Genomic DNA, 57,671 nt, shown 5'->3' with positions numbered 1-57,671 from the left:
AAAACGGTAAAGTATTATTCAACCAATAACAGCCTTTCGGCACTGCTTGGCGGGGGATCTTCAATAACGCCTGTAGTGGGGCTGCCGCTTTATTCGATTTCGGCCTACAGATGGGGCGGTCTTGATGGTGCTGGCAATCCTATGGGTTATCTCAAGGGAAACCTGAGTACCGATTATACGGCTATCGCAGCAGAAGGACGTCTGAATGCTGCAAATATAGAATACATAGGGCCTGCAAGTCCTACATCTTTCGGCTCGCTGATCAATTCGTTAAGCTTCCGCAATTTCACGCTTTCTTTTAATATCAGTTACAGATTTGGATATTTTGTGAAAAAGCGGTCTTTCAGTTCTTCGGAAGCTATCGGCTCGGGATTGTTGCATCCTGATTATTATTTGAGGTGGCAGCGTTCGGGGGATGAGGTAGTTACCACGGTTCCATCTTTTGTATATCCACAAAATTCGCAGCGGGATAGTTTTTACTCGAGCGCAGAGGTTAATGTCATTGCCGGGGACAATATACGCTTGGATTACGTGAATTTTAGTTACCACCTCAATGCCGAAAAATGGAGGATACCTTTCAGGACGCTTGATGTATTTGCCAATGCGGCAAACCTGGGCCTCTTGTGGAAGGCGAACAAATTTGGGCTTGATCCAGATTATTTGGATCAGGTTACGCAGACTAAGGGGTACACAATTGGGATTAAGGGAAGTTTTTAAATGAGGTGAAAATCAAAGATTATGAAAGTCAACAATTTTATGTTATTGCTGGTATGTACCGGCATCGTAATGTCATTTATGGGTTGCGAAAAATATCTGGACATAAAGTCAGATTCGAAACTTTTAATTCCAGGCAAGCTTAATGAAATCCAGGGAATTTTGGATGATGTTGGTCAGATGAACAATGGTAGAACGCCTTCTTACGCAGAAGCCGTTGGAGGAGACTTTTTTCTTCCGACGATAGGTACACTGAACCAATCGGTCAGGGATATCTACGTGTGGAAAAAGTTTGATTACCAGTTTCCAAACGACTGGTCGAATGGCTATCTGCCCATTTATAACGCTAACCTAAGTCTTGAGCTCCTGGATAAGTTGGGGAGAAATAACAAAAATGCGGTGGAATGGGACAATGTAAAAGGCTCTTCACTTTTTTTTAGGAGCTATTATCTTTATTTGCTTACTGCGCAGTATGGACTCGGGTTTAACTCCGCTACCTCTGGGAATGAACCTGGGGTGGTAATCAGGCTGAGTTCAGACTTCAATATCCGCTCGGTCAGATCCACCGTTAACGAATGCCTCGGGCAAGCGATTAGAGATGCAGAAGAGGCTTCTGCATTGCTGCCTGATATTCCGGTCGTGCTGACACGACCTTCCAAAGCTGCCGCTTTTGCCCAGCTTTCAAGAATCTATTTATATATGAGGGATTATGAAAATGCTCTTATCTATGCCGATAAATGTTTAAAGATAAAATCTGAGCTCATGGACTTTAATACTGATACTGATGTGCTTGGGCTAACCCTGAATGTACCTTTTAAAAAGTTCAATAAAGAGACAGTTTTTTACACCGAAATGTCCACAGGCTTTGGTCTGCATGCACCAAGTTCGGCAAGGATAGATACGGCACTATATAATTCGTATCTGCCAAATGATCTCAGGAAAACTGCATATTTTAAGGCTAATGGTCTATATCAACAGTTTAAGGGCAGTTATAGCTCCAGTGCATCTGTACTTTTCAGCGGTTTTGCCACTGATGAAATATATCTTAACAGGGCCGAGTCAAAGGCTTGGTTAGGTGATATCGGCGGTGCAATGGACGACTTAAATTTTCTTCTGAAAAAAAGATGGAGGGTTTCGGCACCGTATTCACCTCTCACTTCGGTTAATAAAATAGACGCATTGAGGAAAATACGCACCGAGCGTAGGAAAGAACTGCTGATGAGGGGGCTGCGCTGGGCAGATCTTAAAAGATATAACAAAGAGGGCGAGGAGATTAGGCTTCAGCGGGTGATTAATGGTGTCAGTTATTTTTTGGAACCCAATTCATTATTCTATGCGGTTCCTTTACCCGCTGACATTATTGAACTGACGGGAATTCCGCAGAATTAATTTTTAATTTAGGTTTAGTTAACATTCAAAGCACAGGGCCGGATGGCCCTGGCTTTGTCACTATTTTACTGTGCTCTGTTTGTTTTTTCCATCAATTCATCCTCTGAACGGTCTATGTAATAGGTGTCGGTAAGAGAATTGTGGGCCGCAACGAGTCCTGCGGTATTTTGAAGTACCCCGCCGCTGACGTAGCTGTTATCAATGGTAATTGTACATGGTACCTGATCTGTATTGTCACAGGTCTCTGGATTTGAGGCAGTAGTCCAGTTGGATTCTTTCTCAACTTCCGTTTGAGAGAAATCGCTACTCTGATAGTTGAGTGTTACCGGCGAACGTTTAAGGTTTGCTAGGATACCTACTGGTTTAAAAGCAGACTGGGTCAATACCAAAGTAAGACCGAAAATAAAGGCGAATGCGCCAAAGCTGATTTTTTTTAAAGTGTTCATAGTTTAAGAGGGTTTTTCTTGAAAAACCGGCAAAAAATTTAGGTAATGGTGCCTTGCACCGTAATTGTTTATTTTTTTTATTGCCGTGCCGGAGAAGCTGCTTGACCTGCACTTGTTTTGTTCAGTCCGATTTTCCCTGCCTCCTTTCTTTTGTGGTGAATAGATAGAGTGCCAGGATATTTATGCTGAGAAAGAATAGGTTGAATAGCAGGTGCAGCCGCCATCCCAGGAACTTGAGTACACCGCCACAGCTGCATGGTGCTTTGATGTAGTAGCCGCTTAATATGAGGATGATGTAGCCGGTGAAAATGGTCAGCAGGATCAGTGATATTTTTAGTCCGTGTTTGTGGTATTTTGTAGCGAGCAGTACTGCGGTAATGAGTTCGGTTAGGGGTAGGGCAATGATAAGGATACTGGAGGTGGTTTCGCTGAAATGCTGGAGGCGCAGCTGGTTTTTGAAATCTGGAAAATCCATAAGCTTTGACCCGGCGGTATATACCCAGAGGACGATCAGCAGGCTGGTGATAATTCTAATAGCTAAGTCTCTGTTTTTTAATGTTTTCATTTTTTTTGTTTTTCAGTTTCCTGATGTAAATCTCAAGAGTCTTTGGGATTTTGGGTTCATATCCGGATTAGAAAATGTGCGTTAAATGAATTTTTTAATCTAATCTGAAATAGGTATTACCCTGATTTGGGGCAATACCCATGGTCTTACTCAGTTTTTTTGTTTGTTTTTATTGATTTATTTTATTTTTTCCCCCTCAATGCACTTAGGGTGTTGGGATGGATTCCGAGGAAGGAGGCCATATCGATAATGGACAGCCTGTTAAACAGTTCTGGTCTTAGTGTCTGTAGCTGGTCGTAACGTGTCTGTGCGGACAGAATTTCCCTGAGGATATTCCGTTCGATCTGGTTGAGGTAGTGTTTTTGTTGGATGTTGTGGTAGAGGTGTAGGATCTGGGGGAATATTTTGGGCAAAAAAAGATAATGTTTTTCGGTAATTGCCAGCGCTGTGGTATCTTCAAGGAATTCTATGGACAGATCTTTTTTCTGGTTTAGGTCGGTGTGGTAGATTAAAGGGATAAAATCCCCTTTAAAGAAAAAATCCAAGGACTGCTCTTGGTGCGTCTCCCTGTCGGTCGAATAAAGCCTGGCTGCTCCACTGGTTATACAGGATAGGAAGGTTTCAGTAGGTGTATTCTGTGTGATTTTTTGTTTTTTTTTGAACTGCCGGGTTTTTAATGCCTGGGTTAGATAGGCTTCAAGACCGATCGGCAGCTGGTCATATTTTCTTAATGCGGCAAAATAGTATTCTGTTTCCATTTTCTTTTTTCCTGTAAAGAAATGTCCTTTTTTTGCTTTGTCAAGTTGCTGGACCAGCAACCCCGGGCAACCCTGATGTTTTACCATAGAATTTTGGGGCTTGCGGTATAAGTTGGGCTTTAGGCGGTAGATATTTTGGCTATCTTTTATTTAAATACCCGGAGGGTGGAAAAGGGTAAGGTAGGGTGATGCATTGGATTTTGATGTATACAAGCTCTTTACCTGTTATAATTACGCATAACTTTTTTAATAATTGGTAACCTGGAGGGGATAGAGTCCGGGTTTTACAAGGCGATGGCCGGTAACCAGATCAAGGGCGTTTCCCGCAATGCAGACAGAATTTCAGACCCCTATAAAACTGATGTCAGGTTACTAAAGTGTAAAAGGATTTTTAGCCTTATGCCAATGACAGGTATGGAATTGCTATAGCTTTTCCTGCGCCAGGGAAAGCATGGTTACGATTTTGTCGATTACTTTTTCAAGGTCTTCGGTAGAGGCGCTGTAGTAGGCATTTTTAAAACTCTTCGCTGAAATCCTATCGGTTTCGTTGGTGCGGTAATGTTTGGCAATATATTCATGGAGAAGCTTGGGGCTTGGGGCTATGATGATGTTGGCTTCTACCTGAAGGTGGATAAAAATAGCAAGCTGCTTTACCGTGAGGGTCACCTTATAGTGTTCATCAAGCAGTCCATGCTGGTAGAGGTGGGCACCGATGCCATCCATGGAGTTCAGATAATCCAGTTCTGATGTGATGAATTTTAGCAGGCTGACCTGGATTTCCGGAAGGGCCGGGTTATAGGTTCCACCGGTCAGGGGGCTGGTCTGGCTAATGGATTTTTTGATGAAGTTCAATGTGGTTACCTGGGAGGAAAGTTCCTCACAGCGGTCAACCTCGCTGCGAAAATACCTGCAACAGAAATCATAAAAAAGGGGATGGTTGTAGTTTAGGGAAATGATGGCCAGAATGATCTCGAGCAGTTCGATACCGGCTTCTATTTTTTCAAGTACTTCGCTCAGTGTATCCAGAAAGAACTCCATATATGCTTTTTGTGTGTAGTTCATGCTTTTGTGGCTGTTGAATATTCCGCTTAGAATTTCCTCTAATCCGTTCATGGGCTGGTTAGGTTTTTTTCTAGATGTAAACACGTTTAGCAGCTGGGAAGATTTTTGCTGAATCTGCGCTTTTGCGCTTCTTAACAGGGCTGGAGGAAGCATGCTTTGATGGTTGAAGTAAGCTGGGAAATATTTTTGGAATTCATAGAGGAGGATTTCTGATGAGGATTCGAAAGTTTCAATAATGTGTTTACTTTCTTCCATTTTATCCACATTTTTTTTAAGTTTTGCGGTATCGGTTTCTTCAAGTATAATATGGATGGCCAGTTGATGCTGCTGGATATATTGCTGTATCTTCGATGGCTCCATTTGTGCGGTAGTGACCAGTAAAGTGTTAAGGATCCGCTGGGATTCCTGTGTAATTTCTGATCCAAGGTATTCTATGTCAATCTCTGCTGCCCCGGTGTTTTTAATGGCTTTATCAAAAAGCTGGCGGTAGGTGGTGAGTTCGTAATTCATTTTTTTTAATTGGGAGATTTCCTTAAAGTAAAATTTTGGGGGCTACCGATCATATTACCTTGGTGAAATGGCCGTTTCCCATGGTGAAGTGGCCGTTCCCCGTGGTGAAATGCCGTATGTTGCAGGGCTTCAGCCTTTGATGCTGGTTTTTTTATGCGGCTGTTTTTTTTTATCTGCGGGTTGCTGTTTCCAGCAACCGTTTGGCAACTTGACAAGTGTTGGTAAATATGTTTTATTTGCCGGGATAGATGCTTTTTTGATGTATACCGGGGTTTTGTGTTTTGTTTATAGGATGTTTAACTGATCTGGTCACATTGATGGTGTTCCCTTTGGGATATAGGGAACTGATCGAGCTTCGATCTTGAGACTTAAACCTATTGTCATGAACAAAATTGATGCACTCTTGGATGTCCTGTCCAAAATCTACCAGATACTGGTTCTGGTTTATAATAGCAGGTATCATGGTAATCTTGCATTTGAAGAGGATCCACAGATGGACCGCCAGCAGGTCAAAGATTATCTTGGGATAAGCGAAAGTACTTATAAGCGAAAGGTTAAAGAGGGAACGCTCAGGCCGCTGAAACTACCTGGCGGGGATAAGTATTTTAAGAGTCAGCTTTTGAACGAGTTTAAAGAAAGTAAGAGAAGGGGCAGGGTGTGATGGATATTTCGTGATACCGGCAGACTTTATAGGCTATGGTGGTTATCAATATCCCGTTCTTGGGTACTTAACAACTTCGATCCTAGGTTATAACTGTCCGGACACGCGCTTTGGGTTTATTTAAATTTAATGCTTGGGTTAACTTAAATATCTGATTTCCGTCCATTCAGGGAAGTTGGGGTAATCACTGTCTGTGTATTAAGAGTTCAGGTTGCGATAGGAAAAATTAATGGATAGGTTAAGCCGGAAAAAAATATTTGATCAGGATTTTGTTATAATTTCTGACTTCTCCATATATATCCAAGCGGAATATCATTTCTTCAGTCCTGCATTTCCGAAGTTTAAACCCATTTAAAATGAGCTGCCGAGTACTTTTATTTACCTGGTTTATGGGACATAGTTAGCTGTCGGGAATTGGTAATACAAATTGTCACTTAAACTGCGGATTTTTAGCTCTGTCCAAATGGACAGAGCTAAAGAGAATTGGTTATTTCGCAGCATTAACTGGTAACAACTGAAATATGATCCTGTTTTTTTGGGAAAGAAAGGTTTCTGCCGATTTTTTCAGAGATGCGCCCGTAATTGCCTTCACTAAAGCGCGAACATCCTTAATCTGCCCCTGATCCTCTCCGGCCTCGCTTTGGCCCAGGATGTAATTCAGCCAAAATCCATTGTCGCGTTCCGCTAGTTCCATCGTCTTTTCGTACTGGGCGGTAAATTTATCAATATCCACCTGTTCGGGTCCATTATTCCTCAATTCCTCAAACTCTTTCCCTACCATTGCCGTGAGCTTGTCTGCATTTTCCGGGGCACATCCAAAGCTGATGCTCAAAGCAAAACGGTTCTGGGGGTATTTTGTGTATTGCGTCTGCACCTGGGGACTGTACACCTGTCCTTCTGCTTCGCGTAACTGCTCAAGGACCTTGATCTGTAAAATATCTCCCAGCGCTTTCAACCGGATATTCTCCTGTTGGGAATAGGTATAGGTCCCGCTCAGCAGAATGGTGACGATAGCCTTATTTTCAGATCCCTTATATACCTTCTTTATGATCTGTCCGGATGGGATATGCACGCCTGTATCATGTATTTTTTTTGTTCTGTTTTTGGATGGAAGACCGCCAAGGTAACGCTGGAGCAGGGGAATTAAGTCATCTGTTTCAAAATTCCCTACAAAAACAAAAGTGAAATCAGATGCATCCCCGAAGCCCTTATTGTATATCTCCAGTGTGCGGTCAAGTTTGACCTTGGAGAGTTTTTCAGCAGTGGGAGGGGCGCTTCTATAGTCGTAATTCCCATTAACATAGCTCATTGTGTCGGCAAATACTTTATTGGGATCCGCATAACGGTTGGCCAGGCCGGCTATAGCGCTATTTAAGGTGTTGTAAAATGTCAATGAATCTTTTCTTGGGCGCGTAAATTGTAGAAAGGTTAGCTGTAAGGCACTTTCAATATCCTTTACCGATGAATTCCCCCTTACGATAAAAGAGTTTGCATTTATATTTACCACCGAGCTTGCTGATTTTCCACTCATCAGTTTGTCCAGCTGTGGTCTGCTGAAACTTCCGTAACCCATTCTTGACACTAATCCTGCGGCGTTCGAAGCCATCGTGTAATCATCACCCTCGAAAATATTAGCTCCCCCCAGCGCGTAAGCACCATACATAATCTGATCATCTTTGTAATCTGTAGGCTTCAGGATCGCTTTCACTCCGTTCGAGAATTGAACAACTGTGGCATTTATCGAAGCAATAGATTTTCTTGAGATTATCTTTCCCGCTAAAGGCTTGTTTTCAAATAGCGAAAGGGCAACTTTTTCATCAACATAATTGGTTAATGTCTCATTTGATACCCCGTTTATCCATTTTGCTACAGTGAGGGAGTCAGGTAGGTTTTGCTTTTCGCTCTGCGGCGCGGTTATAAGAATGTCGGTGTTTTCAGAGGAGCGATATTCCCCCAATAATTTTTCGATGTCATTTTTACTGATCGAATCCAGGTTGGCCCTGATAAAGGCATGTTCCCAGTCAATACCTGGCGCTGCGGTGTTTTTTAAGAAGAGTTCCTGATATTCCTTAACGTAGGCACTGGAGGGTGTCTTATCTTTTTCACTGACCTGTTGATCCAGCGAGCGTAGATAATTGGCCTTTGCTACTTTAACTTCCTCTGCTGAAAATCCGTGTTTTTTTATACGTTCCAAAATCCTGTAGGTTTGCAGGAAAGCTTCCCTTAGCCTGCCTGGTTTGGCAGTGGTACTCAAACTCAACATATCCAGTCCGCCCAAAAAGTCTGAAATCTGAAGCCCTACGCCAATATAGTCCGGCGAAATTTCCCTTGAACTTTCATTTGCCGTCCTGCTTTGCAGCATCATGTTGAGCAGGCTTTTGGTCATTATTGTCCTATAGTCCTGCTCTGTAGAAAGTTTATGCATTTTGTGTTTGCTCAAAATTTCAATTGACAGGGACGCTTGTTCAGGATCGGTTACGGCGATAAAATTATTTTTTCCATTGAGATCAACGGCATAAGCTGTGCGTTTCCGCGATGGTATGGGATTGGTCAGATCCCCGAAAGCTTTCCTGATCATGGTTTCCACGGCCTGCGGATCAATGTCCCCGACAACAATGAGCGCCTGGAGATCCGGTCTGTACCACTCGGTGTAAAAACGCCGCAGGACCTCTGCCTTAAAAGACTTTAAAAGCGCTTCGCTCCCGATAGGTAAACGCTCCGCGTATCTGGATTGATTCAGCAGAACAGGATAATATTGCCTGGCCATTCTATCCGATGCCCCTTTCCCTAGGCGCGCTTCTTCGAGTACAACCCCGCGCTCGTGATCAATTTCGGTTGGATCCAGAACCGCCTCGTGGGCCCAGTCGCGCATTATCGCAATGGCCTGACCTATCATTTTTGGATCATCCGTAGGTATGGGTAACTGGTAGACCGTTTCCTCAAAACCTGTGTAGGCATTAAGGTCACCCCCGAATCTGATGCCTGCTTTCTGGAGAAAGTCAACCATCTGGTTTTTCGGATAATTCTTGGTGCCATTGAAATTCATATGTTCCATGAAATGGGCCAGCCCTAACTGGTCTTCATCCTCGAGAATGGATCCGACTTTGTTTACAAGGTAGAGTTCCGCATGTTTTTGCGGCTGTTTGTTCTGTCTAATAAAATAGGTAAAGCCGTTTTCCAAAACTCCGCGGAGAACCTTGGGGTCATTGGGAATGATCTGGGCTGAGCCATACAGCTGTACAAGTAGAAGCAAAGTGCTAAAAAGTATAATGGATTTAGTTTTCATTGAATGTGTAACGTTTAAAAAAAGCCAACCTGTAAGGACAGGTTGGCTGATAATGTTTGTAATCTCTAAACTGGTGAAGATTAATAACCAGGGGTTTGGGTCAGGTTGGGATTAGCTTTGATGTCTTCTGTCGGTATAGGCCAGTACACTCTTAAAGGGTTCCATACGCCGCCCTTCAAAGGTGCTTCGATGTTCATCACCGCATCTATCTTATCTGTGCGTTTCAGATCAAAATACCTGTTTCCGAGCTCGGTAAAAAGCTCATTCCTCCGTTCCTTTATTATGGCTTCGATCAAGGCCTCTTTATTAGCTGCCGTAGTGGCGCCAAGTCCGGCACGTGATCTGATCACATTAATATCTGCTCTGCTACCATCCACATTTGATAAATTTGCACGCGCCTCTGCACGGATCAGGTAAAGTTCCGCTAATCTCAGTACGATTGCATGCTCAACCGGTGCCGAACCAGCTTTATATTTGTTCGGGAAGTAGTAATTTACAGCTGGGCTGGCCGGAGTAGTACCATTTGCCGGCTTTGCGGGAATGGTATTTATCCGTACCCAGGTGGAGAACCGCTGGTCTCCCTGTTCAAAACTGGATACCAGAGAGTTGCTCATTGCCCCTGTGGCGTAAGTGCCCGGACTCGGGCTATTTGCAGGCATCCCTCCATTATAGAGATTATATTCATTGATGTTTGATGCACCGGTAGGTGCACCCACGGCCCATATTGTTTCTTTACTGGCAGTGGCAAATGCCGTAGCTAAGGGCGCAAGCTGAAATGCAGGGTTATTGATGATTGTAGTGGCGAGATCTTCGGCATTTTTCCAGTCTTTCTGGTATAGATAGACTTTGGCTAAGAGCGCTGTTGCAGCAAGTTTATTTGGCCTGCCGCGATCGCTTGTAGTGACTGCATAACCATCTTTATAATCAGTGGATAACAGGCTTTGTGCTTCCTGAAGATCCTTTACAATCTGCCCATAAACTTCACTTTTGGCAGAACGCCCGATGGTATTGTTTATTTTGGCCTCCCCGGTAGTGGTCAGGGCAACATCGCCAAAGAGATTCACGAGGTTAAAATATATAAAAGCCCTTGTAACTAAGCTTTCACCCAACCACTGTGATTTATACTGGAGCGGACCCTTGGTGCTTTTAATACCCTCGATGGCAACGTTTACGCCAACTAATTGGGAATAACTATCCCGCCAGGTATTAACATCTTCCGGCTTCAGAATATTTTTATAAAATGTAGCGCTGACTAAATCATTCTGAATCAACGGCTGGACTTCATCTGAATAAAGACCAGTCAAAAAACCAATACTCTTTCCTCCGGTCAGGGTGGAACTAATGTTGCCAAATCCGTTATACATCGCGGTGAAGTTCCCGGATACAACCGCAGATGCTGAATTGTCAGTTAAAAAGGCACCTTCGCCTGCGATTCTGTCAACCGGAAGAGGGATGTCAAGATACTTTTCACAACCACTGGTGAATATGCCCAACGATATCAATACTATAACTATTGTTTGGTTGATTTTGAAATTAATTTTATTTTTCATATTTCGTTTATCAAAGTGTTATATTACAGCCCAACGTCATCACTCTCAATGGACCTTGGGCACCTAAATTGAGATTTTCAGGATCCAGGCCATGTGAATCAAGATTGCTGAAAACAAAAAGATTCTGTCCCCTTGCAAAAACATTCAATCTTCTCAGATGTATTCTCTTCAGCATTCCTTCATCAAAATTATAGGATAGGGAGACATTGCTGATACGGGCAGTTATGATTCGGCTATAAGCACCGTCACTTACATTAAAGTTGGTCTTTAATAGCTGTCCTAAACCTGCAGTAGCCCTGGGAACGTCGGTCACATCACCGGGTTTCTGCCACCTTTCCAGTGCAAGAACTGATGAGTTCTGACCACTGATGCCGATGGAAAATTGCTGGGTACCCCAGAAATTATTCCCCATTCTGTTTCTGAAATCAATAAGTACATCCAGGTTAAAATTACCGTAGCTGAATGAATTGTTAATTCCTCCGAAATATTTCGGAGCCAGATCGATAAATATCGTTTTGTCCAAAATGGGATCCAGTTGTTTAGCGCTGAAAATTCCGAACTCCTGGGTTTCGCCGAACCTGTTCGTAAAATTATAGTTTCCGGTTTCGGGATTCACCCCGGTTGTATGAAAAACCTTAGTACCTGTAAGCGGCTTCCCGACTTCATAGTTTGTGTTAAGCAGGTTTGCCCCATTGAAATCCAAGAGTTTACTTTTTGGTATAGACATATTCACCGAAGTAGACCATCTGAACTTGGAGGTAGAAATATTTTTGGTATTGAAGCTGAATTCCCACCCACTGCTGCTGATAAGTGCCGGGGAATTAATGACCTGAAAAGTATATCCTGTCACCGAACTTAAAGGGTAAGAACTTAACAGGTCACTTGATCTATTGGTATAATAAGCCCCCTCCAGTGAGATTCTCCCTTTTAAAAATTCAAACAATGCCCCGACTTCAGCTTCTCTCTTCTTTTCCCAGTGAAGGTCCGGATTTGAGATACCTATTGAACGCAGGGTCGACTTGTTCAGGTATGCAAGAGAACTCACAAATGTTGGAAGGTATTGGTAATTTCCGATCGCATCGCCGCCTACTGTACCTATACTTCCCCGTAATTTTGCAAAGCTGATAAAGCCGAGGTTATCGCGGAACCATTTATAATCACTCATGATCCAACTTGCCCCCAGTGAGCCGAATAGGCCAAATCTTTTATTTGGGCCGAATTTGGTCGAACCATCATATCTTCCGCTAAGGTTCAATATATATTTATTATCCCATGTATATCTTGCGCTGGCAAAATACCCTGCATACTTATTAGGTAGCTGGCTATATGTAGAGGTTACCGTTACCGCGCTCCCCGGATTGTTCAGTAAGGCGTCGGCAATGAAATTGATGCCATTTGTGGTTAACCCATAAGTCAGCCCATCCTGCAGGGTCAGGCCTGACCTTAAACTCAATAGTCCTTTTTTCCAGGTTTTCACTTCGTAGGAAGCATTGAAATCCATATTGAGTGTTCTCTGATGGTAGATATTCTGATCCGAGGTGGTCAGGGTGTTTACATTGGACTGGTTGGGATTAAAGAAGGAGGTAGGTTTGGCCCTAAACTCATTTCCGCTGAGGTAATTATATCCGATTGTACCATTTATGTTCAGTCCTTTAACCGGCATGTAGTTCATTGTTAAGGTTGTCAACAAATTATTGGTCTTTACCTTACTGACCGCATTCAGTGCCGCATATGGATTAACAGTTTCCGACCAATTTAGCGTGCCATCACTATTGACAAATGCTGGATGGTTCGGAGCGGTCAAAATGCCTGCCCCGGCCAGGTCGAATGGTATTAGCGTATTTATATCTGTTGTGTAGCCAACGCTCAAATCCACCAATACTTTATCAATAGGCTTGGAATTGACATTTAAGCTCAATCCTCCCGTGTTTACATCACCTTTTCCTTTCTGGGGACTGTCCTGATATTGGTAATTACCGCTGATCCTGTAGTTGGTAGCACCATTTCCACCTGAAAGGGTCAAATTTGACGATGTGGTACTGGAAGATCGTCTCAGTCCCTCTTTCGCCCAATCCGTGTAGGCATCCTGTGGGAAGACAGTCAGGTCCAGATCAAGGGCACCGGGAGTTGTACCGTCATTTTTCAGTGCTTCCCTGCGTAAAGCTAAATATTGCTCTGTATTCAATAGCTCGGCAGTCTGCCCAGGTAGGTTTATACCGGTATATACGTTAAAATCCAGCGAAGCTTTTCCTGCCTTACCTTTTTTAGTCGTTATAAGAATAACACCATAGGCTCCTCTGGAACCATAGATTGTTGTCGCATCTGCATCTTTGAGTATGGTAACTGATTCGATATCATTCACGTTTAGAAAGTTAAGTGCATTCCCTCCCTGGCCTTTCGGGGAGGTAAGCTGGCCGCTACTGTTGATATAGCCATTCAATAATGGTAATGTTGTGCCGGCAGGATAGGTTACCCCATCTACAATATATAACGGACTGGCATTTGCCCCAAAAAAACTTCCTCCACCACGGATTGTCACATTAAATGAACTCCCGGGAAGCCCGGTATTCTGCTGAATGAATAATCCGGGGACTCTTCCCTGCAACGCTTGAAGTACATTCTGCACAGGACTTTTCTCGATATCACTTGCCGTTATCGTGGTAACATTCCCGGTCAGGTTACGCTTGGTCGAAGTTCCGTACGCGAGAATCTGGACCTGGTCCAGTGAACCGACCGCCTGTTTCATTGTGACTGTCAGGTTTAGGATAGGGGCTTTTAATTTAAGTTCCCTGGATTCATAACCGACACAGGTAAACTGTACTACCGATTCTTTCGAATCAGGGACAATAATGGTGAACTGGCCCTGTAAATCGGTCTGGGATATGGTCCCGGTACGTTTTGAGGTCACAGTAATCCCGGGTAAGGGTTTCCCGTTTTCATCCTGGACATGCCCGTTGATTAATAGCATTTTGTTCGCCGGCAGCTGTGTTTGGTCTTTCTTACTGATGACAACGGTATTATCAACAATATTAAATGATAAGGGACTGTTTCCAAGAAGTTGGTCGAGAGCATCTGGAAGGGATACATTTGACACATTAATACTTGCAACCGGCATGGCTTTCAGAACGACATCTTTATAAAAGAATGATACTCCGCTCTGCTTCTCGAGTCGCGAAAAAATCCTCTCAATTTTTGCGTCCTTTTCTTTCAGGGTAATCAGTTGGCCGAAGCTGTCTGCATGGACGTGCATGCAGGCCAATATAATAATGAAGATAGTTAGTTTCATTATCTTAATACATTTTGTCCACCATATCGATGGCGGATGGTTCAAAGTGGAAAATTCCATGCTTTTTGGTTTAGAGTTGCTTGTTTGGTTGATTGTCGACGATTACTGCAAAAGCATGCCGATACTTTTGCGGGCTATGTTAGCGCATAACCACTTTTAAGGCTGATCTTGGTCAGCCTATTGGCATAAAGTAAATTTTCTTCATGGATTTTTCTGGTTAGTTAGTTAGTTAGTTAGTTACTTTTAGGTTTATTTTTCCAGGCTTGTTAATATCTATTACAGTTCCCTGCCTAAAAAGTAGTATAAAAAAATCAAAAAATATTTACCGGCCCGCTGTTTTGTGTAAACTATTGATCTTTAAAGTAATTGAGATTGGTTTTTGGCGGTGGTTAAAGCCATCCCAATTGTTCGGGGAGCCTAACTGTTGTTACCGATATTTTGATATTCCCCTCGAACCAGAGGTTGCTGTTACTCATAAGGGTTTCTAAGATGAAAGTATTGCAGTTTTTAAGAGGTAACAATTATCATTTTTACCCCGACCGCCGAAAAAAAGACAGGTTAAGTCTATCCATCCCATTTGGGCAGCCCGGCACAAAGATCATGTTCGGGACCTGGATGGGGCAGGTACTTTAATGCCACGGCTAACCCGGTTCTTTTAAAGGCCTAACAGTCCGGTATGTTGTGGAACTTTTGGTGATGGAGGAATTCGGACAATTTTTTTATCCCCACTTACTACTTTCATCTGGGACAAATGTCATTACAGTAATGGAAGATAATAAGACCGGCTTGGAAATTTGCTTTCTCTGCCTGTCTGAGGATATACCGGTAAAAAAGTGGTTCAGTTATTTAAGCAGTATCTTTTGGATGCAGGCTGCATGCTATAGGGCAAAATAAACAATAAATTAAATAAATAAATTAAAACCAAACAAGTAATGATAAAGCACATCAAAAAACTGGTAATTTTCTCGGTTCTGATTGCCTGGCTGCCTGTTCAAAATAGCAGGGCCCAGAGCATGAAAAAGATCAGGAGAAATGGACTAACGCTTAAAATTATTGTCGTTGATACGAGTTTCAACAAGCTACTGTTGAAAAACCTTGTGGATGTCTTTTTTGAGGTCTATCCCAAAATGGTGAAAGCCTATAATCCCGGATTAAAAAATAAAACAACATTTGTCATCGATACTGCCTATCACGGGGTTGCGGCAACCTCCCAGGGATCAATAACTTTTTCCCACGAATATATAAGTTCCCATCCGCAGGATGTGGATGTGGTCACCCACGAACTGATGCATGTAGTTCAGGACTATAAGGAAAGCATAGGGCCCGGCTGGCTCACAGAAGGGATAGCTGATTATGTCAGGGATCAATTGGGTATCAATAATCTTGAAGCCAAATGGTCTTTGGGAAACTATATGGCAGGTCAGCATTACAAAGACGGATATCAGGTCGCTGGAAGATTTCTAAAGTGGATAGAGTACAGGAGATCGCCAGGTTTGGTAAAAGAAATTAATGACCGGTTGCGGATGCATACTTATTCCGAAAAAGACTGGAAGACCATTACAGGGATGGACCTGGGCGAATTATGGCAGGCATATCGGAACTCGCCAAAAATTTAGCGATGTAGTGCCAATGGTTCTGTAATTGTTCAACCTTTTTTGTAAAAAATATATGGTTAACGGAAATATCGCGGAGTCTATATTTACCCGGAAGGAGTTTATTGCTTCCGGGTTTTCTCAATATTAACCAAATGATACGTTTGGTTTGATATGTACAGTGTGTTGCGTATAGTTTGGTACGAAACGGACTGACCAGTTTCTTTGAAATACGCAATTTTGGTGGCTAATACGGTGATAATTGAGGTATAAAAAATGGAAATGGCACTTTCAAAATGGAAAATACTAAAGCTGAATGTCAATTATTTTAGTAACTTCAAGTGGATGAGCGAGATCGGGATTCCATCAGACCAATGTTGCTAAATAGATGGGTACATTCAAATGAGCAAAAAGATAGTGTTCACTTAAATGAAAACTTAAATAAAAACCATATTCTGAACTTTCTAATTATACATATCAAGATGAAATAAATATATTTGTTAGATGACCAATCAGTTAAGCAGAAGTGGATTCAATAACAGAATCCAGGAATACGCTCCCATATTACAATACTTTTGCAGGGAAAAAAAGCTTTTTAGGGGAATCAATTTTATTTGTAGACAATGCTTTTAAAGAACAGGTCGCTACTGCTAAACACAAAGTTTCAACCGGGCATTTAAACAAATTGCAAAATATACTTCCTGAAATGGGATTCTGGGAAAAATTGGTACAAATCGGCATTATTCCAATAGCATTGCAAAAATCCATTAATTGGTCGGCCGGTAGATATCTTCCAACAACGCTATGAAAATATTTCTCACAACAATCCTGCTTATTTTAAATATCACCATTTCTTATTCACAGGAAATTTTTACTGTAAATCACGGGGGCACCCTCCAAACAGACTATTATTCGGAAATCGAATATGAAGATGTAGGGTGGGCACCTATCATAAAAGTAACAATCAATAGCAAAGTATACCGTTTTGCCGTTGATACGGGAGCGCCAAATACGATTACAAAGAGATTATCCGACCTCTTAAACTCCAAAATTATAAACAGAAGCCCTGTTTATGATGGAAATGGCAGTGTGGATAGCCTGGATATTGTAAACCTGAACGAGATTAAGATCGGCAGTGTGGTGTTCAACGATATTCCAACTGTGGTAACCAAAGATCAGTTCCTATTTGATTGTGTGGGGATCGATGGCTTTATAGGGAGCAACCTGCTCCGCAACTCTATTGTTCAATTTTCTTCAAAAAAACATAAAATAACCCTTACCGACCGGTTAGAAAAATTGGACCTTGATCAAAAAGAGGCCAGTAACCTATTTCTCTCGCCAGTTCAGAGCGGACCATTCATTACAGTGCTTTTTGTAGGGAAGAATTCAGGCACCATCAGTACACTCTTTGATACGGGCAGTGCAGATTTTTTCACTCTTGCACTGCCCCATTTTGCAGCAGCTGAGGGAGCAGGGGTTTTTGATGTATTGGCAAAATCAAGGGGCAAAAACCACATGGGGATATATGGCACCGGGACGGATACAATACAATACCGTTTAAAAGCCCTCGAGTTCAGGATCAGCAATGCTGTTTTTAAAAATGCCAATGTCCTTACCACACCCTCAGATGAATCGACAATCGGAATACAGCTTTTGAATTATGGAACAGCAACCGTGGATTATAAAAACAGAAAGTTCTACTTTGAACCTTTTCAGATCTCATCCGATCTAACGGAGGGCCTGCTCCCCGTAACGTTTTTCCCTCAGGACAACAAAATGTTCATAGGGATGATCTGGCAAGAGCAGTTGAAGAAGGAAATCAGCGTCAACGACCAGGTCCTTTCGTTCAATGATATCGACTGTACGGATGTTTCCATGTGTGACTTTCTGCTTAAAAAGCATCTTTTTAAAGGTGTAGGCAGTGCAATGCTCACATTAAAGACTCCTGAAGGGGCTATTAAAAAGATAACAATAACAAAGAAGTAAGATGTGATCTACGGTCTGCGTATTTCGAAACCGATTCTTCTCCAATTCTAGTAGTTTTCCATGATAAGTCTGGTTGTTATTCGTTAAGAAATAATGAATCTTACCAAACTGATTTTCTCATCAATCGATCCTTTTAAGGTAGTTATCCGTAGATAACCAGGCCGACTTCGTGAATATCTATGTACAGAGTAGGCAAAGGATCTGCCGTTGTCCAGACTGCCTAAGTCCTTCAAAGAAGCTTAATAGCTATTATTTAAGAAAGTTCCGTGATCTGCATACGTTTGGGAAGTCATGTAATATGTACTTGAAGTCTAGAAAATACCGATGCCTTAAAACTGAATGTAGACGAAAGATATTCACCGAACGCTTTGATGACCATTTCGAACCATGTAAGCGACGGACAAAAGATTGGATGAGAAAATTATTAACCATCGCCTTGGAAATTGGGGCAAGACAGCCGAGCACATTTGCAATATATTATCCATTCCTGTAAGTGATTTTATTTTACCAAGATTGATCAATAAAGCACCTCTGGCCCCTTATGCCAGCTTAAAGCTGTAGGGGAGGTAAATGACTGGGCGTATAAAAAGCGTGATAGCTACGATAGTATCCTGGTAAACACGGATACCGGAAAAGTAATCGATTTGCGGCCAGACCGGCAGGTCGGCCATAAATGGTTTGGGCCATATTTTTTATCGATTACAAAAACACGGTATAAGGGGCCGGATTCTTCTTTACAGTCAGCTTTTAACAAATGGAGATAACGATGACTGGCAACATTGCCGGTTAGTGCATCAGGGGTTGGTAGAAAGTGGAAAAATCCATACTTTTGAAATGTTTAGGTTTGCTTGTTTGGTTGATTGTCGATAATTGTTCAAATGGTTGCCTAAGCACTTGGCCGGTATGTGTTAGCGCACTACCGGCCTTCATTTATCTTCGCAATATCTGTACATAAGTTCCTGCATGTACAGATTTGTGAAATTGTAACGGATTTCCTCTTCTGGCGGTTAATCGATCACTTTTATAGTTTTTCCATCGATTTCAAAGTGCGTGCCACTTAACTCGAGTATTTTTAGCACTTTGGTCAAGGTGACTTTCTTTGAGATCCTGCCAGAATAACTATCCTTTGAAATTCCTCCGACATAGTCTACCTTCAAATCATACCACCTTGAAACCACCCTCATAATACTTTCAATATCTGTATTTTTGAAGTTGAATTCTCCGTTTTTCCAGGCGATGGACCGCTCAACATCTGCATCAGCCACACTTATCCCCCCGTTTCTGACCATCGATTGCTGCCCTGGATTCAGTATAGCGTGTTTACCTTTTGAAACTACCTTAACCGATCCTTCCAACAAAGAAGTCGTCGAACTCACTTCGTCCGGATAGGCACTAATATTAAAGTGGGTTCCCAATACTTCGATTTCCTGGTCTTTGCTTCTTACCTTAAATGGTCGCTTTGCATCTTTCGCTACTTGGAAGTAAGCTTCTCCGGTAAGTTCTACATTCCGCTCTTTTCCAACAAAAGAAACAGGGTACCTAAGTGTGCTTCCTGAGTTGAGCCAAACCTGGGTGCCGTCTGCAAGGGTGAGCTGATATTCACCACCGAATGGAATTTTAATTGTGTTGAAAACCTCTATCTCCGTTGGACTGCCCGGATCATGGTATGTCAATACTCCTTTGGAAACGGAAATTATTGTGCCCTTTCCATCTTTTAGACCACCCTTTGTTTGGTCCAGGTTTACTTCACTTCCATCACTTTTGATCAGCACTGCCCTGTTTGACCCTGGCAGCACGTCATTTTTATATTTCCCGGCATAGGCAATAATATCTGGATCTTTTTTATTCTGTCCGGGTGAATAAAAGATTAAAACCGCTATAACCATCGCAGCGGCCACAGAGATACTGCTGTAAATCTTGATTCGTCTTATCCTTAGCGCATGATTGACCGGCAGCTTTTTCCACACTCTGTCCAACCTCTTTTCGATATCATCAGTGAGGATATCAGGCTGATTTTCCGCAGTATTGATATACCAGGTGTCCAAAGTCGCTTCTTCATCTTTTTCCAGCTTTCCGGATCCCGCTCGTTTTAGTAGGTCCTCTGCTCTTTTATGGTTCATTTGATCCATCGATTGTCTTATTTATGATTGATTTGATGAAATTCTGGTCTTAATAGAAATACTTCTAATAGTTACTACAGTTTACTCCTGTGTAAGTAGTAATCTAAAATCGATTTTTTACAGAAAATCCAAAATATCATTATCGTCTTTGATTTTTGTATTCAAAAGGCGGACATTAAAAACACGATATACTGAAGCTTCTTCCTGAGTATCCTGATGGCCAGACTAATCTGCTTTTTTATTGTGTTATCTGATAAGCTCAATAATTCGGCAATTTCCCGATGGGTCATATTTACTTTACGGCTTAACTCAAATATACGTTTCATCTGTGGAGGGAGCAATGATACCTCCCGTTCAATAATCCTGCTTAGCTCTCTTTCCCTTAACCTATCGTCTGTTATGTTTTTTCCGGAATCAATGTGGTTTTGGAGAGACTCGACATAATTAAACCGCACTTTCATATACGCAATATGATTGCATACGCGGTTTTTTATGGATCGATAAAGATATGCTGCCAACGGAACTGATTCATCATAGTTGGCTGCCCTGATCCAAAGGGCGGTAAATAACTCGTGTAGTAAATCTTCGGCCTCCTCTTCATTTCTTAGCATTCTTAACGCATGTTGAAAAAGTGGGCCTTTATATCGGTTATAAATTGTTGCAAATGCCTTATGGTCACCTGCTTTCAACCGGATAACCAGGTCTTCGTCCCTCATCGTTTCGGTCAGGATCATAGTTATTTAGTTTATAGGTTTTAGCTAGGGGTTTTTATTGATCTTTCTGAAGTTATCCACAAGTATAGCAAACCAAAATACGCAGTATTTCTAAATTCCCCTAATTTTACCGCCATTAATTCTACCGCTATCAATTATTAACTGGGAGGTAGGAAAGGTTGGATAGGCAACTGGATTTTTAGCATCTATGGGGTTATTCACGACTTTGGATTCGGTATATCCTACGAATTTTCAACTGGCTGATCATCCCGGCCTCATGAGGGGCACATTAACTTAAATGGAAACAGGCTTTCTTTTTTTGTGAATGCTTATTTGGGATAACTATCTGATATTGGTTATGAATGGAGTAGGCGAAGCTATTGTTGATATAAATGAAATGAATAATTGCTAATTCTAAGTTCCGGCTTCCTAAATCCTTTAATTCTAACTTAGGCAATACAGAAAATTTACTCCGGGGCAAAAATATTCTTTATGAACTTGGAGACAGGGAAGTGTTTTTCCGCAATGCCCGTAATGAAATGGGGTTTGCCGGATTTAAAATAGATAACCTGATGTGTGGGATCAGTGGCAGCCTGTTGGGATAATATGCCTGATGCTGGTGATGTATTGACTTTTTTTAACTCATTACATCACGATGTAAATCTATCTAAAGCCACTTAATAATTGCAACGCCAGCCCGGGCTAGAGGGCTGGCGGGTAAAATTAGCCTTGCATTTATACCAGCGGTTGAGAAAAAAAACGTTATTTTACTGCATTTATCCATTTTGAGATGTCCTCAATAACATACCCCGGAACATTTGCAGGTATGTAATAATCCTTTACGGTCTGCGTTTTTGAATTGGCCGTATAAAAATGGTTAAGGTCAGGGTATAACTTGGTAACCGCATTTTTCTTGTTTCTTGTAGCATTTTTCCACAAATCCAGGTCAGAAGCAGGTACCATATAATCTCCACCACCTTGAATGATAAAAAGAGGCTGTTTTATTTTCGTAACCTCTTCGAGTTGTTTATAATGGTTTAATCCTTCCCAGAATGCGACTGTTTGATCTGCAAGTATACTTGATTTTGCCTTAATGGTATCTGCATGGGGTATCAGATCCAGTTCCTGTAGTTTTACAGTCCGCTGGGCATCATTAAGTTCCTTAAGCTTCATTATCTGGTCCCGGAAAGATACATCCATAGGCCTGGCCGGGCCAGACAGGATTATGGCTCCGGCAAGTAGCGGGTTTTCCTGGACTATCCTTGGCGTGATCATGCCGCCCATACTATGACCGATAACAAAAATCTTCTTTTTGTCAGCGCCTTGGATGGTAAGGGCAAGTTGAATCGCTGAGCTGGCATCCAGAGTAGTTTCTTCGGCAACGGTTTCAACCCCACCTAACGGGGCAGCTGCATTGGGATATATCCTGGTTCTTTTATCATATCGGATACTGGCAATTCCATTTGCGGCCAGGCCCATAGCTATATCCCGGAATGGTTTTAGCGATGCAATCTGTTCATCCCTGCTACCTGGCCCTGACCCGTGAACAAAAATGACTACAGGAAAACCTTTCTTGCCTTGCGGAACAGTGAGAACACCCGGTAACACAAAATTACCTGTTCGGATCATGATTTCCTTTTCGGTCAATAGGCCTTCATTTGCATAAGAAGCCGGGCTGTATCTGGATTCCCCCTGTGAAGGTTCTAAAAAAAAGTCAGTTAGCTTTCCTGCCTGATTGAAGCGCATCAATAATTTTAATGAGGTTTTCGATATTTTTCCGTAAACTGTTTCAACAGGACCTGAAGTAACTACTTCTACGCTTTCGAATTCAATTTCTCCCTCTTTTTTTGTGTCGGTAGAGCGCCTGTTAAGCATTTCAAGTGCCATCCTTGTAATACTGTCTTTCGGGCTTGGTTCAACATATCTTGTTGGTAGGTTATTCCTGCGCAGAAAAACTTCTCTGACCTGTGCAAATACACCAGGCGTAAGCCGACCGGTTACTTCAGGGTCAGTTAGGGTTTGGATCTTATCATAATCTTGTGCTTTAAGAGCATTAACTACGTTTTTAAAGCGGTTTATCGCAATATCCTGGGCAAATATTTTACCAATGCACATCAGAGATAATAGAATCGTTAAATGAATCTTCATAGAACTAATTTAAGATAGAGGTTACTTTTCTCTGAAGGTCATCTCCACGAAGATCTTTGGCGATAATCTTGCCGGTGGGGTCGATTAGGAAGTTTCTTGGGATAGCATTTACATTATATAGTTTAGAGGCTGGGTGGTCTCCGTTAACTGAATCGAGTAATTGGATCCAACGCATTCCATCCTGTTTGACCGCATTAATCCATGATTTTTTTGATCCATAGCTTTTACCATCAACCGAAATTCCAATCACTGTGAGTCCTCTTGATGAATATTGATCAAAAACCTTTTGGACGTTGGGGTTTTCTGCCCGGCAGGGTCCGCACCAGCTAGCCCAAAAATCAATAAAAATATATTTGCCTTTAAAAGATGAAAGGGATATCATCTTCCCGGACGAGTCAGGGAGGTTGAAATCTTTAGCCTGTTTCCCAATAGCAACCTCTTCTTCCAGGGCTTGTTTTCGTTTCGATTCTGCTTGTTGATGGATTTGAATATTTAGACTTTCAGCCTCCTTGACTTTTCTGAAGGAATCAAACGACCTTCTTGCAAATAGTTTTTGATCGCTCGGGAGATGGGAAATCAGCTTCACTATTTCCAGCGTATCCGGATACCGCCGTCCGTACAGTTTGCTGGCAATATAACCGGATGCTACAGATTTTGGATGTGTAGAGAGATACTGAAGTAAATGCTCCTCCATTGAAACATTTAAGTATGAGGTTCTGATCTCGACATCGGCCCGAAGTTTGGGATTTTTACTATATTCCTCACTATTTATCAAAGCATTTAGCGTGTCTGTAGCTAATTTTACAAGCGTCAACGCTTCATTGTAGTCATTTACAAGAGGCGCCCCAGTACCAGATATTGCAACATGGCTTAACTTGGCTGTTGAAGAGACGTTCAGGTTGCCCTTACCAATTAAAAGCGTGATGGAAGGATGACCATCAATACTGCCTGATTTACTATCTTTTATTGATGCCAGGGTCATACCGGGCATACCGGATACGGAGATTGAAAAACTGTAGCATCTGTCGGTTACCCTGGAACTGTCCGTTAGCTTGTTATCCAGGAAAAGATAAAGTATTTCCGGCCCTTTGGTAGTGCCTGTAAGTTTACCAGTAATGAGCACTTTGTGCATAGAGGTAAAGGTAGCCTGGACTTTCGGGCAAAGCCCGAAAATTAGGATATATAATATATAGGTTTTAATTTTCATTTAATTCTTGTTAGGTAGAAGATGGTTACTACTATTTTTTCATCAACCATTTGTATGTCCATATTCCTTTGGCTTGTATTTAGATTCAGGTAATTAGCAGTGGTGGGGTGAACGGTATCCAAGGGGGAATAGGAACTGATTTGTTGTGATCAAAATTGAACCTCAGGGAGAAATAAACTTTTAAGAATTTCAGTCTTCTTCTTCATTCTTGTTACCCGCTCAGATACCGGTCTGGATGAAGGCTGACTTTAATATTCAATGAACTATACAAAAAATTACCATAATCAGGGGCTTCAAGTTAGTCTGCTTAAATTAATATATAGTTTGTTTAAGTAATTACACTCATTTGCACCTATGTGTCCACTTCGTCCACTATTGTTTTCAACATTAGGATCAATTAGCAGTAATACAAGTATGTTCAAACATCATCTTAAAAGATTTATCTGAATAATGAAGCAACTTTATCTTCAAGGTCTTTTCCCCGGAGATTCACGCCAACGATTTTACCTGATGGGTCGATTAAAAAATTCTGCGGTATTGAGCTAACTCCATATATACGGGCTACTTCGTTGTCAAAGCCTTTAAGGTCGGACACCTGTGCCCAGTTTAACTGATCTTTTTTTATTGCCTCTAACCAGGCATCTTTCGTCTTTTCGCCATCAAGGGAAACGCCTAAAACCGAAAAGCCCCTGTCTTTATAGGTGTTGAAAATTTTTACGACATTCGGATTTTCAGCCCTACATGGAACACACCAACTTGCCCAAAAATCGATTAATACATAACGTCCTTTATAGGATGACAAGGTAACTTCTTTCCCGAAATTATCTTTTTGGACAAAGTCTGCTGCCATGTTCCCGACGCCGAACGTTTTTGATTTTTCCAGATTTACTCCATCCCGTTCTTCCTGGGCTATCTTCTTTTCCAAAGCAGAAGTATATTCATCTTTTATCATCATTTGTTGATCTTCAGGCAGTGACTTGAACAAACTATCAATAGTTTTTACCTTCAATTTTTTATCTGTTACAACACCTGAAACCATATAATAAGTGCTTAACGGTGATTTCGGATTATTTTTGACATAATTTATAATCATTACCTGAGCGTTGGCAAAAAGATCAGCTACTTTCATTTGTACAGCCTGTTGAAGTACTGGGCTTGAACGATATTCAGCGGTTTGTGTGATGCGGGTAATGCTGTCCGCAACTTTATTGTATTGAGCGATTTGTTGGGATTCGAGCTTAGTAAGTTCTGGAGAAGTAGGGGAGAATGTTGAGCTTTTTAGGCGGTCAACTGTGATTACCGTTGTTATTCCAGGTACTAACAGGAAAGAAAACATGTCTTTATTCATGCCGCCTTTTGTCTTGGATGGATCAAGGAGCTGTACTCTTCTTACCACCCCGTTGAGATGCCCGGAAAATTCATATTTTCCGTCGGTTACATCACAACTGTCGGTTTCGGTGCCACCTTCTGTCGCTTTAAGCAAATACAGTTTGGAAGGTACGGGATTTAGTTCTTTGACAGACCCTTTTATGGTGTAATCTCCTGTCAGTTTTTGTGCAAATCCATGGATCGGCATTAGGGCAAATCCTAAAATCCCCAAGGAAGCAATTGATAATCTTAATTTAGCTTGGTTGCTTTGCATTTGTTTTATGAATTAATTTGGTTAATTGATTTCGGGAGCATATTCCCCTTTTTAATACTTATACAGTTAGCTAACGACAATGGAGTATTAGGAATAAAAAAATATATGATTGAAAATGTTCTTAAAGGATTCGGAAGGCCCTCCTCGAGTATTTCAAAGAATTTAGTCCGGCCACAATTTTGGTGGTCAGCATAAGAGTTGGAGGTTATTGTTTGTCAGTGATTTATGGACTTTTGATGGGAAAAGCCCCGAGACTCGTCATTCCATTTCGGGTAAAACTGTACACAGATTTGATTAACTATCGGAATTTACAATGCTTACTATGGAAATTAATCACATTAACAACTATGGATGAATTCATCTGCAGCATACTGGGGATTAGCTAAAGGGGCTTGCCAATGAAACTCCTGATATAGAGGGGCTAAAAATAGAATACAAGGTGGGACTGATAAATATCGACATTAGGGAATGATAATGGATTGGTACTGCTGGACATACTGTTACGATTATACCCGCTAATTCGTCATATTTCTTTTTATCGTAAAAATCAGTAAATTAGCTGAAACAAATGCGCTCTTATGAACCTCTTTTTAAAAATCATGCCTTTAGGTATGGTATTCCTCATTTATTCCTATTGTGCCATCGGGCAAACCGTTAAAGTGGATTCGATTCCCGAAAACATTTTATTGCAAAAAGTAGAAGGCCATCCGCTCTCCCCTTATGCTTTTAACCAATTTCTTGTCAATAATTATAGTTTTGCCATTTTGGGTACACAGACCCCGGTGAGCGGTGTAAAAGTTGAAACGGTTAAACCCAGTATCACCCTTTCAGGTAATGTGCATGTCAGCAAATCCAAAAAATACATACTGAACCTGGAGTTGGTTGCAGGCGCCAAGGAAGGCTTGATGGAGGTGTTTTCCAAAAATAAAACAAGTGGTGTATTTAAGGCCAGTTTTGGTTTAAATATGCTTTCTCCATGGCGCAATAGCGGGTTTTATCTGCGGGAGGATACCAAGAAGCGTACTGACGATTTGTTTCTTAAGGACAGGCAGCTTGCGCTTTCTGACAGTCTTTCAAGGATTAATAAGTATATAAAAATTGGCATCATTCACCAGGTACTTTCAGATAAAGTTTTTTTTATGTCTCCAACAGTTGATAATTTTAAGGCGTTATATCTTAAATATAAAAAAGTGCCAGTGGATAACGATCTGATTACACGGGAGACTAAACTGATATTGGAGGTGCTGGCACTTTATGGGGTTACCGATCCAAAATTGGAAGACGCGCTTTCACATTTTGTTAGCCGCTGGAAAAATGCGGAACAAAATGCCTTTGTCAGTGTAGGCCCGAAGCTTACTGATTCTATTTCACGCTCCCAGTCTGTAAATTTTGAGAAAAATTACCAACTCGGATTGAGATCTATTTCTTTGGCGAAGGATTCTTTGGCTTTGGCCGAGTTGAATATGAATAAAAGCCGTTATCACAGTATTTTGATTAACTGGTTCAACATCAGTCCGAGCATTAGCAATACATCTTTCCAGTTATACCATGAAAACCCGGTTTCTTTATCCCCTGCAAATAGCTTTGTTCCGGCTTTAAGGTTAGCTTATAGTATCTATCGCAAATATCCCAACACCAGCAACCGTTTCTGGTTAGGTATTTTATCTGTTACACCAAAACGGACAAACTCCCTTGAGGAGATGGAGAAATTTAGCTATAAAACAACTCAAAGCCTTGCTGCCCCTGAAGGATCTACGATAAGCAGTGAGGAAACAGGTACGGCGTATAAAGGAGAGTATCTGGCCGGCTTTGGAACAGATTTTAGTTTTGAAGGCTATGTAAGCCCGTGGACGAAGCCATTTATTCCTGGTTTTTATGCGAAGGTTGGCTTCATTTATGGTAAACCTTGGGTAAATCGTCATCAGTTCCCCGCTGAATTTGGGCTATTGTATAACTTGAAGTCCAGTGTGAAAGAAAGCGTAAACCTTTTGTCAATTATTCCGTATGTCGCTTGGTCGAATCTTAAAAATTCGGTCACTTATGTGAAAAAGGAGGCGGTTCCCCTGCATGATAAGTTTTCTTTTGGTGTTAAAGTGGGGGTGCCAATTAATATTGGCAAATAAGAAAACGGCGGTGATTGGTATTTTATTCAAATGGATATCGATTACCGTACGTGGGGAATGATTTTCTGGCTATCTTCTTTATGAAAATATCTGCTTCAAGGCCGGTAGATCTAATCCTGAATCGACCTGATTCCCTAATTCTGCTATCCAACTATCCTTATAATACCTGCTGCCACTATGGTATTTCCAGCTCTTTGCTTGTTTGGTAATATTTAAAATTACCCCGCCAGTAATGCTACGGAAACTATAGATGGTTTGCATCCGCGTATGTAAAATAATCAATCGGCAGGCAAATCGCCTACCATCGATTCCCGTATAAAAATAGGTGGACCAATCCATAAGGTCATGTATTTGATGACTGCAAATCTAAATATTTGGTAGAATGGATAAAAAATGTTTCAAAAAAACCCTGCCAATTGTAATGGCAAGGTTTGGTTAGTGTTCCCGACGAGATTCGAACTCATATCAACTGAACCGGAATCAGCAATTCTATCCATTGAACTACGGGAACGCTTGAGGCTGCAAATATAGGATTTGAAAACTTATTTTTTTTGCATTTTGAATAAAAAATACACTTATTTTCCCTTGGATCTTCTTCTGCGAAGATTTTCATAAATCAGCATTTGGTATAACAAAGCAAGTTAACCGCTGGACAGCTGAATTTTCCAGGTATTGGCTAAAAATTGATGATAGATAAGGATACGGAGCGATGGACTTTTATCTATATCTACCCCCGGGAGCTCACTAATAGCTCATTTAAAGCCTAATATGGTCCATTTCGGTCCAAAAATTCCATTTTTTTTGATTCATAGATACGTTTGGACAATGAAACCTATATAACTGGTTTCAATGCTAATATGATTTCTACAAAAGAGCTGTCCATCTTATTTCAATCGGCCGTTAAGGCCGGGTCGGAAAAATGTTTCCGTGATGAAGGGCTATTGAGGCAATGGCTTTCCTTATCGGAAGCTTATGCGCTTTATGGCAGGACCAATGTAGACAGATGGATTTCCGAGCAGCTCATTGTCGCCAAAATTGGTACTGGTGGGATCTTGAGAAAATCCATTTCCAGAAAAGAACTGGAGGCTGTTGCTTTTAAGAGCAATAGGATCAGTTATCTGCCTGTGGCAGAACGTTAGGGTGCTTTCTGGCATCTGTTCTTTGACATACTGGAATGAAGCATTATTCCGCGATGAGCGGAAAATCCTGCGAAGTTGAGATCGTATCAATATGATGAAAGCGCAGGGGCAGGCGAGGGCCCGGTCCGTATGGATTGACGTGAGTAGTTCCGACCACCGAAAACTTTGAGTTTTGTGTTTAGTTTAGGTAATTAAGAGGCCATGTGGCCTCTTTTTTTTTGGATTTTTTTATGGAAATACAGATCAACATTTACACGCTGGAAAAATTGCTTGCAGAGGCAGCGGAAATGGGCGCAAGGACAGCACTTTGCAGGATAGGCAAATTAAGGCCTTATCTTAAAAAGGCGGAAGCTTTCAGGTTATATGGAAGAAGGAATGTTGATCACTGGATAACTGAGGGGTTCATCACTGCACGAAAGGATGGAGACCATTCTGCGTCCTGGCGGATTGAGCGGCTGGAAATAGAAGCGGTCCATAAGGCTAAAAGTCTTATCCGCTTTTTATAGATCCATGAATAGGGTATATATGGGTAACTTCTGCTTTTTATACACGCAAGATGTCTTTTTGTCCGACGAAAATCCCTGCGGTATTTCCTTACAGCCAAAAAGCCCCTTGCCCTGAAGACTGGCCTTGGGCTGCGCCCTGCGTCCACCATCAGGGGTTAGAAAACTCGCGGCTCGTTTTCTTTTTCTGAGTTACCTATATAAATAAGTTATGAATAAAAAACAGCTTGGAAGACCTCCGTTAGTGAGGGGAAAGCGGGATCAAAAGATTGATGTGCGTTTTACAGGGGAAGAGTATGAGCTTATCTTAAAGCTGGAGAAGACTTTGGGTATAAATAAGGCTGATCTGATCAGAAACAGGATCCTGGGAGGCTCAGATCGTATCATCATAAACGCGGGGCAACTTATAGCTGCGCTTGATCTTTTGGGAACTGAAATGGGTAGGATCGGTAAGAATATTAATCAGTTGGCGAAGTATGCGAATGCACTTAACAGACAGGGCATCCTTTCTTTGGTTGTTGTTGAACGGTATAATATTTTGCTCGGAAATTATCAGGAGATCCAAAAACGTTTGGAAGTACTGATGCGAAGAGTGATCAGGCTGACAGGAAAGTAGAGTGGTGATGGTTTATTTTTTGTGTACCATACGGATCCGGAAAGACTGGCTATATGGTTGCCTGGTTCTGTTGTTATGTTTTTAGAGGGTTCTTTGGTTACTCAGTTATATGGCTATTTAGATAGCTTAGTGGCCTGGCAGCTGATGATCTGGTTATTAAGCTTTACAGTTAACAGTGAAATCAAATAACTGTGTTTCTAGTTGGCTGGCTATCCAGATAATTTGCTAACAGCAGATCTTAATAACCTGATCACTGCTGAGCAGTAACCTTGAATAACCTGCTATATGATTGTAAAGATACTTTCTTCCTCGGCCAGCTTTTCCGGAGTGGATTATAATACCGACAAGGTTGAGCAGGGGAAAGGTGAACTGGTCAATGTTTCCAACTTTGGGGCGCTCCAATTCCTTTCTGAGCTTAGGCCATCGGACTATATCAATTATTTTAAAGCGGTATCCTCGGTAAACAAAAGGGTGGCGAAGCCCCAGTTTCATGCGGTCATTTCGACCAAGGGTAAATTAACGCTTAAGGATGAACTCACTAGGGTTGCCCATAACTGGCTTTCAAAAATGGGTTACGGAAAGAATCCCTACCTGCTTGTATTTCATAATGATACAAAGAACAACCATGTTCATGCGGTATCCACCAGAATCGATAAGGGTGGCAAAAAGATATCTTCGGCCTTTGAAAAACTGAGATCAATCAAGATGCTTTCACAGGTTTTAGAGCAGGATGATATTAAGGTGGTAGTCGCCAATCTTTACAAATATCGTTTTTCAACAGTGGCGCAGTTCAGGCTACTTTTAGAACTAAAGGGATTTCTCTCCAGTATAAAGAATGAAATGCTTGAAATCAGTGGACGGGATGGTCAGAGTTTGGAAATTGATCCCGTTGAAGTTGATCTGCTCTTTACCTCCGCTTTTGACAAGAGCAGGTTGAAGCGGATTTCACAGCTTAAAAAGATCATCGAAAAATATAAGCTTCAATATAATCCTTCATTGATGGACCGGAACTCTTCGGGCCATGAGAAACCTGAACCTATTTTCCGTTATGGCTCTCAGCTGGGTGATTTTCTTTATTCAAAATTTGGTGTCCAGCTCATTTTCCACTTTTCAGCTGAACATTTGCCATACGGCTATACTATTATTGACCATGCAGAACAAAATGTATTCAAAGGTTCTGAAGTGATGAAAATGTCGGTGCTGGTTAGTGAAAATTCTGGTGGGATTTTTAATGGTTCAATGCCCGCGCAGGCAATTATAGAAACCGCCAGAGATAATTCGACAGGTACTTCCGGCTTCACATCTGCTTTGGAAAACAGTATAGTCTTTTCTGGCTTAGATAGCTCAATAGTGAACCTGCCGGACTTGGCAGATGATATTGATGATGAGGCCATTCTTGGCCGTAACCGCCAGCGAAAGGGCATGGCCCGGACCAATACACGTTAAACTAAAAATATAATCATGCTTATAATTATTGGAAATCAAAAGGGGGGGGCTGGCAAAAGCACGCTCACGTTATTGCTCGCTAATTTTTTAACCCTTGTTAAAAAACGCCGGGTTACTGTTATTGATATGGATTACCAGCAGTCGCTGGCCCAGAAATATGAGAAAGCCAAGATACTGGAGAACACTGAACCCTATGAGGTCATCGCGGCGGGACTGGAACATTTTCCTTCCATGTTCACTGTGCTTTCCCAAAGCCCTGAACATATTGTGATCATTGATCTTCCCGGCAAACTTGATGATGATGGCCTGATGCCGGTATTCGCCTCTGCGGACCTGGTGTTCTGCCCTTTTTCTTATGATGAACTCAGTTTTGATTCTACGATACTTTTTTCTGTAGTGCTTAAAAAAATAAATAAGGATGTTCCGGTATTTTTTGTGCCCAATAGGGTAAAGGGAAACGTAAAGTACGAAACCCAGACCGAGGTAGAGCATCAGCTGATCCGCTTTGGATCTTTGACTGCGCCGATTTCTGACCGGGTGGATTTTCAGCGGACGAGCACGTTTCAGACGCCTCTGGTACTTTATCCCATTATCCTGCCTGTCTTTGAAAAGATTTACGAAAGCCATATTGGCCTTTCGGATTCCTGACTCCTTAACCTAACAACCTATTATGGAAAAAAAAATTACTTCGATCGCGGATGAACTGCGCAGATCAATTTCATCATCCCCTGATAGCAGGCCGGGGGCGCGTGGTGAGCCTGGAAAGCCTGCTCCGCCATTAGCTAAACAGGTGAAGGATAAGAAAGTGATAGTTGCTGCAGGGGCGATCCTGGAGGCGATGAGCGGATTTGACTGTTCAGCCAATACACACATGCTCCACCCAAGGCTGGATTCCAGGACGGTAAAACTGTTGAACAGTTTTAAGCTGGCCTCGGGAATTGACATGAACCGTTTTATCGCTTTTTCTATCCATTACCTGTTTCAGCAGCACCCTGAATTAAAAACTTATATCAAACAATCTTTAGAAAATTTTGAGCTATGACTTGGACACAATTTATTATTTACCTCAGTGGGGCTTACTGCTGTTATTATGGAGCTAACCTGTTCTTTGATTACTCCAGGGCTTACAGGGCCAATGAAACTGGTGATGCAGGGTTGATTTCCGTCGGACTTTCTTCTTCAGACCTTCCGCAAAAAATAGCAATGGAGGATCTGGATCCCGGGTTTTCAGAAATCGCTTACTTTATAGGGGAAGGAGATGGGGACGCTGCGGATTCACCGATTGTATCCTCAGGCGGGATTTCGATCCGGGAACTCTTTGAGCTTGCCCGTGATGAATCCATTGAATACACCAGACAGGTCAGTTTTTAATTATGGGAAGGTTTAGGTTTTTGATATTGCTGTCGCTGGCTCAGTTAGCTGTGCTGGTTGCTGATCCTTTGGTTGCTTTTGCACAGCCCGGAATTGCTGAAATGGGACAGGCGCGTTCATGGATAAGAGAATATTTTTTTTCGATGCGGGACTTTTCCTATGTGGTTTCCGCCCTGGTTGCACTGTTCGGGGCAGTAGTGGTCTACCATAAATGGCAGATGGGAAAAGATGTGGGTATGGATATTCCTGCCTGGTTTTTCTCCTCCCTCTTTGTGCTTTTGACCTGGACTTTTCTTTTACATCTTTTTGGTCTTTAATTTATTTTTTAATATGAATTATATAGCTCCTATGGGGCTTTTTTTATTTCCATCCATTTATTTTTTAATCAACATTATTATGAAAAAAATCAAGAACATCCGGTTTGTTATCTTTCTTTACCTGATAACTATCTTCGGTTATGCTGCGGCCCAGAGCGGCGTTAACGGGTTGAACACCGCTACTTCAACCCTGCAGACCTATATTGATCCCGCCACAAATATTGCACTGGTTATCGGAGGTATTGTGGGAATTGTTGGCGGGATAAGGGTCTATTCCAAATGGAACAGCGGGGACCAGGATATCAACAAGGAATTGATGGGATGGGGCGGTTCATGCCTTTTTCTGGTGCTTTCTTCGCTGATCGTAAAAGCTTTTTTTGGGCTGTAAATTATGGAAGCCAAAAGATTCAAAGTATACAAAGGCCTTCAGCGCCCACTGACCTATAAAGGTTTTAAGGGCAGGTTTATTTACTGGGGCCTCGGGATATTGCTTTTTTCATTGATAAGCGGTGCTTTATTAATGGCCATGTTGAGTATGTATGTCGGGGCGGTACTCATGATCAGTATGATCGTTTCCGGGTTTTTCTGGCTTGGTTACCGCCAGAAAAAAGGGCTCTATGATAAAAATAAGTTATGGGGGATCTATCTGCACCGATGTAAGCTTCAAAAAATCTATAGATATGTCAGGCAAGAACGAATTTAAGCTTCCCTATCTGGGTGTTGATGCCGGAATTGGCGAAGACCTGCTATACGGGCTGAACGGGGAATTTTCGGTTGTGATCAGAATGGAAAACCCTGTTAGCCAATATGGGGCTGATACAGATGCCTATGAAAATTTCCATTCCGTTTTTATGAACCTGGTTGGCATTATTGGGGAAGGGCATATCATCCAGAAGATCGACGTCATTTCAAAAGCAGTTTACCAACCCCCGCCGGCAAAAGAATACCTGCAACAGTGCTACAATAAACATTTCTCAGGCCGTATTTTCAATAAGCTGCAAACTTATCTGGTCATCACCAGGAAGGCTGCAATTTCGCGTTTTTATAAGTATGATAAAACAGCCTTGCGGGATTTCCGGCAGATGATTTCCAAAGTCATGGATATTATGGTTTCCAGCGGCATGATCCCAAACCTTCTGCGGGAAAGGGAAATCAATAAGCTTGTTCTGCGGACAATGGCTATGGATTTTTCTCAAAATCGGGTAGCGTTGAACAATTATAAATCCGGGGAGACTGAAATCGGCCTTGGGGAAAAGACAATCCGGTGCATCCCGCTGATAGATATCGATCAGATCGAGCTGCCCCGCGAAATCCCAGTTTTTGGCAATCTTGCGGAGGGAGGCAGGGTGAGGGATTTTCCTGTCGATATGCTTTCTTTTCTTTTCCGGGTTCCGGATTTTGACTCTCTGCTTTATAACCAGGTTATTGAAATTCCTTCCCAACCAAAAGTGCTTGCCGGCTTGGAACTTAAAAAGAAACGTCATTCGGGGATCCCCGATCCGGTAAACAGTATCTGTGTGGAAGATATCTCGATGCTGCTTGATGATGTGGCCAGGGACAACCATTCACTCGTCAACGCACATTTTAATATCGTGGTCTGTGCCAGGAATGAACATATTTCCAAGAGCTGTAACTTTATAGAAAGTGCGCTTTTTCAGATGGGCATCGTGCCTTCAAAAAACGCCTATAACCAGATGGAACTCTTTCGGACCTGTTTACCAGGCAATGCTGTTGAGCTTAAAAAGTATGATCTGTTTTTGACCACTGCTCAAGCTGCCCTCTGCCTGCTTTTTAAGGAGGCTCCCCAGAAAGACGAAAAGTCCAGTTTTTTGATCCGTTTTACCGATAGAAACGGCGTGCCTGTGGCAATCGATCCGGAAGATCTGCCAATGGCAACCGGCAGGATAAGTAACCGCAATAAATTCATCCTGGGTTCATCAGGAACCGGTAAATCCTATGCGCTTAATTCGCTGTTGGAACAGTACCAGCTTTACAATATGGACGTGGTAATTATCGATACGGGCCATTCCTATTCCGGACTCTGCAGTTATTTTGGGGGTAAATACATCACTTATTCTGACCAGGAACCGATCACGATGAACCCCTTCGCGATGAGTGAGCGGGAATACAATATTGAAAAAAAAGATTTCCTCTCCACCTTGATTATCCTTTGCGTAAAAGGGCAGGATGGGTCAGCAACACAGCTGGAAAGGGATGTCTGGTCAAATGTGATCGGCGCGTATTATGCCAATTGGTTCAGCCCGGTAGCGGGCGTGCCGGCAATCAGCACACTCTGTTTTGATTCCTTCTATGAGTTTGCACTCTACAAGATCCCGCTGATTATGAAAGAGGAATCAATTCCTTTTGATTTTGAGCAGGCGAGGTTTATTTTGAGGAAGTTTTATTCAGGAGGGGAGTTTGGTAAAATACTCAACAAGCCTGGCGATACTTCTCTTTTAAATGAGCGGTTTATAGTCTTCGAAATTGATAATGTGAAGGACCATAAGATATTGTTTCCCCTTGTTACGCTGATCATTATGGATATTTATGTCCAGAAGCTAAGGCATAGAGATGGATTTAGAAAGTTATTGGCAATAGAGGAAGCATGGAAATCTATCTCTTCTCCGCTTATGGCCGGTTTTCTGGTTTTTGTTTATAAAACAGCCCGCAAATTCTGGGGAGAGATTGCCACCGTTACCCAGGACCTGGAAGATATTATTGGAAATGAGATCGTAAAAAATACAATTATCAGCTCTTCTGATACGGTCATATTGCTCGACCAGACCAAGTTTAAAGATAGCTACAAAGAGATTGCAGCACTGCTTTCGATCAATGAAACCGAAAAGAAGAAGATATTTAGTGTCAATCAGCTCGATAACAAGTCTGGTAGGGGGAGGTTTAAGGAACTATATTTCAGGCGTGGCGCTGTCGGTGAGGTATATGGGGTAGAAGTTTCGCTTGAACAGTATTTATGCTATACCACGGAAAAACCGGAGAAACTGGCTGTAGAAAGTTATGTTTTGCGGTTTGGATCTTATCCGGAGGCACTGGACGCTTTTGTTTCAGACCTGAAATCCAGCGGGCTATCCATCGGGGAATTTGTCACTTCGGTCAACCTTGCTCCGGGTCAATAATCAGTTAAACTTTATTATTAAACAATTAGGATATGAAAACAATACTTATGTTTTTAATGGCTTTGCCCTGCCTGTATACTTCGGCCCAGACGCTTTATGTCGATCCGTTGACTTCTGGGGCTATTGCCGGGCATGCCACGGTGATCAATGGCCAGTTGAACCGTACAAACGATAACTTGAGCCTGATCTCAAAAGGTCAGCTTGCGGTGAGCGGTCAGCTGCTGATCGTAAACGATCTGCAGGATAGGATCTATCAGGGGCTGACGCAGGTTGCTGCGGTGATGAATAACTTGGTGTCGGTAAAAGAGATCGGTGAAATAGGGCTTGATATTGTAGGGGATGTAGAAAAAACGGTTGAACTCGCAAAGTCCGATCCCGTGCTGCTATTATTCGCCGAGCAGGGAGCCCGTGAATTTAAGGTCAGGGCACTTTCGCTGGGGAGCGAGGTGGGGACTTTTGTCTTAAAAGGCGGCAAGGGAAACCTGATGGATGCCGGGGAACGCTCAAAACTGCTCAACAATATTGCGACCCAGATGCGGATCCTGCGCGGTACCGCTTATGGAATGCACAGGGCTATGTATTGGGCGAAAATGAAGGGATTGTTTGCTTCGCTCAATCCCTGGGCAGGTTGGGTGAATATGGATGTCAGGATTGCTAATCAGGTTATAACGGATGCTAAATACTTAAAAAAATGAAAGGATTTATCTTGATCATACATTTGGTTTTTGGCTGCTTTCTTGGAAGCCATGGCCAGCAGAAGGCACTTAATATCCCCGGGATCCATCAGCTGGTGAGCGATTCAAAGTCAGAAAATGAAAAGCAGCAGGCCGCTAGGGATAAACAAAGTTTAACCTTGATCAATGAGCAGGCGAACCGCACGATGCTTGCTAAGCTGAAAAACAGCTACCGGGAAATACAGGGCCGTTTTAACCTGATCGGCACGGCAATGGTTGCTATGGATATAGGATTAAAAGCGGTTCCGTTGGTACAGGGTATTACGGATGACCAGGTGAAATTCTATGAACTGGCCAGAGCGAACCCAGCCTTGCTTTTATTGGTGTATCAGACCGAAGCCGAGTTTCTCTTGAGGTCCAAAGATCTGCTTTCTTTTCTGATAGGCTTAACGGTAAGCATAGGTGCGGTGAACCAGATGAAAGTTTCGGATAGGAAAATCCTTTTTGATTTTTTTCTTGCTGAACTCTCCAAGCTGCGCGGGATATCCTCCGAGCTGCTGAATATGATTTCTTATGGAAATATGAAGGCACTCTTTATGCGGCTAAACCCATTTTCAGATTACATCAGTACCGACCGTTCGCTCATTGAGGATATTATCCGAAACGCCAAATATTTAAAGAGATGAAAAAGCAACTGTTAATGCTGATTTATGTATGGGGTACTTTGCTTGTACTAGGGGGCTGTTCATTAGGGGGATATGCCCAGCGGGTAGTTTTTGATTCCAGGCACTTTGGTATCGTCAATGAAAATTTTGCCGTGAGGAGTGCGGCGGAGATGACGCATAATGAATTTTTGGACAGGATAAACGCAAGCCTGAAACAGATCAACCTGAACTGTGCCACTGTTGTCACTGCTCAATCGATTATTTATGAAGGACTGTCTAATGTTAATTCCGCGTTGAAAGGAGGGCTGATGGTCAAAAACATGGCGACGGTCTGCGGGGAAATATTGCATTATTCCACCCAGATGGCAGAACTGGCTAAATCCGAGCCTTACCTATTGCTTTTCGCTGAAGACATGTACCGTGAGATGAATTCTCGTGCGGTTAGATTATTCAGCGAAGTTTCCGGTTTTGTGCTTAAGAGTGGGAATAACATACTTATGGATCATGCGGCAAGGGATGCGCTACTGCGAAAGATCAATGCTGAACTTCACATCCTCTCCGGACTTACCTATGGCGCCTGGAAGGCTATGTATTATGCCAAAATAAAGGGCGTTTTTTCTTCACTTAATCCCATTTCTTCCTTTATCAGTCAGGACCGCTCGGTCGTGGAAGATATTATCAGAAACGCTAAATACCTAAAAAGATGAAAAAAATAAGAATAAATAAGATAGCAGGGGTCTTGCCTACCTTTGTGTTATTGATGCTTTTGGCAGGGTTATCCCATGCCCAAAAATCTATCCGAGATGAGAGCATGGTCAATCAGCAGGAGCGCATGGTTTTCAAGCAATGGGACCGTTCAAAGTTTACCCCGACATCAGGGTGGCTGGGCATCAATCCCTATTATTGGCTGACCTGGGGACTACATCCCAATTATCCAAAGACCGATCTGCGTCCCCTCGCTGGCACGGGGCCACAACTGCAGCGGCTGTCACTGGCGGGGCTTCAAAAAGATGCAGACCGGTCTTATGAACTTCATTCAGATTCATTGGGCAATGTGGCAAAAGAAGAAATCCTGGGCCATTCCGGCTTATTATCCGCTGCGGATCCTTTATGGTTGCTCTATTATTCCCATCAGCTAAAGGCTATAACGGATTTTGATCCGCTGCTCGCGGTGGAGGGTTTAAGTGCCGGCATCAAGGCCAAACTGATCAGCGAAGGAAGTTATGACTGGTATAATGGTGAAATGAAAATGCTGGCCGAAAGGCTGGATATGACCAGAAAAACCAATCAGGACCGGGGAGCAAGGATCCTATCTTATCATGGGATGCTGATGGATTACCGAAAGCTGATGGGCATCTGGTCGACAAGGGTTTCCACTGCAGGACGCTTTATTGCGCAGAATCTCCTTCAAAAAAAACTAAAGGCTCAGGAAACCCGGATCGAAAAATGGAATCAGAACACTGATGTTGAAATAGCGCGGGAGGTACTGCGCAACCGTAAATATTAATGTTATCCTAAACTGTTTATTATGAAAAAATATGTAGGGCTTATTTCGCTGCTGATGGTATTGGCCATTGCGGCATCTGCCCAGACTACCAATTACCGCCGGTCATTTGAATTCCTGCAGGGGAATGGGGTATACGAGGAGGGGGTGATGGTCTTTTTAAAAGGACTTAAAAATTCCCTATGGGAGCATTTCGATCTTTTTATTGGTGATGCCAAGGCACTGGCTGCCATTTTCATGATCATATTCTTTGCCATTAAGTCTTATGAGATGATTTCGGGGGACAAAAAGCTGGAGATTATGCCTTTGCTCCGCCCTTTCGGGCTGGTGATGATTATTTTATGGTGGGGTGCTTTTACCAAGGTCATTGCTTTTCCAACGGACCTGGTAGCGGTGAAAACCGAAGAGATGTACATGAGTGAACAGGCCAACGTCAATAACCTGCGGCTGATCCGTGCTGACTATATGATCAAGGTTGCCAATGCGCTTTACAGTTTTCAGGCAGAGACAGAACTTGCAGAAAAAGAGTCCGATACCTGGATCGGCCAGGCATGGGATTCGGTGACCAGTTCGGTAAAAGAGGGGATGTCGACGGTCATCAGCCCGGTTATTGAACTCAAGAACCGCCTGAAGATCGGCATGCAGTTGTTACTCACGCAGTTATTGGAACTGCTGGGAATCTGGATCCTCCGCTTGGCGGTCTATGTGCTGTTTATCATCCAGATCATTTATTCCGCGATCCTGATTATCCTGGGGCCATTTGCCGTTGCTGCAAGTGTCCTGCCTTCTTTTAGGGACTCTTTGAGTACATGGATTGCGAGGTTTGTTTCGGTAAATCTTTATTTAGGGATCGGATATCTGGTGATGTACATTATCGCCCTGCTCCAAAAAACGGCCATGACCATGGAGATCAGCAGGTATAAAGAGCTGATCGGGGAGAACGGGGAGGCGGTGAATATGGAAAAAATGGCCTGGTTTGCCGGAAACGGAATCCTGTCATTCGGAACGGTGATCCTCAGTTTTCTGATCGGCGCGATCTGCATGTTCACCGTACCCAGCATCTCGACCTGGATCATTTCTACTTCGGGGATCAGCTCCGCCGCATCCAACTTTGGCCGGGGCTCCCAGACCGTTATGGGAATGGCGAAAAAGGCATCGGGAAAATTCTTTTGATTCTTTATCTCTATTAACCATTTATTATGATCGTCAAAAATATCGAATCCAGGATCCTCCTGGCCACTTTTGTATCAATAGGGAGTCTGTTGCTTGCCTTACTGGTAAGCATAGTGGTATCGGTCTATGCCTATAAGCAGGTCATTTCTGCCCGGAAGAGCATTTATATACTGGATAATAATGTGCCCATCCTTGCTAAACAGACCGATGTGCAGATGAACCGGCCAGCAGAATATAAGGCCCATATCGACCTGTTCCATTCCATTTTCTTTTCGCTCACGCCCGATGACCGCTTTATTGAGTACCAGATGAAACGGGCGATGTACCTGATTGATGAATCAGGTGCCCGGCAATATAATGACCTGAAGGAAAAAGGTTATTTCAGCTCCGTGCTTTCAAGCAGTTCTGTTTTGACCCTCCAGACCGATTCTATAGTCCTTGATCTGCCCCATCTGTATTTCAGGTATTATGGAAGGCAAAAGATAGACCGGCGCAGCGTGACCGTGTTCCGTTCGCTGATTACCGAAGGATATCTGAAAGATATCCCCCGGAGTGAAAATAATCCCCACGGGGTATTGATCACCGGTTGGAAAACCATTGAAAATAAAGACATCGAAAATGTTCAGAAAAATTCGCTCTGACAGGGCATCCGAAAAAACGGTATGGGCTGATCTCAAGAGTGAGCTCGCGCCTTATATCAAAAAGATATACCATTCTTTAACCCTGGTTTTATCAAGGTTTCCAAGGACAATATTTGTCTGTATGGTCATTGCACTGATCTATTCGGTGTTATGGTCGTTCAGTTCTGATCTCAGGTCCGGGGATGGGAATATACCTGTAGTAAGTAAAAAAAATGACAGTGTTCAAAATCTTCAGGGAAGTAACCATGGACTGAATTCCATTTCCAAAGCGGCAGGCGATCTGCGACGCACGATGACCATCAGGGACAAGGTAGACTCGGTTTTAAATAAAAAGAAGCTTTCAAGGGCTGATTCTGTATTTCTGGAAGACGCGCTGCTGGAGCTTAAATCAATCCAACAACCATGAAAATAAACTTAAAACAGCCCAGATATATAGTGCCTTTGCTGGCGCTACCATTTTTATGCCTGTTCTTCTATATCTACCAAAGTTCGGCCGGCCAAAAGGAGGAGGTTACAGTCCAACAGGGGATGAACAGTAACATTGCCGATATTTCCGATCAGGTAAGAAAACGTGGCCTTACCGATAAACTGGACGCTTACCGGGACCGCTATAAGGACTCGCAGGGGAATAGCGCGATTAACAACATTGAGGGTGATGAAAAGGCGTACATTGCCCTGGATGCCGGAAAACAGAAAAACACGCTGGATTCTACCGGCCATGTACTTAAGGTCAGGGAAACAGCAGCGTTAAGTTCTTCGATAGTTCCTTCCGCTGGTTTCAGGGGTTTCAACAGGGCCAAACCTCAGCTTTCGGCGGAAGACAGGGCAATGGCAGAGGCACTTTCAGCATTCGCTGAACGTGGGAAACCTATCCGGCAACCTGTCGTAGATCGAAATGTTAAGGAGCTTGAACGGGATCCGATGGAAGTGTTCAAAAAACAGATGTCCTATATGGACAGTATGGGAAAGGCCAACGATCCGGAGTATCAGGCAGAGTTTAAAAGAAAAGAAAAATTAAAGCCGGCTTTGATCGCTCTATCCCAGGATGTCCAGCCGGTCACTAAACAGCGGGCTACCGGAGGTATTTTTAATACGGTCATGGCGGAAAAAGAAAGAACTCCCATCTGTGCCGTTATCGATGAAAACGTAACCGGATATTCTGGTTCTAGGATCAGGATCCGGATATTGGAAGATCTGTTTGTTGATTCCCTGCCCCTAAAAAAAGGGAGCTATCTCTATGCAGAAATTTCAGGGTTTTCCCAGCAAAGGGTCAAACTCAGTATCACCTCCATTGCAAGGGAAGATAAAATTATTCCTGTCAGGCTCGAAATATATGATCTTGATGGCCTTGAAGGCTTGTATGTTCCTTCGTCCAACTTTAGGGAGTTTTCCCGCAACCTCGGGACCGAATCAATCCAGGGCTTTTCTACTCAAGGGGGCGCTAAAGACCAGCAGGAATTCCTGATGAGCGCGGTAGATAAGATATTTACTTCAACCTCCTCTGCGATTTCCGGGCTGATCAGAAAAAATAAGGCGAAGGTCAAATACAATACCCGCGTTTATCTTATCGATCCCCAATCGTTTCAGAAACAATCAAAATAAACATTATGAAAAAAATACTTTTTCTATTGGCCATAAGCTTTTTGGCCACCTGGCAGTCTTTTGCCCAGATTTTCCCTTTGAATAAGCCACTGTCGGTCATATATCTTAAAAGTGATATGACCGTGCATATCCTTTCACCGGAAAATATCCGTTACGTTGATATTTCAACCTCTAAGGTTCATGGTGATATCCCGGTGGCGAACCTGTTGAGATTGAAATTAATGGATTCCTGTGCTTCGGCTTTTTCTGCGGTGCTCACCGTAGTTGGAGAAAAGAATATCTCCCAGTTCAGCCTGGTCTATGATCAGGGCAGATCGGACAGCCTTTTCAGGAGCAATCTGGATATCGGCAGTTCGGATATGCGGCCTATCTCATTGCCCGATGTAGCGCTGTCTGAATCAGAGGCGAGGGCTTATGCGCTTTCCATGTTCAGAAAATCTTCTTCTACTGGATCGGTCAGGGCGAAAGGATATGGACTTAAGGCAGTGCTGAATAAGATCGCAAGCGTGGGGGACTATGTATTTCTGGATATAAGTTATCTGAACAAAGGTAATCTGAGGTTTGATATTGATGAAGTCAGGTTTAGCATCGATGATAAAAAAATGATGCGGGCCGCTAATAGCCAGTCAATCGATCTGGTTCCGGAGTATGTTTTTTCCAGGGTTTCAACTTTCAGTAAGTATTACCGGAATGTTTTTATTTTTAGAAAATTCACCTTTCCGGGAAATAAGATCCTTAACGTAACACTTTCAGAAAAGCAGATCTCAGGTAGGGTTCTTTCTTTTGGCATACGGTATGGAGACCTCTTGGACGCTGATCCACTTGAGCATTAGTTGATGGCTTTATGGAAGAGTCAAAAGAGATCCAAAAGCTGCACGGCTTTCTCCAATGCCTGATCTATTTCTGCGTTTTTTTAGAGGTTACGCTATTTGTATACATTGATGCGCCATTCTGGGGGCTTTTTTCAGCAGGACTTTATAAAATAAAACTGCTACCTGTATATGACGAACTCCTTTACAGCAAGCTTTGGGTTTTTGTGTTGATCTGTCTGGTCAGTATCGGCACATTATCTAAAAAGCAGCCGGATTTTGACGTAAAAAGTAAGATTGTCTATCCGCTCTGTGCTGGTCTGTTGTTATATTTTGGAAGCATTTATTTTTATGGCAAACCTTCTGCGTGGGTATTTGCCTATACTTCCTGGTACGATCTGGGATACATAATATGTTCACTGCTTGGTGCGGCAATGATCAGCGTTTCTATGGACAATGTGTCCAAGATCATCCGTTCGGGCCTGGGCAAAGATAAATGGAATGTTGAGGCTGAAAGTTTTATGCAGCCTACGGTCAAGGTAGAGACGCTGTACTCAGTGAATATACCGATGCTTTTTTATTATGGGAAAAGGGTACGAAAAGGCTGGATTAACCTGGTCAATCCCTTCCGTGCAACAATGGTGATCGGTACGCCTGGTTCGGGGAAATCCTTTTCGATCATAAACCCGTTTATCCGGCAGATGATCGCCAAGTCTTTTGCGGTATGCCTGTACGATTTCAAATATCCGGACCTTGGAAAAATCGCGTACTACCACTATTTGGCCGCAAAGAAGAAAGGGTTACTCGAGGGATTTGCTTTTCATGTGATCAACCTGAACGAGGTTGAAAAGAGCAGGCGGATAAATCCACTCCGGGCTGATTATATCCTGACGCTGGCAGATGCTTCCGAAACCGCTGAAGCAACGGTTGAGGCATTGAAAAAAGGAGATAAGGCCAGTGGAAGTGATGCTTTTTTTACGCAGTCTGCAATTAATTTTCTGGCCTCCATCATCTATTTTTTGAGCAGGTACGAAAACGGAAAACATTCAAGCCTGCCACATGTAATGGCTTTTTTAAACCTGTCTTATGCGGAGATATTCGCGGTGCTGTTTACCGATCCTGAACTGGTTTCCCTGCTTTCTCCCTTTAAATCCGCATTTGCAGCAAAAGCTTTTGATCAGCTAGAAGGACAGATCGGCACACTGAAAATATTTATGAGCCGAATGGCGACAAAGGAGAGCTTCTGGGTGTTCTCCGGGGATGATTTTAACCTAAAAATTTCCAGCAGGGAATCGCCCGGGATGTTGGTACTGGCAAATGATCCCAACACCCAGAATATCAATTCCGCATGTTATTCAGTGGTTCTGAACAGGCTGACACGGCTGATTAATTCAAAGGGTAATCTTCCTTCTGCGCTGCTTATTGATGAAGTGCCTACACTTTTTGTACACCGTATTGAAAACCTCATTGCTACCGCACGGTCCAACAGGGTCGCTGTACTGATCGGGCTTCAGGAACTGCCACAGTTTAAACAGCAATATGGTAAAGATACGGCCTCTACGATAACCTCTGTGATCGGAAATGTGCTTTCGGGATCTGTCAGGAATAAGGAAACGCTCGAATGGATGGAACGGATCCTTGGGAAGTCTAAACAGTTGGGAGAAAGCCTTTCAATCGACCGGAGCAAAGTCTCGGTTTCTTTGAGTGAAAAACTCGAAGTATTGATCCCAGCGGGCAAGATCGCATCACTCGGTGCAGGCGAAATGGTAGGGGTAATTGCTGCGGATGCGCAAAGCTCATTTTCGGGTAAGTATGAAACGTCCGCGGTTAACTGCAGGATAAACCTGAATATGCATGAAATCAAAAAAGAAGAAGAAGGATATGTTGAACTGCCTGTTTACTATGATTTTGGAGATAATAAGGAAGAAATACTCCGTAGCAACTTTATGCGCATTACCCGGGAAATCGAAGTTATGGTCGCTGGTTTTGCTTGAGGTGGTGCTCCTGTTTTTAAGTATTGCCCATGCCCAGTCTTTTGATGGCCTGAGCTTATCGCTTCCATTGCGCCGCTTTAAGATCAACTCTGGATTTGGTTACCGGACGCACCCGGTTACGGGGATTAAAAACAGTTATCATACTGGAATCGATCTCCACGCGAAATCAGATACCGTATTGGCCATCCTGCCAGGAAAGGTAGTCAAGGTGTCATCTGATGAGATTATAGGGAACTATATCGTCATTGCCCATGTGGCATATACCAGTATTTACGGGCATCTTTTTGCCCCACTGGTAAGAGCAGGGAATCTTGTGGCTTCTGGAACTCCTATTGCTATCTCCGGCTCTACCGGCAGGGTAACGGGAGAACACCTGCATTTTGGAATAAAACATAAAGGAGTATTTGTTGACCCGCTTCGAATGATCTATCTCTTTAGCAATATGGATAAAGAGAAGCTTTACCTGTTTTTAAATGACTTCGTCGAACCGAAGAAACCACCTGACCAGGCTATTGAAGAAAGGACTGGAATTAACCATTAAAACTAAAATTTATTATGAACACAGTAATATTAAATGAAAAAGATCTGCCCATGGAGCAGCTCCGGGAGATCGGACTTGCCAGGGGAGAAGAACTATTGATTGACCGAAAAGACATTCATGCACTTTTATCCGGGGGTAGGACCAATCTGATCAAGCTCCATGATATCTCCCGTAGCGGGATCGAGATCAAGGAGATGGAGGTGAAACTCTCTCTGGTGAGGGGCGTGTCGGGTAAACCGGACCTGCTAGTCCATCCTGTATACAAACAGTCGTTAAATCCATCTTATATTAATCAAACAGAAGCTGATCAGCTCATTCTGGGGGAGAAAGCAAATATTCTAAAAGAAGTCGACCGCGACGGGGAAAAAAAATCACTGCTGGTCGAATATGACTGGGATACAAAAGAATTTGTCGTAACCGATATGATGAGGGTCAAAGCGCCCGAAAAAGTCAATGGTATAGCTTTGAGCCCTTATCAAAAAGAACGTTACAGTGCAGGCAGGCAGATTGAGCTTGAAGATGGTACTTTAATCCAGGCGAGCAGTACGAGCGCCGAAGGCATGCGTTCAAATAGGCTTGCGCTCGTTGTTTCTGTATTGATGGACGGAGGGATTTCTTATCTTTTGTTGACTGGACTTAAGGCACTGATCGGCGACAAAGGTATGTTCGCTCAGACCAATGAAAAAAATAACGGCTACAAAGAGGCATTCAAAGAATATGAGAAACAGCAGATGTCAAGGCTCGGGGATATGTTGACTGATGAAAAGATAAGTGCCGGCACTTCTCACAGTCGGGGCTATACGCGGTCTGGAATGTCAAGGTAGATGTTCAGTGTTCTTTCCGCGGCCAGGGAGATATGCGAGAGTTATGCTTTTTCTTTTCGGACCGATATTTCCGGTACCCTGATCTTTGATTATAACAGTGGCCTGTCCGAACATTTTGGGAAAGACGGTCATCTGATACCCATTTCGGCTGGTTTTTGGTGCAGTAGGATGGTCGATCTGAATATTGTAAGGCAAGTATTTGTCTGCCTGAGCGCCATGGATGCCATCGCTTTTCTGCATTTCAATGCCGGGCGTTTCAACCGGTCTGAGGAACTGCTGTTTATAGCCATCAATCCCGGCCGTAATTATCCGCAAGAGCTATCTAAAGAGCTGCGAAAAGCAAAGATAAACGTGCTTTTGGGGAATGACCTTCTTGATATCCTGCACGCGATCCGGTTCTGTATGGATTATAGGGGTATTAAGGTTTGTTTTACGCTTCAGGATGAGCTGGTCGTTTTTAGCTTTTATGATCATAGTCTCTTTATTCCCCAGCACGAGCTTGCCTTGCGACGGTTTTTTTTATTGGCTAAAATCAGGCCTTTTTTCAGACAGTATGTCCCGAAATCTAAAATTTCTTTTTTACATGATTTTCTAAACCAGTAAACCAAGGTCCTTTTAGGTACCATGGTTTTGTAATTATCAAAATTAATCCATTTATTATGAACGAAAACAACTTGGAGTATCTTCAGAATAATCTGAAATACCTTGGATTTGGTGAATCGCTTAATCCACAATTAAAAGAAGCTATTGAAAAAGAGCTTCCGGATATCAAGCTTCATTTTGAAATCACTATGCCGGCTCAGAATGCCAAGGATAAACCTGACCTTGCCGATTCCATGCGTTATGAGCTGGACTTTTCAAAGAGTAAGGAGACAGACATGTATTTTTTTAATAAATACAGTGCGTTTCTTCAAAAAGCGGGGGAGACCGCCGCTATTGACCAGACTTTCTATATCAATAAAGGGAAAGGTGTGACGGCAAAGGAAAGTTACAATCTGCTTTCAGGGCGCGCGGTAAATAAAGATGTTATACTTAAAAGCGGCGAGAAAGCCAATATGTGGCTAAAGCTTGATCTCTCGGAGCATGATCCTGAAAAGGGATATACGGTCAAAAATTACGGTGAGAATTATGGGTTCAGCCTGGCTTCAGCAGTTGAAAAGTTTGTTCTTCCGGATATCAACAAGCCTGGGTTTAAAGATCAGTTGATGAAAAGCCTGGAGAGGGGTAACCTTCATGAAGTGAGTTTTTCAAAAGATGGTAAAGAGATGAAGGGTTTTGTTGCAGCAAACCCGCAGTTTAAAACGCTTGATTTTTATGATCATAATCTTAGTTCGGTTTACAGCAAAGCGGTCGATCTGAAAGAAGTTTCTGCGAAGGCTTTGGCGCCGGCTGAAAAAAAGGATGCTGTAGTTGAGGAGGCTACAATTGAAGAAAAAAATGGCCGGGGAAGATAAGTTGATGTATGAGCTACTGAAACTGGGGACTTAGGTCCCCGGTTTTATTATTCTGTTTTTGATTTTTAAATAAGTGATCTTTTTTTCATTTGGATACCGGAGAATGCGTGAATATTACTTAATCAAACAGCCAGGTATCAGAATACCTCAATGGGGATGCCCCGTAAGAAATATTTGTTAAAGGAAAAGACTGAAATTACTTTCATTTGATAAACAGCATTTTGAATTGATCATATGAATGAAGAAAATTTGAGGGATCTGCAGGCTAATCTGGAATCCCTTGGCTTTGGAAAGACTTTAAACAGATCAATACGAAATTGTATCGAATTTGGACTTCCACGGTTTATGATGATATTGAACTTTAGGATGCCTGTTCCCAATCCCAAAAACATGCCAGACTATGAAGATTTTATACAATACCAGCTTGAAATATCAAAAGACAGTGATACTGATCAATATTCATTTAATAGGTATGACTTATATTTAAGTAAGGCTATTAAGCCTTACGAAATGATTAATCACCGGTTTTACATCGATGAAGGTAAAGGGATAACGGCAATAGAAAGTTATAATATGCTTTCTGGGCGTGCGGTAAATAAAAATGTCATGCTTAAGAATGGGAAAATGGCCAATTTGTGGCTTAAACTTAACTTTAGAGAACCTCTCGCTGAGAATGGTTATGCAATAAGAAGTTACGGCGAACATTACAAGTTTAATTTAGCTGCTGCAATTGACAGATTTATTTTTCCTGAGATGGAAAAAGAAGGTTTTAAAAATCGTCTTATGAAAAGCCTGAAGAGAGGGGATCTTCAGAGAGTGAGTTTTTTTATTGATAATAAGGAAGTACATGGGTTTATTACTGTAGATCCCCAGTTTGAAACGATTGAATTTTATGATCACAATGTTGAGCCGGTTCACAGTCACTTAATTGACAAAAAAACTGTTCTTGCGAAGACTTCGGCATCGGATGATAATAAGGATGCTTTGGTTAAGGATGCTATGGATGATGAGAAAAAGGGCAGGGGCAGGTAGAAATTTTTATTTATGGGCGTAAGTATGTTCTGAGCACAGAGGCTTTTGCCTCTGTGCTTCTGCATGGCTATATTTTTTTAAGCTGTTTTATGATGTAATCTGATGTTGTCAAGCGGTTTATGATCGGAATAATTTGTTGGATTGACGTTATTGGATATATTTGCCCCTTAAAATTATATTCAGGATGGAAAAATTTGCTAAAATCAAAGAATTAATAGCTTCTGTTGAAGCTGATGTAGAAAAGTTCTATAATGCCAATAATGGAGCGGCAGGAACCCGTGTACGTAAAGGTATGCAAGATCTTAAAAACCTGGCTCAGGAGATCAGAGCTGAGGTAACGGAAAAGAAAAATACAAAGTAAAAGAAAATCTGTTTTGGGAAATAATGGCAAGGCCGCTGTCCGATTGGGGAGCGGCCTTGCTGGTTTATAGTGCAAAAAAAAATGCTGTTAGATTTAAGCTGGTAATATCTATAGATCAGATTTCAACCATTCGATCATTTTTTACGATCAGGATTTTTCCGTTTTCAAGCTCCAGCCAGCCGTAATCAAAACAAAATCTGTAAATACCCTTTGATGTGGGAAGTATACGAGTATGGAATTCAAAGTTGAATCCGCTATCTCTTAGCAGGAAATTGGTAATTACAGTATTATCACCCTTTTCCTCAAACTGGTGTTTAAGGATTTTATGGTTGTTTTTAATGATTTGTGAAATCTTATCGTAAAAAGCAGGTGCATTCCATTTTTCAGTCTTCAACTGGTCTCGCCGCGCATGGTTACGGCACTGGTCACTGCAGAAGATCTTATCACTTCTCCCTTCGTATGTATTCTCACAGTTGCGGTAACTACAGGTCCGCTCGGTTTTCTTGGGCTGCTGCATCTCTAAAAATCTTCATGGTTTGCTATCCAATTTTTATCCGATCGGATCGGCTAAGACAATATACAACCGAATCTCAGTAATCCAATAAATAATTTTGTTCATACCTAAATATTATGGATATGAAAAATAGTAACCTTGCTACCGAAAACTTTTCATCAGGGAAGAGGAATTATTTTCTGGATTTTAAAAGGGCAGTCAATGATAACCATTATCTGTGCATTACCAGAAGTGATGAGCAGCTTGATGGAAGCTATAAACGTTCTACCATTGTGGTCTTTGAGCAGGACTTTCATTTTTTGATTTCAGCGATGTCTTCCCTGTTCCATTCAGCCATTTATCTCAATCAGGATAATTTCCGTGTAGCTGATTTGGTACACCTTAAAAGTTCCTGCGCGAATAAAGGCATAAAGTCATGGGATGTCCATTTAAGGCCAAGGGAAAAGTTTATTGCACTCGGATCTAGCCAGATGAGTGATGCGGAACTGATGGCTCTTTTGATCGGTTCCGGCCGTAGTGGTGTTAGTGCAGTGGATTTGGCAGAAAATGTTTTAAAAGCAGTTGGGGGCAGGCTTGATCTATTGGCTGCTCAGGATCATAAAGCACTTTCCAGATTTAAAGGGATTGGGATGGCAAAGTCCAGTGCTATCCTGGCCGCTTTAGAACTGGGCAGGAGGATGTGTGCGGTTTAGATTAATTGTAGGACTGCAACCCAAACAATCATGCATTGGTTATCTGGAAATTGCGTTTAGAGCCTGTCTAAGCATGGGACATGCTGTTTTCCAGAGCAGTTATCCTTGCTAATTACTAATGGTATACTTTTGTAGTTTATGTAATAAGCCTGCGTTTTTTGGATATGTTGAAAGGTGAAACTTTACAATAGAAAACGGTAAAAAAGGCCGTGAAATTCGGGCGCTCCGTTCTCTGCGAGCGCATAATGTTGCGGCTGAGCCGCAACACCCTCCGGGACTTATAGCTCTCCGTTCCTGTACACCCGCTTTTCTATACTTTCTTTTTTTCCGTTTTTTCTTTTGGAAAGATTTTTTGGAAAAAAGGAAAGGAAACAAAAAAAGTTAAACTTAAAATTTTACAAAAATGGAAATTACAGGAAGACTGACCGCTGATGCAGTGGTAAGAACAGTAAGCGGAGACAGGAAAGTAACAGGCTTTTCAATTGCAATCAATGATACCTATCGTTCTGGCGGGGAACAGAAGAAGGTGACCACGTTTGTAGACTGTTCGTATTGGCTCAATACGGGGATAGCCGAATACCTAAAAAAGGGTGGATGGGTACAGCTTTATGGACGGATAGGCGTAAACGCTTACATGAGCGGTTCGGGAGAGGCCAAAGCATCTTTGACCTTTCATACGAGCGAAATTAAACTTTTGGGAAATGCATCAAAAGAGAGGAGCAGTTCCACTACTTCTGAAAACCCTCAACAGGAAAACCCCAAAGCCGCGGAGACAGCAGCAAACAAATTCGAGGGCATTGATGATGACCTACCATTTTAATTATTAGCCGATACTTATTCATTTTAGATTTTACATCATGGGACACAACCTAAATTATAACGACAAAACACAAAAACATAGCTTTTTTTCGGTAAGTGAAAAAGCATGGCATGGATTGGGAACAATAGTAGATGCTTACCCAACATCTGCCGAAGCACTAAAATTTGCGGGGCTTGATTACTCGGTCGAGAAAAGACCGCTTTTTACAATGGATGCAAATAATCTTAACCTAAGAAATAATCCCGATCCCGATGCGATCATATTGGGCGCATCATCCGATATTGAAGTTCCAAATTATTTTGCTACGGTGCGCACAGATTCCGACACGGTTTTAGGGGTGGTCGGAAAGGATTACAGCGTGGTACAGAATATCGATGCCTTTGAATTTTTTGATAGCATCGTTGGCGGTAGTGAGGGGATTCTCTACGAAACCGCAGGGGCTTTGGGCAGGGGCGAACGCATTTTTATTACAGCAAAACTGCCCTCCTATATTAAAGTGGGAAAGGATGACCTGATCGAGCAGTATCTTTTTTTAACCACTTCACACGATGGTTTTGGAAGTATCACGGCAGCTTTTACCCCTGTACGCATCGTGTGTAACAATACCCTAAACGCCGCCATGAAAAATTCTTCAAATTCTATCCGAATCCGTCATTCTTCGGGTGCAGGAGACAGGCTTAAAACCGCCCACACCTTAATGGGTATTTCGGGCAGGATAGGGGATGAAATGGAACAGGTTTTTAACCATTGGGCTGGCCTGCGCATCTCTGATGATGAAGTAAAAAAACTCATTCAGATCGCAATGGCTCCAAATCGCGAAATATTGGGAAAACTCAAAAACGGTACAGTCGATGAAGCATCGAGTGTATATAAAAATATCGTTGATGATGTTTTTGGCTATGCAATGGCCAATCCATCGCAGGTGCTAGATACCACAAAGGGAACTTTGTTCGGGGCATACAATGCGGTAACCGGCTATTATCAGAACGTTCGTAAATTCAAAGATGGTGAATCAAAATTCAAATCCATCTTAGAGGGAACAGCCAAACAGAGAGGACAGGCTGCATTTGACCTTTGCCTTGATCTAGGCAGAAACGAAAACATCTCATTTCAATTAAACTAAAATACAGGGAGCGGATTTCCGCTCCCTTAAAAAACTATATCATGAGCATATTAGCCGATACAACAGAAAAAAAAGCCCTCTACGAAATCGCCAAAACCTTACGGTTTTTTGAAAACCTTGAATGTTTGCAGATTTCCGCAGGGGATGCCGTGCGCATCCGCCATGCCGAGAACATAATTAAAAGCGTAATCGGGGGAAACGGCTTTGATGCCGTTTTTTCTAAACGCAGGGGAACACACTTAATTAAACAAAAACCATGAGAACCAATTTTTTTCAAGCCATCCAAAGACTGCACGGTGCAGGTTCTTGGGTAATCAATATTTCATTTCCTAAAGAAAATGAATTGCTCGTTTCAGTTCTGCTCAAAAACAGTGGAGCAGAATCAGCAGGCAGCCCCTTGCCACCGATGCTTTATAGCGGAACTGCACAGGAAATTGACGAGGGCTTTTTTGAAAACCTTTCCGTTCCCATAGAACAGACAATTTCTTTTTTTTCAAATCTATCTGCCTATCAAAAAGGATTAGAGGAGGCAAAAGCGAAACTAATGGCGAAACCAAAGGAAAAAAACACGATGACCTCGGACACTAAAAAAACAGAGGATAGCCAAACAGTATCGGAAGAATCCGTTTCGACCAAATTTAAGTTCGAAGATATACTAAAAGAGATCGTTACACTAAACAGTTGCTGCAAATATGCGGAGGCGATTGCACTGCTTCCTAGCATAGAGGATTATCCCGATAAAAAAGCCGAGATCGAAAAACTCCAGAAAGAACTTAATTGGAGAAAAAACCAAATGACCTTATTGTAACCAAAAATTTTAGACCATGCTTAAAGCTACCGCAATACCAAGAAGATTCGTTTTTAGTGACAAAGGACAGGAAGTAAAACTTTCTGACCCCGCCCAAAAATTCAGCCCCGAGCAGGTCATGGATTTTTATTCGGGAACTTACCCCATCCTCACTACTGCAAAGATAGAGGGGCCCGAAATCAAAGGGGATGCCCTCGAATTTAAATTCATTACCACATTAGGTACAAAAGGTTAACCATGAAAAACGCAGCGAAATGCATCAAAACAGAACAATACTCGCAAAACTGGAAGCTTCACCAAAGTTTGGGAAGATTTCTTACAGGACTGGACAGGCTGCCCGATCTCTCGGAAATAAGAAAAGACAGAAAAAGACCCGCTCCGCAAACACTTACCGAAATGGTTTTTTAAACCATGTTTTTAATCCGTTAATCAATGGTTATCCTTTGGAGATCAGCGATCAGCTCATCGTTGAAAAGGAGTTTTTCAGTTCTGCCGAAAACCTGTGCAGCTTTTATGGATTGCCCCTTATGAATTTTCCATCATCAGTATACCCTGAAAATATAGCGCAATCGATCAATGATTTAAAGCAAAAGCTTGATAGGATAGATAAGTCATTGGAATTAATTGTAATACACGATGAAGAACATGTAGCCTGTGTAGCAGTAAAGAAAAGTTTTGATACAAAAACTACTCTTTATTATCTACCTGTAGAGCCATTGTATGAATTATTGCAGGATAATAAAAGAAAAAAAACAGCGGAACTTCTCCTTTCTGTTTTAGCTTACCTCTATCAGATCGGGGGAATCCCTTATCATGCTGAACACGGGAGCTACCTATCTTCCATTTATGATATGATTTATGACTGGTCAAGCGATGAAGGATGTCTTGAGGATGAAAAAGAGCAGCAATACATACTCGATTGTATAGAATTGATGGGAGAAAAGAGTAAATGGCTTCTTGAAAAGCTGAATAACAAAAAACACCTGCAAATGCTCGCAAAGCGGATCAGTGATTTTCGGCCATCATCCAAGGCGGAACAGGAACTTTTGATTTTGGCAAAACAGGCATATTCGCTGCATTTTGATTTTCCCGACTGTTCGGTGATAGATCGGATTGATACAGCGGTTTTTGACGAAGATGAATATTATAATTCAAGCAGGGTATATGCTGAAAATTATCTGTCTTTTATCTGGAGTTTTAATGACTGCCTATATGATCAGTTGATGGATACGGTAAACAGTGCGTTGCAGGAGTACGACGAAATCGACGAACCGACCACCATACAGTTCTTTGATACCGTGCAGCTATCCGAGGTGCATGACCACAGCTTTGAAATAAGGTTTTTTGACGTTTTGAATAGGATAACCGATAACCTAACTGATTTTAACGATGAAAAATATAACCAATAAATTTTCTAAAACCTATCTCCCTGCCAAAGCGCTTTTGCTTTACCGTGAACAGGAGATCGAAGAATTTTACATTGAAAGCTATGATATAGGAAAAAGCGGAAAGCCGACAAATGCGCACCCACTTTCGGTTCGTGAAAGCCAGTCACTTGCTGATATCCTTAGTACATCTGTAGAAAACAGGCAGGGGTTTTTACAGCCAAAGGGGCTGCTCCCGCAGGAAGTTGTTTACATCAATTCGGGGCGGAACGGTTTTGCAATATGGTTCACCCCTGAAATGAAAAGGCATCTGATTTTTAAAGCTGGTCTGACGATTCCAGATGGAGTAGCTTCAATGCCACCACTTTTATGGAAAGCCACAGCTTCTGCACTTGAAATGTGGGCTTTAAAAGAATCAAAAAGACCCGAGTTGTCTAGCATTTTATATTATGCCCCATTTTTTAATGTCTATAGAGATGGCAGGGTGTGCATGGGCAGCGTAGATGTGGACATTGATACAGATTGCTACCTCGAGACATTTATTTTAACTTGGGAAAACTACTTTTTTGGTTCGGCATTCAGCCACCTGCTCGGTGAGGTTTCTCCGGTTAAAGTGAACGTTGTTTCCCTTTGGCAGAAGCTGATTTCCTCAGATGAAGCCTTTCCAATAAACATCCTAAAGAAACATCCAAAAACGATTAAAGACCTGCTATCATGAAAAATCCAAGGAAAAGAATCCATATTGTTTATCCCAACTTTTTAAACCCTGTAAACCCTATTTCTGTCAACCTCATTGGTGCAGGTGGAACGGGCAGTCAGATGCTGACCGCCCTTTCACGGATTAACCAGGCACTCAATGCAATCGGCCACGCGGGTTTACAGGTAAATGTTTTTGATGACGATACCGTCCAACGGGCTAATCTTGCAAGGCAGCTTTTTACAGAAAACGAGGTCGGTCTGAATAAGGGCGTTGCCCTTATTAACCGCATTAACCGTTTTTTCGGAACGAACTGGAAAGCCGTTCCAGAGCGTTTTGAAAACGGCTGCAAAGAAGATCAAAGCAGATCGGCAAACCTGACCATTTCCTGTGTAGATACGGTGTCGGCAAGGATTGAAATAGAAAAAACGATAGGTGCATGCCGCAAAGGTGGTAACTATAGGGATACGCCAATATATCTGATGGACTTTGGTAATAGCAGGGATTCGGGACAGGCTGTGCTTTCTACTATTAGTAACGTCCAACAGGCCAATTCCGAAAATTTTTGTACTGTTTCTTCACTTCCCTCTTTGCTTGGTGAATATAGTGAGCTTTTGACTGCCTCGGAAAACGGGGATGATACCCCAAGTTGTTCGCTTGCCGAGGCACTCGTAAAACAAGACCTTTTTATAAATTCAGCCCTTGCAAATCTTGGCGCATCATTGTTATGGACAATGCTCCGAGAGGGCGTGATTCAGTATCGAGGATTCTTTGTAAACCTTGCGGATTTTCGTACACAGCCGATCTCTGTTTAGTCAGCTTCGCCAAAATCCTCCAGCGGCGGGCTTCGCCCGCCCTTTTTTTTCACCCGCTATTCCCCCATTCTCACTCCTCCACTGAACAGCAGGCGGCTGAAGTCTGCAAAAACCGGAGGCTTGCTGACCGGTTGGCCGGGAATATTTGTTTGGTTCAAAAACGACAAATAAATCCAGGACGAGTCACTTACACAGAAAAGCCTAATCCATCAGTCAGCGCGTACACTTTTGTCGAAAGACGCAAATTACTTTAGATCAAATCACAAGTGATTTTTAATTCGAGAGCCGTTATCGCTGCAACGCATATATTGCTGTGAATATAAGCGGCTAAGTCATTGCGTGCTATTCCAGGCCGATTCACTTTATCACATCATTCATGACATCGTTCCAATGTGCTTTTGCGAAATCAATTTTTCTCTTTGCATCCAGCTCGTAAAAGTTGTGTTCTAGACCCAGATAAGGTTTGATTGTCAGATTGTCCTTATGCTTTTGAATGAAAAATATTGGAAGTAGGTCACATAATATTGCTTTGATATCTTCAGTGCCATAGCCAACATACACGGGTTGCTCAAGTTTTAAGAAATCATCCAATAATGGTTGATCAAAACTCGTCCATGTTCTGTCCGGATCGCCAAAGTTCCTTTTAACAGAATTCGGGTCTTCATTTATTTTTTTCCATACGCGGTAGATATCTTCGATCTTATACTGACTTTCCTTCGCTTCGATCTCTCCCAGATCGACCTGTCTCCTGTAACCCCTTACGTACTGCTCGATGAGTCCAAAAGGATTTCCGCTAAGAAAAGCCACCTTGTAAATCTTTTTGTTTCCAACTGAAGATTTTATTGCTATTTTACTTCCTCTTGAATGTCCGATTATACTTATCCTTCTTTTTTCTACCCATTTTTGTCTTGAAAGATAATCAATTACTCGCTTTGCCCTTCTATTGTAATTCTCGAAATAATTGTTAGCCAAATAGGAAGGGCTTAAATCCTGGAACTTTTCTTTATCGATAACATACATAAAGTCCTTATCAAGTTTTTGGATATCGACTTCAAATGGCGTATATGGCATAGAAATAACGATGATATGAAAGTCTTTAGACAATTTTTGATAGTCGAAATTATTCAGTGATGGTATAAATTTATCGCCTTCTGGGTATTTAATCACTAATGGGATAGGTGTAGATCCCTGGCAGAAAATTATAACCGGTTTGATGGTATCAAGGTTTCCATTGACCAATATAAATTCGATTGAATCTT

General features: G+C 42.3%; 58 protein-coding genes and 1 tRNA gene (2 of these 59 running past the window's edge). 43 read left to right on the top strand and 16 right to left on the bottom strand.

Translation table 11 applies throughout. The annotated features are described in order from the left end of the window. Positions 1-717, top strand: partial view of a SusC/RagA family TonB-linked outer membrane protein gene (locus DRW42_RS02110; RefSeq protein ID WP_113947155.1) — the end only. The gene continues 2,544 nt to the left of window position 1, outside the view; 717 of the gene's 3,261 nt are visible here — the last part of the coding sequence; its start codon lies beyond the left edge, outside the window; the stop codon is at positions 715-717. 39 nt (positions 718-756) lie between these two features. After that, positions 757-2,103: a RagB/SusD family nutrient uptake outer membrane protein gene (locus DRW42_RS02105; protein ID WP_158544256.1), complete on the top strand. Its 1,347-nt coding sequence runs from the start codon at positions 757-759 to the stop codon at positions 2,101-2,103. A gap of 65 nt (positions 2,104-2,168) precedes the next feature. Here the strand turns inward: DRW42_RS02105 and DRW42_RS02100 are convergent, their stop codons facing one another. The 4 genes from DRW42_RS02100 to DRW42_RS02085 all read right to left on the bottom strand — a co-directional run bounded on the left by DRW42_RS02100 (position 2,169) and on the right by DRW42_RS02085 (position 5,444). Then, complete coding sequence (locus tag DRW42_RS02100) at positions 2,169-2,549, bottom strand: hypothetical protein (RefSeq protein WP_113947153.1); 381 nt, start codon at positions 2,547-2,549, stop codon at positions 2,169-2,171. A 121-nt stretch (positions 2,550-2,670) separates the two neighbouring features. Further along, the gene (locus DRW42_RS02095; protein ID WP_113947152.1) at positions 2,671-3,114 is read right to left on the bottom strand and encodes a MauE/DoxX family redox-associated membrane protein; all 444 of its coding nucleotides are present in this window, start codon (positions 3,112-3,114) and stop codon (positions 2,671-2,673) included. 182 nt (positions 3,115-3,296) lie between these two features. Beyond that, a complete protein-coding gene (locus DRW42_RS02090; protein WP_147243649.1) occupies positions 3,297-3,872 on the bottom strand; it encodes a Crp/Fnr family transcriptional regulator in 576 nt (191 codons plus the stop codon). Positions 3,873-4,295: 423 nt separating this feature from the next. After that, positions 4,296-5,444: a hypothetical protein gene (locus DRW42_RS02085; protein WP_113947150.1), complete on the bottom strand. Its 1,149-nt coding sequence runs from the start codon at positions 5,442-5,444 to the stop codon at positions 4,296-4,298. A gap of 382 nt (positions 5,445-5,826) precedes the next feature. Between DRW42_RS02085 and DRW42_RS02075 the strand changes: the two genes are divergently transcribed. Further along, the gene (locus tag DRW42_RS02075; protein ID WP_113947148.1) at positions 5,827-6,105 is read left to right on the top strand and encodes a helix-turn-helix transcriptional regulator; all 279 of its coding nucleotides are present in this window, start codon (positions 5,827-5,829) and stop codon (positions 6,103-6,105) included. Between the two features lie 487 nt (positions 6,106-6,592). On the opposite strand, the gene DRW42_RS02070 is transcribed toward DRW42_RS02075, so the two are convergent. From DRW42_RS02070 to DRW42_RS02060, 3 genes are all read right to left on the bottom strand, one after another. After that, positions 6,593-9,391: a M16 family metallopeptidase gene (locus DRW42_RS02070; RefSeq protein ID WP_113947147.1), complete on the bottom strand. Its 2,799-nt coding sequence runs from the start codon at positions 9,389-9,391 to the stop codon at positions 6,593-6,595. An 80-nt stretch (positions 9,392-9,471) separates the two neighbouring features. After that, a complete protein-coding gene (locus DRW42_RS02065; RefSeq protein ID WP_113947146.1) occupies positions 9,472-10,941 on the bottom strand; it encodes a RagB/SusD family nutrient uptake outer membrane protein in 1,470 nt (489 codons plus the stop codon). Positions 10,942-10,951: 10 nt separating this feature from the next. Then, complete coding sequence (locus tag DRW42_RS02060) at positions 10,952-14,227, bottom strand: SusC/RagA family TonB-linked outer membrane protein (RefSeq protein WP_158544255.1); 3,276 nt, start codon at positions 14,225-14,227, stop codon at positions 10,952-10,954. A 932-nt stretch (positions 14,228-15,159) separates the two neighbouring features. Between DRW42_RS02060 and DRW42_RS02055 the strand changes: the two genes are divergently transcribed. From DRW42_RS02055 to DRW42_RS29475, 3 genes are all read left to right on the top strand, one after another. Next, entirely contained in the window at positions 15,160-15,843 is a 684-nt protein-coding gene (locus DRW42_RS02055; protein WP_113947144.1) for a basic secretory protein-like protein, read from the top strand. A 780-nt stretch (positions 15,844-16,623) separates the two neighbouring features. Then, positions 16,624-17,805, top strand: coding sequence for a retropepsin-like aspartic protease (locus DRW42_RS02045; RefSeq protein ID WP_113947142.1), 1,182 nt, complete (start codon positions 16,624-16,626; stop codon positions 17,803-17,805). Positions 17,806-17,974: 169 nt separating this feature from the next. Then, positions 17,975-18,298 carry a transposase family protein gene (locus DRW42_RS29475; RefSeq protein ID WP_113947141.1) on the top strand — a complete coding sequence of 108 codons (324 nt, stop codon included), beginning with the start codon at positions 17,975-17,977 and terminating at the stop codon, positions 18,296-18,298. A gap of 514 nt (positions 18,299-18,812) precedes the next feature. Here DRW42_RS29475 and DRW42_RS02035 read toward each other — a convergent pair. From DRW42_RS02035 to DRW42_RS02015, 5 genes are all read right to left on the bottom strand, one after another. Continuing rightward, complete coding sequence (locus DRW42_RS02035; protein WP_158544254.1) at positions 18,813-19,925, bottom strand: FecR family protein; 1,113 nt, start codon at positions 19,923-19,925, stop codon at positions 18,813-18,815. A gap of 161 nt (positions 19,926-20,086) precedes the next feature. Continuing rightward, positions 20,087-20,659, bottom strand: a complete 573-nt coding sequence (locus DRW42_RS02030) for an RNA polymerase sigma factor (RefSeq protein ID WP_113947139.1) — start codon at positions 20,657-20,659, stop codon at positions 20,087-20,089. Positions 20,660-21,400: 741 nt separating this feature from the next. Then, entirely contained in the window at positions 21,401-22,786 is a 1,386-nt protein-coding gene (locus DRW42_RS02025) for an alpha/beta hydrolase family protein (protein WP_113947138.1), read from the bottom strand. Positions 22,787-22,790: 4 nt separating this feature from the next. Beyond that, positions 22,791-23,993, bottom strand: coding sequence for a peroxiredoxin family protein (locus DRW42_RS02020; protein ID WP_113947137.1), 1,203 nt, complete (start codon positions 23,991-23,993; stop codon positions 22,791-22,793). A 439-nt stretch (positions 23,994-24,432) separates the two neighbouring features. After that, positions 24,433-25,635: a TlpA disulfide reductase family protein gene (locus tag DRW42_RS02015; RefSeq protein WP_113947136.1), complete on the bottom strand. Its 1,203-nt coding sequence runs from the start codon at positions 25,633-25,635 to the stop codon at positions 24,433-24,435. Positions 25,636-26,213: 578 nt separating this feature from the next. On the opposite strand from DRW42_RS02015, the gene DRW42_RS02010 reads away from it, so the two are divergent. Further along, positions 26,214-27,758: a hypothetical protein gene (locus DRW42_RS02010; RefSeq protein ID WP_113947135.1), complete on the top strand. Its 1,545-nt coding sequence runs from the start codon at positions 26,214-26,216 to the stop codon at positions 27,756-27,758. 78 nt (positions 27,759-27,836) lie between these two features. On the opposite strand, the gene DRW42_RS02005 is transcribed toward DRW42_RS02010, so the two are convergent. Together DRW42_RS02005 and DRW42_RS02000 are read right to left on the bottom strand one after the other, a co-directional pair. Further along, positions 27,837-28,097 (bottom strand): hypothetical protein, encoded by a 261-nt coding sequence (locus DRW42_RS02005; protein WP_113947134.1) that lies wholly within the window; start codon positions 28,095-28,097, stop codon positions 27,837-27,839. A gap of 100 nt (positions 28,098-28,197) precedes the next feature. Further along, a tRNA-Arg gene (locus DRW42_RS02000) sits at positions 28,198-28,269 on the bottom strand. A 346-nt stretch (positions 28,270-28,615) separates the two neighbouring features. On the opposite strand from DRW42_RS02000, the gene DRW42_RS01995 reads away from it, so the two are divergent. From DRW42_RS01995 to DRW42_RS01865, 27 genes are all read left to right on the top strand, one after another. Then, positions 28,616-28,897, top strand: coding sequence for a hypothetical protein (locus DRW42_RS01995; protein ID WP_113947133.1), 282 nt, complete (start codon positions 28,616-28,618; stop codon positions 28,895-28,897). 230 nt (positions 28,898-29,127) lie between these two features. Continuing rightward, positions 29,128-29,403 (top strand): hypothetical protein, encoded by a 276-nt coding sequence (locus tag DRW42_RS01990; RefSeq protein WP_113947132.1) that lies wholly within the window; start codon positions 29,128-29,130, stop codon positions 29,401-29,403. Between the two features lie 208 nt (positions 29,404-29,611). Then, entirely contained in the window at positions 29,612-30,016 is a 405-nt protein-coding gene (locus tag DRW42_RS01985) for a plasmid mobilization protein (protein ID WP_113947131.1), read from the top strand. Positions 30,017-30,301: 285 nt separating this feature from the next. Then, positions 30,302-31,462 carry a relaxase/mobilization nuclease domain-containing protein gene (locus DRW42_RS01980; protein ID WP_113947130.1) on the top strand — a complete coding sequence of 387 codons (1,161 nt, stop codon included), beginning with the start codon at positions 30,302-30,304 and terminating at the stop codon, positions 31,460-31,462. Between the two features lie 15 nt (positions 31,463-31,477). Further along, a complete protein-coding gene (locus tag DRW42_RS01975) occupies positions 31,478-32,110 on the top strand; it encodes a ParA family protein (protein WP_113947129.1) in 633 nt (210 codons plus the stop codon). 22 nt (positions 32,111-32,132) lie between these two features. After that, entirely contained in the window at positions 32,133-32,504 is a 372-nt protein-coding gene (locus DRW42_RS01970; RefSeq protein ID WP_113947128.1) for a hypothetical protein, read from the top strand. Then, the gene (locus tag DRW42_RS01965; RefSeq protein WP_113947127.1) at positions 32,501-32,833 is read left to right on the top strand and encodes a hypothetical protein; all 333 of its coding nucleotides are present in this window, start codon (positions 32,501-32,503) and stop codon (positions 32,831-32,833) included. Before DRW42_RS01970 ends, DRW42_RS01965 begins: the two co-directional genes overlap by 4 nt. A 2-nt stretch (positions 32,834-32,835) precedes the next feature. Continuing rightward, positions 32,836-33,150, top strand: coding sequence for a DUF4134 family protein (locus tag DRW42_RS01960; RefSeq protein WP_113947126.1), 315 nt, complete (start codon positions 32,836-32,838; stop codon positions 33,148-33,150). Between the two features lie 79 nt (positions 33,151-33,229). Further along, on the top strand, positions 33,230-33,538 hold the full coding sequence (locus DRW42_RS01955; RefSeq protein WP_113947200.1) for a DUF4134 domain-containing protein: 309 nt from the start codon (positions 33,230-33,232) through the stop codon (positions 33,536-33,538). A gap of 3 nt (positions 33,539-33,541) precedes the next feature. After that, positions 33,542-33,853 carry a plasmid transfer protein gene (locus DRW42_RS01950; RefSeq protein ID WP_113947125.1) on the top strand — a complete coding sequence of 104 codons (312 nt, stop codon included), beginning with the start codon at positions 33,542-33,544 and terminating at the stop codon, positions 33,851-33,853. Next, the gene (locus DRW42_RS01945) at positions 33,831-36,284 is read left to right on the top strand and encodes a TraG family conjugative transposon ATPase (protein ID WP_113947124.1); all 2,454 of its coding nucleotides are present in this window, start codon (positions 33,831-33,833) and stop codon (positions 36,282-36,284) included. Before DRW42_RS01950 ends, DRW42_RS01945 begins: the two co-directional genes overlap by 23 nt. Before the next feature lie 32 nt (positions 36,285-36,316). Further along, positions 36,317-36,979 (top strand): hypothetical protein, encoded by a 663-nt coding sequence (locus DRW42_RS01940; RefSeq protein WP_113947123.1) that lies wholly within the window; start codon positions 36,317-36,319, stop codon positions 36,977-36,979. Further along, complete coding sequence (locus tag DRW42_RS01935; RefSeq protein WP_113947122.1) at positions 36,976-37,644, top strand: hypothetical protein; 669 nt, start codon at positions 36,976-36,978, stop codon at positions 37,642-37,644. The genes DRW42_RS01940 and DRW42_RS01935 overlap by 4 nt, the downstream gene beginning before the upstream one ends. After that, positions 37,641-38,330, top strand: a complete 690-nt coding sequence (locus tag DRW42_RS01930; protein ID WP_113947121.1) for a hypothetical protein — start codon at positions 37,641-37,643, stop codon at positions 38,328-38,330. The genes DRW42_RS01935 and DRW42_RS01930 overlap by 4 nt, the downstream gene beginning before the upstream one ends. Next, complete coding sequence (locus DRW42_RS01925; protein ID WP_147243648.1) at positions 38,327-39,130, top strand: hypothetical protein; 804 nt, start codon at positions 38,327-38,329, stop codon at positions 39,128-39,130. The genes DRW42_RS01930 and DRW42_RS01925 overlap by 4 nt, the downstream gene beginning before the upstream one ends. 21 nt (positions 39,131-39,151) lie before the next feature. Continuing rightward, positions 39,152-40,300, top strand: coding sequence for a TraJ family protein (locus DRW42_RS01920; RefSeq protein ID WP_113947119.1), 1,149 nt, complete (start codon positions 39,152-39,154; stop codon positions 40,298-40,300). A 26-nt stretch (positions 40,301-40,326) separates the two neighbouring features. Then, positions 40,327-40,941: a conjugative transposon protein TraK gene (gene traK, locus DRW42_RS01915; RefSeq protein WP_113947118.1), complete on the top strand. Its 615-nt coding sequence runs from the start codon at positions 40,327-40,329 to the stop codon at positions 40,939-40,941. After that, positions 40,919-41,347, top strand: a complete 429-nt coding sequence (locus tag DRW42_RS01910) for a hypothetical protein (protein WP_113947117.1) — start codon at positions 40,919-40,921, stop codon at positions 41,345-41,347. The genes traK and DRW42_RS01910 overlap by 23 nt, the downstream gene beginning before the upstream one ends. After that, positions 41,344-42,543, top strand: coding sequence for a conjugative transposon protein TraM (traM, locus tag DRW42_RS01905; protein WP_113947116.1), 1,200 nt, complete (start codon positions 41,344-41,346; stop codon positions 42,541-42,543). The genes DRW42_RS01910 and traM overlap by 4 nt, the downstream gene beginning before the upstream one ends. Before the next feature lie 5 nt (positions 42,544-42,548). Then, entirely contained in the window at positions 42,549-43,376 is an 828-nt protein-coding gene (locus DRW42_RS01900) for a DUF4138 domain-containing protein (RefSeq protein WP_113947115.1), read from the top strand. Between the two features lie 11 nt (positions 43,377-43,387). Continuing rightward, on the top strand, positions 43,388-45,346 hold the full coding sequence (locus tag DRW42_RS01895) for a type IV secretion system DNA-binding domain-containing protein (RefSeq protein ID WP_113947114.1): 1,959 nt from the start codon (positions 43,388-43,390) through the stop codon (positions 45,344-45,346). Then, positions 45,261-45,887: a M23 family metallopeptidase gene (locus DRW42_RS01890; protein ID WP_158544253.1), complete on the top strand. Its 627-nt coding sequence runs from the start codon at positions 45,261-45,263 to the stop codon at positions 45,885-45,887. Before DRW42_RS01895 ends, DRW42_RS01890 begins: the two co-directional genes overlap by 86 nt. 14 nt (positions 45,888-45,901) lie before the next feature. Then, positions 45,902-46,711, top strand: coding sequence for a DUF4099 domain-containing protein (locus tag DRW42_RS01885; RefSeq protein ID WP_113947112.1), 810 nt, complete (start codon positions 45,902-45,904; stop codon positions 46,709-46,711). Beyond that, complete coding sequence (locus DRW42_RS28545; RefSeq protein WP_147243646.1) at positions 46,712-47,314, top strand: hypothetical protein; 603 nt, start codon at positions 46,712-46,714, stop codon at positions 47,312-47,314. 56 nt (positions 47,315-47,370) lie between these two features. After that, positions 47,371-48,165 (top strand): hypothetical protein, encoded by a 795-nt coding sequence (locus DRW42_RS01875; RefSeq protein ID WP_113947110.1) that lies wholly within the window; start codon positions 47,371-47,373, stop codon positions 48,163-48,165. 234 nt (positions 48,166-48,399) lie between these two features. Further along, positions 48,400-49,197 carry a hypothetical protein gene (locus DRW42_RS01870; protein ID WP_113947109.1) on the top strand — a complete coding sequence of 266 codons (798 nt, stop codon included), beginning with the start codon at positions 48,400-48,402 and terminating at the stop codon, positions 49,195-49,197. Positions 49,198-49,381: 184 nt separating this feature from the next. Then, positions 49,382-49,558: a histone H1 gene (locus tag DRW42_RS01865; RefSeq protein ID WP_113947108.1), complete on the top strand. Its 177-nt coding sequence runs from the start codon at positions 49,382-49,384 to the stop codon at positions 49,556-49,558. Between the two features lie 115 nt (positions 49,559-49,673). On the opposite strand, the gene DRW42_RS01860 is transcribed toward DRW42_RS01865, so the two are convergent. Then, a complete protein-coding gene (locus DRW42_RS01860) occupies positions 49,674-50,075 on the bottom strand; it encodes a hypothetical protein (RefSeq protein ID WP_113947107.1) in 402 nt (133 codons plus the stop codon). Between the two features lie 119 nt (positions 50,076-50,194). Between DRW42_RS01860 and DRW42_RS01855 the strand changes: the two genes are divergently transcribed. From DRW42_RS01855 to DRW42_RS01815, 9 genes are all read left to right on the top strand, one after another. Beyond that, a complete protein-coding gene (locus DRW42_RS01855; protein ID WP_158544252.1) occupies positions 50,195-50,764 on the top strand; it encodes a UPF0758 domain-containing protein in 570 nt (189 codons plus the stop codon). Between the two features lie 403 nt (positions 50,765-51,167). Beyond that, the gene (locus DRW42_RS01850) at positions 51,168-51,584 is read left to right on the top strand and encodes a single-stranded DNA-binding protein (protein ID WP_113947105.1); all 417 of its coding nucleotides are present in this window, start codon (positions 51,168-51,170) and stop codon (positions 51,582-51,584) included. A 37-nt stretch (positions 51,585-51,621) separates the two neighbouring features. Beyond that, positions 51,622-52,707 (top strand): DUF932 domain-containing protein, encoded by a 1,086-nt coding sequence (locus DRW42_RS01845; RefSeq protein ID WP_113947104.1) that lies wholly within the window; start codon positions 51,622-51,624, stop codon positions 52,705-52,707. 41 nt (positions 52,708-52,748) lie between these two features. Further along, positions 52,749-52,967 carry a hypothetical protein gene (locus DRW42_RS01840; RefSeq protein ID WP_113947103.1) on the top strand — a complete coding sequence of 73 codons (219 nt, stop codon included), beginning with the start codon at positions 52,749-52,751 and terminating at the stop codon, positions 52,965-52,967. Beyond that, positions 52,964-53,515 carry a PRTRC system protein E gene (locus DRW42_RS01835; RefSeq protein ID WP_113947102.1) on the top strand — a complete coding sequence of 184 codons (552 nt, stop codon included), beginning with the start codon at positions 52,964-52,966 and terminating at the stop codon, positions 53,513-53,515. The genes DRW42_RS01840 and DRW42_RS01835 overlap by 4 nt, the downstream gene beginning before the upstream one ends. Before the next feature lie 16 nt (positions 53,516-53,531). Continuing rightward, positions 53,532-53,750 (top strand): PRTRC system protein C, encoded by a 219-nt coding sequence (locus DRW42_RS01830; RefSeq protein ID WP_113947101.1) that lies wholly within the window; start codon positions 53,532-53,534, stop codon positions 53,748-53,750. 19 nt (positions 53,751-53,769) lie between these two features. Then, on the top strand, positions 53,770-54,924 hold the full coding sequence (locus DRW42_RS01825) for a hypothetical protein (RefSeq protein ID WP_113947100.1): 1,155 nt from the start codon (positions 53,770-53,772) through the stop codon (positions 54,922-54,924). Beyond that, complete coding sequence (locus DRW42_RS01820; RefSeq protein ID WP_113947099.1) at positions 54,905-55,618, top strand: PRTRC system protein B; 714 nt, start codon at positions 54,905-54,907, stop codon at positions 55,616-55,618. Before DRW42_RS01825 ends, DRW42_RS01820 begins: the two co-directional genes overlap by 20 nt. Continuing rightward, positions 55,615-56,412, top strand: a complete 798-nt coding sequence (locus DRW42_RS01815) for a PRTRC system ThiF family protein (protein ID WP_113947098.1) — start codon at positions 55,615-55,617, stop codon at positions 56,410-56,412. The genes DRW42_RS01820 and DRW42_RS01815 overlap by 4 nt, the downstream gene beginning before the upstream one ends. A gap of 357 nt (positions 56,413-56,769) precedes the next feature. Here the strand turns inward: DRW42_RS01815 and DRW42_RS01810 are convergent, their stop codons facing one another. Beyond that, positions 56,770-57,671, bottom strand: partial view of a hypothetical protein gene (locus DRW42_RS01810; protein ID WP_147243645.1) — the 3' portion only. The gene runs 124 nt beyond the window's last position; the window shows 902 of its 1,026 coding nt (coding positions 125-1,026); the start codon falls outside the window, past its right edge; it ends in the stop codon at positions 56,770-56,772.

It is taken from the genome of Pedobacter miscanthi (genome assembly GCF_003315595.1).
Classification (GTDB): Bacteria; Bacteroidota; Bacteroidia; order Sphingobacteriales; family Sphingobacteriaceae; genus Pedobacter; species Pedobacter miscanthi.
This window is presented reverse-complemented; position numbering and strand designations above follow the sequence as displayed.

What these genes read in the sequence shown, in the direction of transcription:
- DRW42_RS01975 (WP_113947129.1), top strand. Translation starts at nt 31,478, where the DNA reads ATGCTTATAATTATTGGAAATCAAAAGGGGGGGGCTGGCAAAAGCACG.
- DRW42_RS02090 (WP_147243649.1), bottom strand. Translation starts at nt 3,872, where the DNA reads ATGGAAACAGAATACTATTTTGCCGCATTAAGAAAATATGACCAGCTG.
- DRW42_RS01940 (WP_113947123.1), top strand. Translation starts at nt 36,317, where the DNA reads ATGAAAACAATACTTATGTTTTTAATGGCTTTGCCCTGCCTGTATACT.
- DRW42_RS01865 (WP_113947108.1), top strand. Translation starts at nt 49,382, where the DNA reads ATGGAAAAATTTGCTAAAATCAAAGAATTAATAGCTTCTGTTGAAGCT.
- DRW42_RS02025 (WP_113947138.1), bottom strand. Translation starts at nt 22,786, where the DNA reads ATGAAGATTCATTTAACGATTCTATTATCTCTGATGTGCATTGGTAAA.
- DRW42_RS02035 (WP_158544254.1), bottom strand. Translation starts at nt 19,925, where the DNA reads ATGAACCATAAAAGAGCAGAGGACCTACTAAAACGAGCGGGATCCGGA.
- DRW42_RS01885 (WP_113947112.1), top strand. Translation starts at nt 45,902, where the DNA reads ATGAACACAGTAATATTAAATGAAAAAGATCTGCCCATGGAGCAGCTC.
- DRW42_RS02010 (WP_113947135.1), top strand. Translation starts at nt 26,214, where the DNA reads ATGAACCTCTTTTTAAAAATCATGCCTTTAGGTATGGTATTCCTCATT.
- DRW42_RS01855 (WP_158544252.1), top strand. Translation starts at nt 50,195, where the DNA reads ATGAAAAATAGTAACCTTGCTACCGAAAACTTTTCATCAGGGAAGAGG.
- DRW42_RS02020 (WP_113947137.1), bottom strand. Translation starts at nt 23,993, where the DNA reads ATGAAAATTAAAACCTATATATTATATATCCTAATTTTCGGGCTTTGC.
- DRW42_RS02030 (WP_113947139.1), bottom strand. Translation starts at nt 20,659, where the DNA reads ATGATCCTGACCGAAACGATGAGGGACGAAGACCTGGTTATCCGGTTG.
- DRW42_RS01985 (WP_113947131.1), top strand. Translation starts at nt 29,612, where the DNA reads ATGAATAAAAAACAGCTTGGAAGACCTCCGTTAGTGAGGGGAAAGCGG.
- DRW42_RS02105 (WP_158544256.1), top strand. Translation starts at nt 757, where the DNA reads ATGTTATTGCTGGTATGTACCGGCATCGTAATGTCATTTATGGGTTGC.
- DRW42_RS01955 (WP_113947200.1), top strand. Translation starts at nt 33,230, where the DNA reads ATGAAAAAAATCAAGAACATCCGGTTTGTTATCTTTCTTTACCTGATA.
- DRW42_RS02005 (WP_113947134.1), bottom strand. Translation starts at nt 28,097, where the DNA reads ATGGATTGGTCCACCTATTTTTATACGGGAATCGATGGTAGGCGATTT.
- DRW42_RS01965 (WP_113947127.1), top strand. Translation starts at nt 32,501, where the DNA reads ATGACTTGGACACAATTTATTATTTACCTCAGTGGGGCTTACTGCTGT.
- DRW42_RS02015 (WP_113947136.1), bottom strand. Translation starts at nt 25,635, where the DNA reads ATGCAAAGCAACCAAGCTAAATTAAGATTATCAATTGCTTCCTTGGGG.
- DRW42_RS01830 (WP_113947101.1), top strand. Translation starts at nt 53,532, where the DNA reads ATGCTTAAAGCTACCGCAATACCAAGAAGATTCGTTTTTAGTGACAAA.
- traK (WP_113947118.1), top strand. Translation starts at nt 40,327, where the DNA reads ATGATCGTCAAAAATATCGAATCCAGGATCCTCCTGGCCACTTTTGTA.
- DRW42_RS01970 (WP_113947128.1), top strand. Translation starts at nt 32,133, where the DNA reads ATGGAAAAAAAAATTACTTCGATCGCGGATGAACTGCGCAGATCAATT.
- DRW42_RS01895 (WP_113947114.1), top strand. Translation starts at nt 43,388, where the DNA reads ATGGAAGAGTCAAAAGAGATCCAAAAGCTGCACGGCTTTCTCCAATGC.
- DRW42_RS01900 (WP_113947115.1), top strand. Translation starts at nt 42,549, where the DNA reads ATGAAAAAAATACTTTTTCTATTGGCCATAAGCTTTTTGGCCACCTGG.
- DRW42_RS02045 (WP_113947142.1), top strand. Translation starts at nt 16,624, where the DNA reads ATGAAAATATTTCTCACAACAATCCTGCTTATTTTAAATATCACCATT.
- DRW42_RS01925 (WP_147243648.1), top strand. Translation starts at nt 38,327, where the DNA reads ATGAAAAAAATAAGAATAAATAAGATAGCAGGGGTCTTGCCTACCTTT.
- DRW42_RS01950 (WP_113947125.1), top strand. Translation starts at nt 33,542, where the DNA reads ATGGAAGCCAAAAGATTCAAAGTATACAAAGGCCTTCAGCGCCCACTG.
- DRW42_RS02100 (WP_113947153.1), bottom strand. Translation starts at nt 2,549, where the DNA reads ATGAACACTTTAAAAAAAATCAGCTTTGGCGCATTCGCCTTTATTTTC.
- DRW42_RS01945 (WP_113947124.1), top strand. Translation starts at nt 33,831, where the DNA reads ATGTCAGGCAAGAACGAATTTAAGCTTCCCTATCTGGGTGTTGATGCC.
- DRW42_RS01980 (WP_113947130.1), top strand. Translation starts at nt 30,302, where the DNA reads ATGATTGTAAAGATACTTTCTTCCTCGGCCAGCTTTTCCGGAGTGGAT.
- DRW42_RS02070 (WP_113947147.1), bottom strand. Translation starts at nt 9,391, where the DNA reads ATGAAAACTAAATCCATTATACTTTTTAGCACTTTGCTTCTACTTGTA.
- DRW42_RS01815 (WP_113947098.1), top strand. Translation starts at nt 55,615, where the DNA reads ATGAAAAATCCAAGGAAAAGAATCCATATTGTTTATCCCAACTTTTTA.
- DRW42_RS01995 (WP_113947133.1), top strand. Translation starts at nt 28,616, where the DNA reads ATGATTTCTACAAAAGAGCTGTCCATCTTATTTCAATCGGCCGTTAAG.
- DRW42_RS01910 (WP_113947117.1), top strand. Translation starts at nt 40,919, where the DNA reads ATGTTCAGAAAAATTCGCTCTGACAGGGCATCCGAAAAAACGGTATGG.
- DRW42_RS01930 (WP_113947121.1), top strand. Translation starts at nt 37,641, where the DNA reads ATGAAAAAGCAACTGTTAATGCTGATTTATGTATGGGGTACTTTGCTT.
- DRW42_RS01935 (WP_113947122.1), top strand. Translation starts at nt 36,976, where the DNA reads ATGAAAGGATTTATCTTGATCATACATTTGGTTTTTGGCTGCTTTCTT.
- DRW42_RS01920 (WP_113947119.1), top strand. Translation starts at nt 39,152, where the DNA reads ATGAAAAAATATGTAGGGCTTATTTCGCTGCTGATGGTATTGGCCATT.
- DRW42_RS01960 (WP_113947126.1), top strand. Translation starts at nt 32,836, where the DNA reads ATGGGAAGGTTTAGGTTTTTGATATTGCTGTCGCTGGCTCAGTTAGCT.
- DRW42_RS01825 (WP_113947100.1), top strand. Translation starts at nt 53,770, where the DNA reads ATGCATCAAAACAGAACAATACTCGCAAAACTGGAAGCTTCACCAAAG.
- DRW42_RS01850 (WP_113947105.1), top strand. Translation starts at nt 51,168, where the DNA reads ATGGAAATTACAGGAAGACTGACCGCTGATGCAGTGGTAAGAACAGTA.
- DRW42_RS01845 (WP_113947104.1), top strand. Translation starts at nt 51,622, where the DNA reads ATGGGACACAACCTAAATTATAACGACAAAACACAAAAACATAGCTTT.
- DRW42_RS02055 (WP_113947144.1), top strand. Translation starts at nt 15,160, where the DNA reads ATGATAAAGCACATCAAAAAACTGGTAATTTTCTCGGTTCTGATTGCC.
- DRW42_RS01870 (WP_113947109.1), top strand. Translation starts at nt 48,400, where the DNA reads ATGAATGAAGAAAATTTGAGGGATCTGCAGGCTAATCTGGAATCCCTT.
- DRW42_RS02085 (WP_113947150.1), bottom strand. Translation starts at nt 5,444, where the DNA reads ATGAATTACGAACTCACCACCTACCGCCAGCTTTTTGATAAAGCCATT.
- DRW42_RS02075 (WP_113947148.1), top strand. Translation starts at nt 5,827, where the DNA reads ATGAACAAAATTGATGCACTCTTGGATGTCCTGTCCAAAATCTACCAG.
- traM (WP_113947116.1), top strand. Translation starts at nt 41,344, where the DNA reads ATGAAAATAAACTTAAAACAGCCCAGATATATAGTGCCTTTGCTGGCG.
- DRW42_RS01860 (WP_113947107.1), bottom strand. Translation starts at nt 50,075, where the DNA reads ATGCAGCAGCCCAAGAAAACCGAGCGGACCTGTAGTTACCGCAACTGT.
- DRW42_RS01820 (WP_113947099.1), top strand. Translation starts at nt 54,905, where the DNA reads ATGAAAAATATAACCAATAAATTTTCTAAAACCTATCTCCCTGCCAAA.
- DRW42_RS01990 (WP_113947132.1), top strand. Translation starts at nt 29,128, where the DNA reads ATGGAAATACAGATCAACATTTACACGCTGGAAAAATTGCTTGCAGAG.
- DRW42_RS01840 (WP_113947103.1), top strand. Translation starts at nt 52,749, where the DNA reads ATGAGCATATTAGCCGATACAACAGAAAAAAAAGCCCTCTACGAAATC.
- DRW42_RS02060 (WP_158544255.1), bottom strand. Translation starts at nt 14,227, where the DNA reads ATGAAACTAACTATCTTCATTATTATATTGGCCTGCATGCACGTCCAT.
- DRW42_RS02095 (WP_113947152.1), bottom strand. Translation starts at nt 3,114, where the DNA reads ATGAAAACATTAAAAAACAGAGACTTAGCTATTAGAATTATCACCAGC.
- DRW42_RS01835 (WP_113947102.1), top strand. Translation starts at nt 52,964, where the DNA reads ATGAGAACCAATTTTTTTCAAGCCATCCAAAGACTGCACGGTGCAGGT.
- DRW42_RS02065 (WP_113947146.1), bottom strand. Translation starts at nt 10,941, where the DNA reads ATGAAAAATAAAATTAATTTCAAAATCAACCAAACAATAGTTATAGTA.
- DRW42_RS01875 (WP_113947110.1), top strand. Translation starts at nt 47,371, where the DNA reads ATGAACGAAAACAACTTGGAGTATCTTCAGAATAATCTGAAATACCTT.
- DRW42_RS28545 (WP_147243646.1), top strand. Translation starts at nt 46,712, where the DNA reads ATGTTCAGTGTTCTTTCCGCGGCCAGGGAGATATGCGAGAGTTATGCT.